43 protein-coding genes (2 of these 43 only partly in view) are annotated in these 57,671 nt (G+C 59.8%); 36 read left to right on the top strand and 7 right to left on the bottom strand.

What is annotated here, in order from left to right:
• The 18 genes from FJ950_RS22515 to FJ950_RS22430 all read left to right on the top strand — a co-directional run.
• Positions 1-1,070: the 3' portion of a lipopolysaccharide biosynthesis protein gene (locus FJ950_RS22515; protein WP_140618685.1), read on the top strand. It extends 346 nt beyond the left edge of the window; only the last 1,070 of its 1,416 coding nucleotides appear in the window; its start codon lies beyond the left edge, outside the window; it ends in the stop codon at positions 1,068-1,070.
• Between the two features lie 47 nt (positions 1,071-1,117).
• Positions 1,118-2,197 (top strand): glycosyltransferase family 4 protein, encoded by a 1,080-nt coding sequence (locus tag FJ950_RS22510; protein WP_181171388.1) that lies wholly within the window; start codon positions 1,118-1,120, stop codon positions 2,195-2,197.
• 34 nt (positions 2,198-2,231) lie between these two features.
• Complete coding sequence (locus tag FJ950_RS22505) at positions 2,232-3,359, top strand: glycosyltransferase family 4 protein (protein ID WP_246681363.1); 1,128 nt, start codon at positions 2,232-2,234, stop codon at positions 3,357-3,359.
• Between the two features lie 437 nt (positions 3,360-3,796).
• Positions 3,797-4,285 carry a hypothetical protein gene (locus tag FJ950_RS22500; RefSeq protein ID WP_015318732.1) on the top strand — a complete coding sequence of 163 codons (489 nt, stop codon included), beginning with the start codon at positions 3,797-3,799 and terminating at the stop codon, positions 4,283-4,285.
• Positions 4,286-4,481: 196 nt separating this feature from the next.
• Positions 4,482-4,916, top strand: coding sequence for a hypothetical protein (locus tag FJ950_RS22495; RefSeq protein WP_140618679.1), 435 nt, complete (start codon positions 4,482-4,484; stop codon positions 4,914-4,916).
• Between the two features lie 125 nt (positions 4,917-5,041).
• On the top strand, positions 5,042-5,854 hold the full coding sequence (locus FJ950_RS22490; RefSeq protein ID WP_140618677.1) for a CpsB/CapC family capsule biosynthesis tyrosine phosphatase: 813 nt from the start codon (positions 5,042-5,044) through the stop codon (positions 5,852-5,854).
• Entirely contained in the window at positions 5,851-6,624 is a 774-nt protein-coding gene (locus FJ950_RS22485) for a polysaccharide biosynthesis/export family protein (protein ID WP_140618675.1), read from the top strand. The genes FJ950_RS22490 and FJ950_RS22485 overlap by 4 nt, the downstream gene beginning before the upstream one ends.
• A 44-nt stretch (positions 6,625-6,668) precedes the next feature.
• On the top strand, positions 6,669-9,047 hold the full coding sequence (locus FJ950_RS22480) for a polysaccharide biosynthesis tyrosine autokinase (RefSeq protein WP_140618673.1): 2,379 nt from the start codon (positions 6,669-6,671) through the stop codon (positions 9,045-9,047).
• Positions 8,935-10,194: a hypothetical protein gene (locus FJ950_RS22475; protein WP_246681362.1), complete on the top strand. Its 1,260-nt coding sequence runs from the start codon at positions 8,935-8,937 to the stop codon at positions 10,192-10,194. The genes FJ950_RS22480 and FJ950_RS22475 overlap by 113 nt, the downstream gene beginning before the upstream one ends.
• Positions 10,191-11,531 carry an O-antigen ligase family protein gene (locus FJ950_RS22470; RefSeq protein ID WP_140618671.1) on the top strand — a complete coding sequence of 447 codons (1,341 nt, stop codon included), beginning with the start codon at positions 10,191-10,193 and terminating at the stop codon, positions 11,529-11,531. Before FJ950_RS22475 ends, FJ950_RS22470 begins: the two co-directional genes overlap by 4 nt.
• A gap of 151 nt (positions 11,532-11,682) precedes the next feature.
• On the top strand, positions 11,683-12,564 hold the full coding sequence (gene rfbA / locus FJ950_RS22465) for a glucose-1-phosphate thymidylyltransferase RfbA (RefSeq protein WP_140618669.1): 882 nt from the start codon (positions 11,683-11,685) through the stop codon (positions 12,562-12,564).
• The gene (gene rfbC / locus FJ950_RS22460; RefSeq protein ID WP_140618667.1) at positions 12,565-13,119 is read left to right on the top strand and encodes a dTDP-4-dehydrorhamnose 3,5-epimerase; all 555 of its coding nucleotides are present in this window, start codon (positions 12,565-12,567) and stop codon (positions 13,117-13,119) included.
• Between the two features lie 25 nt (positions 13,120-13,144).
• Complete coding sequence (gene rfbB, locus FJ950_RS22455; RefSeq protein WP_140618666.1) at positions 13,145-14,215, top strand: dTDP-glucose 4,6-dehydratase; 1,071 nt, start codon at positions 13,145-13,147, stop codon at positions 14,213-14,215.
• Positions 14,212-15,120, top strand: a complete 909-nt coding sequence (rfbD, locus tag FJ950_RS22450) for a dTDP-4-dehydrorhamnose reductase (protein ID WP_140618664.1) — start codon at positions 14,212-14,214, stop codon at positions 15,118-15,120. The genes rfbB and rfbD overlap by 4 nt, the downstream gene beginning before the upstream one ends.
• Positions 15,117-19,154, top strand: coding sequence for a glycosyltransferase (locus FJ950_RS22445; protein WP_140618662.1), 4,038 nt, complete (start codon positions 15,117-15,119; stop codon positions 19,152-19,154). The genes rfbD and FJ950_RS22445 overlap by 4 nt, the downstream gene beginning before the upstream one ends.
• A 15-nt stretch (positions 19,155-19,169) precedes the next feature.
• Entirely contained in the window at positions 19,170-21,224 is a 2,055-nt protein-coding gene (locus FJ950_RS22440; RefSeq protein WP_140618660.1) for a methyltransferase domain-containing protein, read from the top strand.
• A gap of 10 nt (positions 21,225-21,234) precedes the next feature.
• Positions 21,235-22,041, top strand: coding sequence for an ABC transporter permease (locus FJ950_RS22435; protein ID WP_210241252.1), 807 nt, complete (start codon positions 21,235-21,237; stop codon positions 22,039-22,041).
• Positions 22,031-23,491 (top strand): ABC transporter ATP-binding protein, encoded by a 1,461-nt coding sequence (locus FJ950_RS22430; protein ID WP_140618658.1) that lies wholly within the window; start codon positions 22,031-22,033, stop codon positions 23,489-23,491. Before FJ950_RS22435 ends, FJ950_RS22430 begins: the two co-directional genes overlap by 11 nt.
• Here FJ950_RS22430 and FJ950_RS22425 read toward each other — a convergent pair.
• Positions 23,471-24,148: a glycosyltransferase gene (locus FJ950_RS22425; protein ID WP_140618657.1), complete on the bottom strand. Its 678-nt coding sequence runs from the start codon at positions 24,146-24,148 to the stop codon at positions 23,471-23,473. The genes FJ950_RS22430 and FJ950_RS22425 overlap by 21 nt on opposite strands.
• 33 nt (positions 24,149-24,181) lie before the next feature.
• On the opposite strand from FJ950_RS22425, the gene FJ950_RS22420 reads away from it, so the two are divergent.
• The 4 genes from FJ950_RS22420 to FJ950_RS22400 all read left to right on the top strand — a co-directional run bounded on the left by FJ950_RS22420 (position 24,182) and on the right by FJ950_RS22400 (position 29,730).
• Positions 24,182-25,849, top strand: a complete 1,668-nt coding sequence (locus tag FJ950_RS22420) for a polysaccharide pyruvyl transferase family protein (RefSeq protein WP_181171386.1) — start codon at positions 24,182-24,184, stop codon at positions 25,847-25,849.
• Between the two features lie 187 nt (positions 25,850-26,036).
• Positions 26,037-28,025, top strand: a complete 1,989-nt coding sequence (locus FJ950_RS22415) for a nucleoside-diphosphate sugar epimerase/dehydratase (RefSeq protein ID WP_181171384.1) — start codon at positions 26,037-26,039, stop codon at positions 28,023-28,025.
• Between the two features lie 118 nt (positions 28,026-28,143).
• Positions 28,144-29,076, top strand: a complete 933-nt coding sequence (locus tag FJ950_RS22405; protein WP_140618651.1) for a glycosyltransferase family 2 protein — start codon at positions 28,144-28,146, stop codon at positions 29,074-29,076.
• Positions 29,077-29,190: 114 nt separating this feature from the next.
• Positions 29,191-29,730 carry a sugar transferase gene (locus tag FJ950_RS22400; protein ID WP_015318705.1) on the top strand — a complete coding sequence of 180 codons (540 nt, stop codon included), beginning with the start codon at positions 29,191-29,193 and terminating at the stop codon, positions 29,728-29,730.
• A gap of 41 nt (positions 29,731-29,771) precedes the next feature.
• Here FJ950_RS22400 and FJ950_RS22395 read toward each other — a convergent pair whose 3' ends face one another.
• Together FJ950_RS22395 and FJ950_RS22390 are read right to left on the bottom strand one after the other, a co-directional pair.
• Positions 29,772-30,719: an NAD-dependent epimerase/dehydratase family protein gene (locus FJ950_RS22395; protein ID WP_140618649.1), complete on the bottom strand. Its 948-nt coding sequence runs from the start codon at positions 30,717-30,719 to the stop codon at positions 29,772-29,774.
• A gap of 17 nt (positions 30,720-30,736) precedes the next feature.
• Positions 30,737-32,104, bottom strand: coding sequence for an O-antigen ligase (locus FJ950_RS22390; protein ID WP_140618647.1), 1,368 nt, complete (start codon positions 32,102-32,104; stop codon positions 30,737-30,739).
• A 469-nt stretch (positions 32,105-32,573) separates the two neighbouring features.
• On the opposite strand from FJ950_RS22390, the gene cysD reads away from it, so the two are divergent.
• Genes cysD through FJ950_RS22370 form a run of 4 tightly spaced genes read left to right on the top strand, consistent with a single transcriptional unit; the run spans position 32,574 to position 37,550 of the window.
• Positions 32,574-33,479, top strand: a complete 906-nt coding sequence (gene cysD, locus FJ950_RS22385; protein WP_015318702.1) for a sulfate adenylyltransferase subunit CysD — start codon at positions 32,574-32,576, stop codon at positions 33,477-33,479.
• 2 nt (positions 33,480-33,481) lie between these two features.
• Positions 33,482-35,419, top strand: coding sequence for a sulfate adenylyltransferase subunit CysN (gene cysN, locus FJ950_RS22380; RefSeq protein ID WP_181171382.1), 1,938 nt, complete (start codon positions 33,482-33,484; stop codon positions 35,417-35,419).
• Positions 35,420-35,429: 10 nt separating this feature from the next.
• Positions 35,430-36,233 (top strand): 3'(2'),5'-bisphosphate nucleotidase CysQ, encoded by an 804-nt coding sequence (gene cysQ / locus FJ950_RS22375; protein WP_181171401.1) that lies wholly within the window; start codon positions 35,430-35,432, stop codon positions 36,231-36,233.
• 54 nt (positions 36,234-36,287) lie between these two features.
• Positions 36,288-37,550 carry an O-antigen ligase family protein gene (locus tag FJ950_RS22370; RefSeq protein ID WP_140618641.1) on the top strand — a complete coding sequence of 421 codons (1,263 nt, stop codon included), beginning with the start codon at positions 36,288-36,290 and terminating at the stop codon, positions 37,548-37,550.
• A 74-nt stretch (positions 37,551-37,624) separates the two neighbouring features.
• On the opposite strand, the gene FJ950_RS22365 is transcribed toward FJ950_RS22370, so the two are convergent.
• The 4 genes from FJ950_RS22365 to FJ950_RS22350 form a co-directional block, all read right to left on the bottom strand.
• Positions 37,625-38,767 carry a DegT/DnrJ/EryC1/StrS aminotransferase family protein gene (locus FJ950_RS22365; RefSeq protein WP_140618639.1) on the bottom strand — a complete coding sequence of 381 codons (1,143 nt, stop codon included), beginning with the start codon at positions 38,765-38,767 and terminating at the stop codon, positions 37,625-37,627.
• Positions 38,768-38,998: 231 nt separating this feature from the next.
• Entirely contained in the window at positions 38,999-39,922 is a 924-nt protein-coding gene (locus tag FJ950_RS22360) for a carbohydrate kinase (protein ID WP_140618637.1), read from the bottom strand.
• Positions 39,919-40,365, bottom strand: a complete 447-nt coding sequence (locus FJ950_RS22355; RefSeq protein WP_015318696.1) for an RbsD/FucU domain-containing protein — start codon at positions 40,363-40,365, stop codon at positions 39,919-39,921. Before FJ950_RS22355 ends, FJ950_RS22360 begins: the two co-directional genes overlap by 4 nt.
• Before the next feature lies 1 nt (position 40,366).
• Positions 40,367-41,593, bottom strand: a complete 1,227-nt coding sequence (locus tag FJ950_RS22350; RefSeq protein WP_140618636.1) for an ROK family transcriptional regulator — start codon at positions 41,591-41,593, stop codon at positions 40,367-40,369.
• A 229-nt stretch (positions 41,594-41,822) separates the two neighbouring features.
• Between FJ950_RS22350 and FJ950_RS22345 the strand changes: the two genes are divergently transcribed.
• The 10 genes from FJ950_RS22345 to FJ950_RS22300 all read left to right on the top strand — a co-directional run.
• On the top strand, positions 41,823-42,839 hold the full coding sequence (locus tag FJ950_RS22345) for a sugar ABC transporter substrate-binding protein (protein WP_023771510.1): 1,017 nt from the start codon (positions 41,823-41,825) through the stop codon (positions 42,837-42,839).
• A 158-nt stretch (positions 42,840-42,997) separates the two neighbouring features.
• The gene (locus tag FJ950_RS22340; protein ID WP_015318693.1) at positions 42,998-44,059 is read left to right on the top strand and encodes an ABC transporter permease; all 1,062 of its coding nucleotides are present in this window, start codon (positions 42,998-43,000) and stop codon (positions 44,057-44,059) included.
• Entirely contained in the window at positions 44,056-44,838 is a 783-nt protein-coding gene (locus tag FJ950_RS22335) for an ATP-binding cassette domain-containing protein (RefSeq protein ID WP_015318692.1), read from the top strand. The genes FJ950_RS22340 and FJ950_RS22335 overlap by 4 nt, the downstream gene beginning before the upstream one ends.
• Positions 44,839-44,971: 133 nt before the next feature.
• Positions 44,972-47,434, top strand: a complete 2,463-nt coding sequence (locus FJ950_RS22330; protein ID WP_015318691.1) for a glycogen/starch/alpha-glucan phosphorylase — start codon at positions 44,972-44,974, stop codon at positions 47,432-47,434.
• Between the two features lie 71 nt (positions 47,435-47,505).
• Complete coding sequence (gene glgB / locus FJ950_RS22325) at positions 47,506-49,719, top strand: 1,4-alpha-glucan branching protein GlgB (RefSeq protein ID WP_140618634.1); 2,214 nt, start codon at positions 47,506-47,508, stop codon at positions 49,717-49,719.
• 51 nt (positions 49,720-49,770) lie between these two features.
• Positions 49,771-51,036, top strand: a complete 1,266-nt coding sequence (glgC, locus tag FJ950_RS22320; RefSeq protein WP_015318689.1) for a glucose-1-phosphate adenylyltransferase — start codon at positions 49,771-49,773, stop codon at positions 51,034-51,036.
• 100 nt (positions 51,037-51,136) lie between these two features.
• Positions 51,137-52,582, top strand: coding sequence for a glycogen synthase GlgA (gene glgA / locus FJ950_RS22315; protein ID WP_140618632.1), 1,446 nt, complete (start codon positions 51,137-51,139; stop codon positions 52,580-52,582).
• 3 nt (positions 52,583-52,585) lie between these two features.
• Positions 52,586-54,214, top strand: a complete 1,629-nt coding sequence (locus FJ950_RS22310) for an alpha-D-glucose phosphate-specific phosphoglucomutase (protein ID WP_140618630.1) — start codon at positions 52,586-52,588, stop codon at positions 54,212-54,214.
• A 16-nt stretch (positions 54,215-54,230) separates the two neighbouring features.
• Positions 54,231-56,228 (top strand): glycogen debranching protein GlgX, encoded by a 1,998-nt coding sequence (gene glgX / locus FJ950_RS22305; protein WP_140618628.1) that lies wholly within the window; start codon positions 54,231-54,233, stop codon positions 56,226-56,228.
• Positions 56,228-57,671, top strand: partial view of an alpha-glucosidase family protein gene (locus FJ950_RS22300; RefSeq protein WP_140618627.1) — the 5' portion only. The gene runs 191 nt beyond the window's last position; the window shows 1,444 of its 1,635 coding nt (coding positions 1-1,444); it begins with the start codon at positions 56,228-56,230; the stop codon falls past the right edge of the window. The genes glgX and FJ950_RS22300 overlap by 1 nt, the downstream gene beginning before the upstream one ends.

Genomic DNA, 57,671 nt, shown 5'->3' with positions numbered 1-57,671 from the left:
CAGCTTCATGCGGGATCGCGCTCGACGTTTCGGCGGCCGTTGTCGCCACTGCGGTGGCGGTTGGTGGGGTCCTGCTGTTTGGGGAGTCGATCGGCGTATCCCACCAGGATCGGCTTCTGGCGCTGATCTATAGTCTCACCTTGCTGGCCAGCCTCGCGGGCACCCCCAAAGGCGTGCTTCGCCTGAATGGGCGGTACGACGTCATTGCCGGCAATCAACTCGCCCAGGGGGCTGCCGTGGTTGTTGCCTCGCTCGTCCTTTGGGCCATCGAAGCGCCTCTGATCGCCTATGTGGCTGTGTTGGCGGCGATCGGTGCGCTCTACAATCTGGCGCTGTTCGTCCGGCTGCTTGTCTATGCCCGACGCGAGAACATCAAACTATTCAATCCGCTTCGTTCCCGTTCCAGGCGGCGTTTCTTTTGGACATTCCTTGTCATGGCCACTGGGACCAGTGTGCTGTCGACCCTGGTGAGTGCTAGACGACATGTAGCCTTGTTCCTTGTCGCCGGTCTTTTAGGAGATGTTGCCGCCGGCGCCTATTCCGTGGCGTCGCGTCTGGCGACGATGATGTCCCGGCTGACTGGGCCCTTGAACCAGGTGATCTTTCCCGAACTCGCGAGACTGTCCAACGAAGAATCTCCGTCCCGCCTAAACAGGCTGAACGCCCGCATCACGATGGTCTCGGCATGTGTCGCCGCGGGCATGGCGGCGGGCGGTGTCGTGCTGCAAAAATTCATCGTGGTTCTGGCCGCCGGTTCGGTCTATGCCGATGCCTCGCTGCTTTTCGCTATCTTGTTCGCGGCCGAGTGTCTCGGCCTGGCCGGAATGCATTTCAATCCTTTGATCCAGGTTCTGGCCGGAACAAAACCGCTTCTCAAGATCATGGTCTCGGCATTCATCGTCTACCTGCCGCTTTCGTTCGTCCTGTCGGGCTGGATCGGAATTCCGGGTATCGCCTGGGCCGGTCTGATCGCATCGGCGCTGGTCTACACGGCAATGATGGTGGTTTCGCAATTATTGCTGAAAAAGCAGATCCGAATCACGGAAAACATCCCAGGTCTGACAGTTTGAGATACTTGTTTTGCCTACCAAGATACCACACCAATGTTGTGCCTTGGGTGCGCATACTGACCTCGGCCGGGCATCATGTTGCAATCGACGTCGTCGAAACAGGGGCAACGGAGAATTACACACTTGTTTCTCCCAATGTAGTGGCACCATCGGCGCTGTCACGAAGAGTTATGCACATGGGTCCGAGCGATATCCCAAACTCGCCCTTTTCCTTTCCCGGTCTTGTTTCCTACTGGAGACATCTTCGGGTCGAGAATCCCGATGTGGTGATCGTGCGCGGCGTGACGCGATGGTTCTGCAGGGTCGCCGCGTTGTGTGCGATTTTGCAAGGCCGCAAGCTGGTTATCTACGATCAGGAGAATGTCAGGCCTCAGGCATGGAGCGGCACATGGATCCGCAGAGCTGTCTTTCGGCAACTCGGGATTGCGCACTTCACGTCACGGCTCCCGTCGAATCCTGGCTCCGTCGGTGCGGGAGGCGCCATGCCCCTGCCATTCGGAAATCCCTTCGAGCCGATCCGGATCAGAGCGCTGCGAGGCAGGCCGTTGCATTCGCCGCCCCGAATCCTGATGGTGGCAAAATACCGGGAGCGAAAGGGGCACAGTTTGCTTCTGAGGGCACTGGCGGTGATCTCGGCGTCCACACCATTCTCCATAACGTTGTGCGGCGAGGAGGCGACGCATTCCGACGCGGCTTTTTGTGAGGCCTTGCGGCAAGAGGCCCAAGCGCTTGGACTGGCGGACAGACTTCGGTTTCAAAACAACATAGCTCATGACAGGATGATCTCGATCTATGCCAGCCATGATCTCTTGATATTGCCTTCGCGTACGGAACCTGCCGCGGTATCTCCCGTCGAGGCCGCCTGGGCGGGATGTGCCGTATTGATGTCGCGCGACAGCGGCACGAGGCATTACCTCCCTCCGGGGTCCGGGTTCGACTTTGACCCAGACGACCCGCAAGACATCGCTCGCGCGGTTGCCGGGCTTATTGCCCGGCCCGAGGACCTGCGGCTTGCAAGGGATGCATGTTTCATGCGCATTTCTTCAGTTGCGGATGATGACATGATCTTGCGGTTGTTCGAGACTTTTGGGACTGGAACCGGGCGGACGCGCGCGTCGATGAGCTGAAGGACATCCGGAGGGGCGGGGAGTGGGGTCCGAGGTGGGAAGGAAGATTGTCATCTCGATCAACACGTCCTGGAACGTGGTCAATTTCCGCAAGGGCCTGATCGAGGCGTTGCGGCGGCGCGGCTATGATGTCGTCGTCGTCGCGCCGAGGGACGAGTATTCATCCTTGATCCCAGGGATGGGTTGCCGCCACGTCGACATCGAAATCGACAATTCCGGCACCTCGCCTGTTCGCGACCTTGCGCTTCTGTGGCGCTACTGGCTTATCCTGCGCCGCGAGAAGCCGCTGGCGTTCGTAGGCTTCACCATCAAGCCCAACGTGTTCGGCTCGATGGCTGCAAACCTGAATGGCATTCCGGTCATAAACAATGTTTCAGGGCTCGGCACTGTCTTCCTCCAGGGCGGCCTTCTCCAGGGAATCGCCAAAGCCCTTTATCGCCTGGCGCTGGCCCGTTCGAAGGTGGTCTTCTTTCAGAACGACGACGACCGGATGCTGTTCGTCGGCGCGCGCATCGTGCGCAAGGAACGGACCGCGCTGCTGCCCGGCTCAGGCGTCGATCTCGCGCGCTTCTCGCCGCCGCCGCGCCAGCGCGCGCCGTCCGGTGCCATCGTATTTCTGCTGGTGGCTAGGCTGCTATGGGACAAGGGTGTCGGTGAGTTCATCGAGGCTGCCCGCCTCGTCCGTCGCCAAGCGCCTGCGGTGCGCTTCCAACTCCTTGGCTTTCTCGATGTCGAGAACCGAACCGCGGTCAGCCGCGCCGAAATCGAGCAATGGGTCGACGAGGGTTTGGTCGAGTATCTCGGTGCCACCGACGACGTTCGCCCTTTCCTGGACGCTGCCGATTGTGTCGTCCTGCCTTCCTACAGGGAGGGTACCCCACGCTCACTGCTCGAGGCGGCCGCGATGGGCAAACCTCTGATCGCCACGGACGTGCCCGGTTGCAAGGAGGTGGTGGACCATGCCGTCAACGGTTTCCTTTGCAAGGTCAGGGATGCCAGCGACCTGTCGGCACGGATGATCGATTTCGTGACGATGGACGGCCACTCCAGGGACGCGATGGGGAACGAGAGCCGGAAAAAGGTTGAACGGCAGTTTTCGGAAACGATCGTCGTCGAGAGCTACATGCATCAGATAGAGAAGCTTACGGCTGCCGCCACGTGATGAGCGGCCATCGCCTTCCGCTTCTCGGCCGTGAGCCGGCTGACACCGGATCTATTTCCGTCTTAGCGGCCGATCGCCGGGGCTTCATGAGCCGCTGCCAGTCCACGATTGTCCGACCAGGCGCAAGCTGCCGTGGCTGCATCGGTGATGGTGAACCACCTTCCCGTTCGCCAAGTCTGATCAGGAGCGCTCGCGCGCAGTCACGGGGCAAAGGATATCTCAATTGTTTTTCGGGTAATCTGAAATTCGCCGGCGATAATCAGAACTTTTCATGCGCTATTGCTAAAGTGGTGAGCTCCCAAAGGCACGAGGCAAGTCAAAATTCTAGCGCCGGCGCGAAACAGGTTGGAATTGTGGCAAAAAACTGTTACGCGCTGATGTCATAAACTTTTGATTTGCAAGTTCCAAGGAGCGGCTTCGAGAGAAGGGCAAAACGAATGAATCTCATCGTCAGAACCGTGGTGGTTGGATTTGTTGTTTCCGTCGGTTTCGGTTCCGCTTCCGCATTTGCTCAGAAAGCATCTTGCAGTTGCGCGACTGCCTATCATGGTGCGTCAAATCCGGTTGGATCCATTGTTTCCGTCAATGGCGATGTGATGGTGTCGCAGGCCGCCGGCTACGGCCCGGCCAAGGCAGGAAATATGCTTGATTCCGGCAGTCGTGTGGTGGTCGGCGCCAAGGGGTCGGCGTCCGTGGCCGTTGGCGGCTGCAACCTGGATGTGCCGGCGAGTTCGAGCCTGGATGTCTCTCGCGTCGAGGGCAACATCTGCCTCAAGCTGGTTGGCTCCGAGCAGACCGCCGCCATCCAGCAGTCTGGCGGAGCGGTCGGCGGTTTCGGTCCGCCCGAGGGAATTTTTTCTGGTGCGCTTCTTGCGACCGGCGTGCTTGCGGCCACGCAGGACGACGACAGCGCTGTCAGCCGTTGAAGGCTGTGGCCCATTGCCGTGATTGGCCGCGGCGCGCCGATAGTGTCTTTAGATGGGTTCGTTAACTATATTGCATTAGTAGTTGTTGAAATAGTGTGGGCGATCCTGGCGGGGAATAGCTGGTTTCGATGGGGCGGAAATGACGGGTCGAGTTGGAGTTGTTATTGCTTTTGTAGCGCTCGCAGCGGGAAATGTTTTGTTTGCCGGGTCCGCGGCTTTCGCACAGGCAGCGCAGTGTTCCTGCCTTGCGGCCATACCGGTTTCGGGAAGTGTGGTCGGCCAGTTGACCAACGTCCAGGGTGACGTGCGGATGTCACAGGCTGGCGGTTATGCCGGTGTGAATGGCGAGGCGCCGGTCTATTCGGGCGCACGCATCATGACAGGGGCGCAGGCTTCGGCTTCCCTGGTTGTAGGCACCAATTGCGGGTTCGACGTTCCGGCGAATGTGACCGTCCAGATCGACGCTGTCGAGGGCGGTATGTGCGTGTCGTTCGATGCACCGCAAGCCGCTGTCGTGCCGGCCGGTTCCGAGCCCGGCGTTTTGCCGGTTCTCCTCGGTGCCGGTGCGATTGGCGGTGGCGCGGCCCTTCTTCTCGGCCTGCAGGATGACGATGACGCCGTCAGCCGCTAGTCGGTCCCCAGCGTTCCTGTTCTGCGTAAGCTTGTGAAATGCGTCATTCGCCGCCATGCGGGTGATGCGTTTGTATTTTGTCGAGGCAGCGGCATCGCTTTGCCTCCATGCAGACAGAAACGCCAATGATTGACCTGCATTCCCATATTCTGCCTGGTCTCGACGATGGCTCTTCCAGTCTGGCTGAATCGCTCGAAATGGCGCGGCTGGCAGCGGCTGATGGGACAACGCATATGGTGTGCACCCCGCACGTCATGCCCGGCGTCTATGAGAACGGCACGACAAATATTGCCCAGGCAGTCGAGGCGCTGGTCAGGGAACTTGCTTGCGCCAGCATCCCGCTTGTCCTCTACGTCGGCGCCGACGTTCATGTTTCGCCTGATCTTCCCGACCGGCTGAAGCTCGGCAAAGTGCCGACGTTGAACGGATCGCGCTATTTCCTCTTTGAGCCACCGCATCACATCTTGCCGCCGCGGCTCGAGGATCTCGCTTCCCGCCTCGTTGGCGCGGGCTATATTCCGATCCTGACCCATCCTGAACGGTTGACCTGGATCAAATCGAACTATGACGTAGTCGAGCGATTGAACGCATTGGGCTGCCTTATCCAGCTCACGGCGGATTCGGTCGTAGGAGCCTTTGGCCGGACCGCTCTCTACTACTCGGAAAAGCTGCTCGACGAAGGCAGGGTGGACATCATCGCATCCGATGCGCACGGCCCGTCGAGGCGTCGGCCGGGGCTTTCCCAGGCGGTGGTCGCCATCGCAAATCGGTGCGGCGAAGATGAAGCCTACAATATGGCGGTGAAACGCCCGGGCGCGATATTGCAGAATCAGCTGCTCGCGCCCATTGGAAAAGTGAGCACCAAGAAATTGTATGCCGGCAGCGCGAGCCGTTTCGGCGGATTGGGTCGGCTGTTCAAGAGCGGGTCTCTGGGATGAACATTTTCGATCTTGCCAGAAACAATGCAGGTATGCCGACGCTGGCCGCGTTGCTTGCACTCTCTGCTTGCGCGAGCTCTTCTTCGACATCATCGACGGCCTCCGTCGAAGCGTTGCAACCGACATCGTCTTCGACGGCCCTTGCCGGCGGTGGTGCGCTGCAGGTGGTGAAAGACCTGCCAGCGCCGCAAAACACGCAAAATGGCAGCGAGCAGCCGCTGTCAGCCAACGACGTGCTCGAAGTCAGCGTCTTCCAGGTCGATAATTTGAACAGGACCGTTCAGGTCGATGCCAGCGGCCAGATTTCCCTTCCGCTCATTGGCGCGATGACCGCGGCCGGCAAGACCGTTCGTCAGCTCGAGAAGGAAATCGAGACCGCGTACGGCGCAAAATATCTGCAATCGCCCGACGTGACGATTTTCGTGAAGGAATCGGTAGGCCAGCGCATTACGGTCGACGGCGAAGTCAACAGGGCAGGCATCTATCCGGTGTCCAGCAGCGCTTCCCTGCTGGATGCGATCGCACTCGCCGGAGGATTCAATGCTGTCGGCGACGCCGGCAAGGTCTTCGTCTATCGCAATTTTGGCCAGAGCAGGCTGGTCGCCAACTACAATGTCGAGGAAATTCGCGCAGGCAAGAATCGCAACCCGCGCATCTACGGCGGCGACGTGATCGTCGTTTTCGCTTCGAAGTCGAAAATCGCGATGAACAATCTCAAGGACGCGTTGGGTCTCGCCTCGAGCGCGGCCCGCATTGCGGTCATTCCATAAGACAGGCACGGCCGGCCACGGACAAACCAGGATGACTTTGCGCCATGCTCGATCGCAACAGGCAGCCCCAAATTGCCGGCCCCGGATATGGCCAAGCCCTGTCCGCGGATCTTTATTACGATGGGGCGCAGAATTATAGCCCGTATGGTCGTGACTATGCCGCCCAGGACGAGGGCTTCAATCCGCTCCGTTTGCTGTTCTATGTCATCCAGTATCGCTGGCTGATCGTCATGATGGCCGTCGCGGGCCTCGTCGCCGGTGTCATTGTGACGATGATGCAGACACCCAAATATCAAGCGACGACGCAGCTGGAGGTTCTGGTCCCTTCGGCAAAGGTCTTCCAGGACATTGAGGTGGTTTCCGAAAACAGTGACGTCCGGGCGTTTCTGACCGCCCGGGAGAAATTGAAGAGCAGGGCCTTGGCGCAGCGCGTGGTCTTTCAACTGGGCCTAGCCGAAAAGCCGGACTTCCTGTTTCCGACTCCGAGTTTTTCAATAGGCAACATCTTCTACCGCGCCTTCGGAATTTCCAAATCGCTCTCGATCCAGGAAAAGACGCCCGAAGAGCGGGAAGGCATGGCGATCAAGCGCGTCCTCGATGACCTCACGGTCAATCTGGTGACGAACACCAGCCTGCTGTCGATCACCTTCGTCGACCAGAAGCCGAAATATGCGAGCGATGTCGCCAATCAGGTCGCCCAGAGCTTCATCGATCAACGTCTCGACCAGACCAGCGAGACGTCGGATCTGGCAAGGCAGTTCATTCAGGAGCAGGTCCTGCAGGTCAAACAGAAGCTGCAGAAGTCCGAGGAGGAACTGGTCGCCTATGCCAAGGATGCCGGCATTACCGTCACCGGCGGCGACAAATCGCTGATCGGGTCAAACATCGAGGCCCTCAACACGGCACTCGCGACCGCAATCCAGGAGCGTCTCGATGCCGGGCGGATGGTGGATCAGGTGGACAAGGGGCGTGGCGCCAGTCTCGGTCCGGTTCTGGAGAGCGAAGGCCTGCAGAAGCTCAGTGAAAAGCTCGCGGACCTCACAAGCCAATACCAGCAGAAATTAGGCATCCTGAAACCTGGCTTTCCAGAAATGCAGCAGTTGCAGTCGCAGATCAAGGAACTGCAGCGGCTCTACAACAATGGCGTGCTGGCGATAACCGACTCGCTACGGTTGAAATTTCAGGAAGCGCAGAACAAGGAAGCCGACCTCAAGGCCAAGCTCACGGAGCTGGAAAAGCAGCAGATCGTCTTCAACGACAAGAACATCAAATACACCATCCTCAAGCGCGAGGTCGATTCCAACCGGTCGCAGTACGACGGCCTGATCGCCAAGCTGAACGAAGTCGGCGTGAGTTCTGAGCTCAAGACGCAAAGCGCTGCCGTTGTCGATGTCGCGACCCGGCCCTTGAGCCCTTATTCTCCTCGCCTCAGCATCAATCTTGCAATAGCCTTGGTGCTCTTCATGGCCTTGAGTGCGTCGATCATCTACATCGTCGAATTGCTCAACAACACCTTCACAAATCCGGAGCAGATCGAAAAAGAGCTCGGATTGGCCATGCTCGGCATCTTGCCGCTCGTCGACGACCGGGAACTCATAGCCAGCATAGCCGATCAGAAGTCGGGGCTTTCGGAGGCCTATCGTTCGTTGCGGACGTCGCTGCAATTCTCAGGAGCGGAAGGGGCGCCGCGTTCGCTGCTGGTTACCAGCTCCGAACCGTCGGAGGGTAAATCGACCACATCGTTCAAGCTTGGCCAGGATTTTGCCGCTCTCGGCGCAAAGGTTCTGCTTGTCGACGGTGATTTGCGCAAACCCAATCTGCATCGGCTGTTCGGCCTCGACAACGCGATCGGCTTAAGCAATCTCCTGACAAACACCGTTCGCAAGGAAGATCTGGCCGGTATCTTCAGAGCGACGAAATATCCCAATGTGACTGTTCTGACATCGGGGACGATACCGCCGAACCCGGCGGACCTGCTCTCTTCGCCCAAAACGGCGCTGATCATCACCAATCTCGGCAAGCGCTTCGATCTGGTCATCATCGATGCGCCGCCCGTCGTTGGCCTTTCGGATGCGCCGATCCTCGGCCGGCTTGCCGAAGGCACGCTGATGGTGATTTCCACCAACCAGGTAACCCGCAAATCCGCCAAAACGGCTCTGAAGCGTCTACGAGCAGCCGGAGCGAATGTCATCGGGGCAGCGATGTCGAAATTCCAGGTGAACAAGTTCGACTACAACTACGCCTACAAATACATGAATTCCCAGTATTACGAATACGGCACGAATACCCCGAAAATCGAGGGCAAAGTCGATGGTGGAGCAGGCCAGCCCGCGCATGCAAAGTCTCCTGCGTTCAGGCGTTTGGTTCGTCGCCTCCGTTCTGGTGTTGATGGCTTCGTCGACCGGGCTAAGTCGTCTTCTTGAGACGGGGACGCCAAGCGTCTCTCTCGCGCTGGATCCGTTGAACGTAGATGCTTTGATAGGCGAGATCGCCGGCGAACTGAACCAGACGAACGACGGTGCCGATCTCGACGGGTTGGCCGCAAAGGCCCGGAATGCGCTTCGCTTCAACGTCGCGGATGCACGCCTCTATAGCCTGATCGGTGAGATCAAGTATCGCCAGGGCGAGAAGGACCAGGCGTTCGAACTCTTTGATCGGGCTCGAATGCTGTCCAAGACCGAAATACACGCATTGCAGAGATCCATCGATCGCTCCGTCGAGACGGGCAACCTGGTAAGGGCTGTAGCCGAGATCGATATCTTGCTGCGTCGGTGGCCTGATCAATTTTCAACCGTGGCCGCCGGTTGGCCGGCCATTCTCGCCAATCCCGAAGGGTACGGGGCCGTGCTCGCCGCCATCCGGGCGGAGGCGCCATGGCGGGGCAAGCTTTTTTCGACCCTTGGCCAGAACCCCCAGGGTTTGGCAGCCGCAAACCAACTGTTGCTCGATCTCGCGGGGTCCCCGACGTCTCCAACGTCCAACGAATTGTCGGCCGTGATCGATGGCTACATCAAGCAAAGGCAATATGACCCGGCCTATCGGCTGTTTCTCTTCAGCCTGTCCGACGAGGAACGGAAACTGGGCGGCTACATTTTCAACGGCGGCTTCGAACCGGTCCACAGCGGCAAACCATTCGACTGGGTGATACACGACCGGTCGGGTATGGAGATCACCTTCGCCGGATCGCGGGATGCAGGTGAAAGCGACAGCGGAGCGACGATTCGATTTCTGAACACGCCCGTCAAGAACGCGGCGCTTCAGCAATTTATCGAACTTCCTCCTGGCTCCTACAGGATTTCCCTGAACGCTTCGGCCACGAATCTCAAACTGCCGAAGGAATTGTTCTGGTCTCTCAGATGCGTCGCTCCCTCACATGAGATCGCGCGCTTCAACATACCGGAAGGCACCTTCAACAGGCGAAGCCTGAGCCTGGACTTCACGGTTGGGCCGGCGGCGTGCCCGATGCAGTTGCTGAGACTGGAAACGGCCGCGATCGCACAGAGTTGGCGGTTTCGGTATGTCGGGACGTTGGTCATGCACAAATTGAGCATCGAAAGAGTATCGTCGTGAGAGAACGGTCGCGACAGCCCACGCAGTGGGATAAATATCTTCTTGGCTCGGTGCTCTTTCTATCGATGCTGATTGGTGGCGGCACCGCGAGCGGTCTGTACACCGAGACGCTGATCGAGATTGCGGCGGTCATCTGCGCCGCGGCGATCCTCTCGAGGCCGTCGGAACAGGCAATTCCCCGCGCCGTGTTGTGGTTGCTTGCTCTCGTGGTTGCGGTGTTCTGTTTTCAGGTCGTGCCGCTGCCCGGCGCCCTGCTCGAGGGGGTGCGGCCCGCGGTGCTGCTTGCGGATCCATGGCTGGATGGCGAAAGCCGGTTGCGCTTCGTCAGCGTCGGAGTGGGGCGCACCATCGAGTGCATGCTCTATTTTGTCGCGGCCGCGGCGTTCTTCCTCGCCGTCCTGCGCCTGCGCGCTGAGCAGGTCCACGGTCTTCTGCCGTTCTTTTTCATGGGGGTGATCTGCAATGGCCTGGCGGCGGCAATCCAGTATTCGCTCTCCGATACCGTCGCCATCGAGGGACTGCTGCCGTTTACCATCAATGCGGGTCTCTTTGCCAACCAGAACCACTTCTCGGCCTTGCTCTTCGTCTCGATCCCCTTCGTGGTATATTATGGCTTGTTCCGCGGCCACCTTCTTTCAGGAGCGCTCGGTCTGGTAACCCTCCTGCTGCTGCTTCTGGCCGCCGGTTCGCGGGCCGGCATTTTGATCGGGCTGGCGATCACCGCCATCTCCGTTGTCTTCCTGTCCGCGCGCTCGAGGGTTGGTGGTTATGGCATCCTCGCGGTTTTCATCGGTCTTTCGATCTACACGATCGGCGCGTGGGCAAAGATCGATGCCAAAGTGGTCGACCCGGCCTTTGGACGAGCCGAATTCGCACGGACCACGATTGAGGGAATTGAACAGAATTGGACCACCGGTGTCGGATTTGGTGCTTTTCAGAAGGTTTACCAGATCCATGAAAAAGGCAGCATGATCTTCAAGTCTTATGTCAATCACGCGCACAACGATTATCTGGAATTGGCGTTGGAGGGCGGTTTGCCGGCTATCCTGCTGATGGTTGCCTATGCGGTGCTGCTGTCCGCATCGTCCGCCAGAATTCGCGGGGAACCGTTGCAGAAGGCGGCTTTTCTGTCGCTAGCTTTTCTGCTCGTTCATTCCCTCGTCGATTATCCCTTGCGAACCGCCGCCCTTGCGATGACGTTTGCCTGTTTGAACGGTATTGTCTTTCACCGCGGTTTTGCCGATCGGCTCAACCAGAGGGATGAATTGGGCAAGGCCAGCCGCCGCGACGAGGACAATCTGCTTGCCCCGGCCAGGGCATCGGCCTTGCCAAGGTAGGACCAGGTGGGTTCGGCCGAAGCGGGAGGCGCCAGCCGATTGCCCGTGCGTGGCCAATGCGTTTGTTGTGTGCCGCATTGACAAGCCAATGCATGAAACCTAAGCACAGGCAATCAGGGCCGGGGGGCTTTGGCATGTCGAGGAGAGCTTCTTGAAAGGAATTATCCTTGCTGGAGGCAGTGGAACGCGTCTCTATCCACTAACATTAGCAGTCTCTAAGCAAATTCTTCCCATCTACGACAAGCCGATGATCTATTATCCGCTGAGCGTTCTGATGCTCGCGGGGATAAGAGAGATCCTGGTCATTTCGACGCCGCGTGATCTGCCGGCTTTCCGTGACTTGCTCGGCGACGGATCGGACTTCGGGCTGGCACTGTCCTACGCCGAGCAGCCGCAGCCCAATGGCCTCGCCGAAGCCTTCATCATCGGCCGCGATTTCATCGGCAAGGACAGCGTGTCGATGATCCTGGGCGACAACATCTATTTTGGCGACGGGCTGTCGCAGCTTTGCCGCGCCGCTGCATCGCGCCAAACAGGCGCTTCGGTGTTCGCCTACCATGTCGAGGATCCTGAACGCTATGGCGTGGTGTCCTTCGACAAGGCGACCGGGACCGCGCTGACGATCGAGGAAAAGCCACAAAGCCCGAAGTCCAACTGGGCCGTGACGGGTCTCTATTTCTACGACAATGACGTCGTCGACATCGCCCCGACCATCCGCCCTTCGGCGCGGGGCGAGATCGAGATCACGGCGGTCAACAATGTCTATCTCGAGCGCGGCCAACTCCATGTTCACCGGCTGGGACGCGGCTATGCCTGGCTCGACACCGGCACGCATGACAGCCTGCATGAAGCCTCTTCCTTCGTGCGCACGATCGAACACCGCCAGGGCATCAAGGTCGCCTGTCCGGAGGAAATCGCCTTCGAACAAGGCTGGCTGAGCGCTGACGAGGTGTTGCAGCGTGCAGCTCGCCTGGGAAAGAACGAATACGCCGCCTATCTGCGCCGGCGTGTCGCCGATCTGTCGGAGGGCTAGATGCTGGAGGTGAGATCCCTTGGCATCGACGGGGTGCTGGAAATCGTTCCCAAACGCCATGGCGATGCGCGCGGTTTCTTCATGGAAACCTACAATGCCGAGCTCTTTTCGCAGGCCGGGATCGACCTGGTTTTCGTGCAGGACAACCACTCCTATTCCGCCGCCGCGGGCGTGCTGCGCGGGCTCCATTACCAGCTGGCGCCGCGTGCCCAGGACAAGCTGCTGCGGGTGATCCGCGGCAGCATTCTCGATGTCGCGGTCGACATCCGCCGCGCCTCGAAAACCTTCGGAAAATGGGTCGCCCTCGAAGTGTCGGCGCAAAAAGGCAACCAGATCCTGGTGCCCAGGGGCTTCGCGCACGGCTTCGTCACGCTCGTGCCCGACACCGAGGTGCTGTACAAGGTGACCGACACCTATTCGCCCGAGCATGACCGGTCGATCCGTTTCGACGATTCTGCCATCGGCATCGAATGGCCGTCGCTGGCCGGCGGCTTCCAGCTTTCGGACAAGGACCTCAAGGCGCCGCTGCTCGCCGTCGCCGAGGTATTCGCCTGATGGGTGTTTGCGTGAGGATTGCGGTATGAATTTTCTGGTGACGGGCGGTGCCGGCTTCATCGGCTCGGCGGTATGCAGGCATTTGTGCGCCAACCCGGCCCACCGGGTGACCAATCTCGACAAGCTGACCTATGCGGGCAATCTGGCCTCGCTGCGGCCGATCGAGAACGCCCATAATTACAGCTTCGCCCAGGCCGACATCTGTGACGAGAGGGCGGTGCTCGACCTTCTGCGCCGGCACGATATCGACATCGTCATGAACCTGGCCGCCGAGAGCCATGTCGACCGTTCGATCGACGGACCGGGCGCCTTCATCGAGACCAACATCGTCGGCACCTACAAGATCCTCAACGCCGCGCTGGAATACTGGCGTGGCCTGTCCGACGACAGGAAAATCCGCTTCCGCTTCCATCACGTCTCCACCGACGAGGTGTTCGGCGACCTGCCTTTCGACGGCGGCATGTTCGTGGAGGAGACGCCCTACGCGCCGTCCTCGCCCTATTCCGCGTCGAAGGCTGCCTCGGACCATCTGGTGCGCGCCTGGCACGAGACCTACGGCCTGCCGGTCGTGCTTTCCAACTGCTCGAACAATTACGGCCCCTATCATTTTCCCGAGAAGCTGATCCCCCTCGTCATCCTCAACGCGCTCGACGAAAAGCCGCTGCCGGTCTATGGCGCCGGCGCCAATGTGCGCGACTGGCTGTTCGTCGAGGATCACGCGCGCGCCTTGGAACTCGTCGCCACGAAAGGGCAACCGGGCGAGAGCTACAATGTCGGCGGCAATTCGGAACGCACCAATCTTGCCGTCGTCGAGACGATCTGCGACCTGCTCGACACCAGGCGTCCGCGCGCCGGCGGCAGGCGCTATCGCGAGCTGATCTCCTTCGTCACCGACCGTCCCGGCCACGACCGCCGCTACGCCATCGACGCCACCAAGATAAGCCGCGAGCTCGGCTGGACACCCAGGGAGAATTTCGACAGCGGCCTTGCCAGGACCGTGGACTGGTTCCTCGACAACGAATGGTGGTGGGGGCCGATCCGCGAACAGCGCTATGCCGGCGAAAGACTGGGCGAAGCCCGCAAGGTGGGCGCGTGAGGCTCCTCGTCACGGGACGCGACGGCCAGGTCGCTGCGAGCCTGCTCGCGGCCGGTCAGGCGCGCGCCGGCGTGGAGGTCGTCGCCATCGGCCGCCCGGAGCTTGATCTGGCACGGCCCGACACCATCATCGACGTCATCGCGGGTGCCAAGCCCGATATCGTCGTGTCGGCCGCCGCCTACACGGCCGTCGACCAGGCCGAGGACGAGCCCGATCTGGCCTTTGCGGTCAACGCGACCGGTGCCGGCAAGGTGGCGGAGGCCGCGGCGCGGCTGGGCGTGCCGGTCATCCATCTTTCGACCGACTATGTCTTCGACGGAACCAAGGCCGATGCCTATATCGAAACCGATCCGACGGCGCCGCTCGGTGTCTACGGCGCCTCCAAGCTCGCCGGCGAGCAGGCGGTGGCATCAGCCAATCCGCGCCACCTGATCCTGCGTACCGCCTGGGTCTACAGTCCGTTCGGCAAGAATTTCGCGAAAACCATGCTGCGGCTGGCCGCCGACCGCGATGAGATTTCGGTGGTATCAGATCAATGGGGAAATCCCACATCCGCGCTTGATATCGCCGACGCGATCCTGCATGCGGCCATCATGCTGCATGGCGACAAGGACTTCGCCGCATTCGGCACCTATCACCTGGCTGGCACCGGCGAGACCAACTGGAGCGGCTTTGCCCGTCATATCCTGGACACAAGCCTGAAGTTTGGTGGTCCCTGGGCGCGGGTGCGGGATATCACGACGATGGACTACCCAACCAAGGCGCGCCGCCCTGTCAATTCCCGGCTGTCGAGCGCGAAATTCGCGGACGTATTTGGGTGGGATGCGCCGGATTGGCGGGCGTCGACAGGGGAGGTGGTGCGGCGGCTGGTGGTTGACGAGACGAGACAGATATTGAGCGCATGAACAAGCATCCATCACCTGAGAATCTGCAAGGCGCGACGCCTGATCCGCAGCCGACTGAAGGGCGGCCGGCAAAAGCCCGCACCAAGGCGAAGCCGGCGGCTGCAAAGGAGCCAGCGACGAAGCGCACATGCATCATGGTGCTCGGCATGCACCGTTCGGGCACCAGCGCGCTGACGAGGGCCATCAGCCTGCTCGGCGCTGAACTGCCGAAGAATACACTTGGTGCCAATCCAACGAACCCCACTGGCCATTGGGAGCCGCTGCGGCTGATGGAACTTCATGATCGTATGCTTGCGGAGGCCGGCAGCAGTTGGGATGACTGGCGGCCCTTCGAGCAAACCGATCTTGGCGCCGCTCGCTTACGTTTTTACAAATCGGAGATCGCAAGGCTGATCGACGAGGAGTATGGCGCTGCGTCGCTTTTCGTCCTTAAGGAGCCGAGAATCTCACGTTTGGTGCCGCTTTATGCTGAAATCCTGAAGCGGATAAATGTCGAGGTTCGCTATGTCTTGACGCAGCGCAATCCCTTGGCGGTGATTGCTTCACTCGAAAAGCGGGATGGATTCACATCAGGCTTTAGCGCCCTTTTATGGCTGCGGCACGAGTTGGAGGCCGAACATGACACCAGAGGCAAACCTCGCGTGTTTGTCTCCTATGAAGCTTTGCTTGAAGATTGGCGGGTCGACATTGAGAAAATTTCCGGGGCTCTGCATATAAAATGGCCGCAATCCATCTCTGCGCTGCAGACAAGCCTGTCGACCCATTTCTCTACTGATCATCAGCATCATGCCGCAAGCGCGGATCTGCTCGACGCCGATCCACGCATCGCTGATTGGGTAAAGCAAGCTTACGGTGCGTTGAGAGCACTTGAAAAAGACCCCAATGATCCTATCGCGATGGCGTTGCTAGATGCCGTGCGGATCTCCTTCGACACAGTCAGTCCGGTGTTTGGCGAAGCGTTCTTCGATGAGATGGGTTCGCGCGTCCAAAGATTAAAGCAGGCGAGTTCACTGGCGCAGCATTTAGCGGACGAGAGGGCGGCTGAAATAGACCAGCACACAGTCGAGTTGACGAGTGTCCGTCGAGAAGTGGAGCTAAAAGACGAGCAATTATTACGGCAGCAAGAAGCTCTCAAGCGTTTGGCTGACGAACGCAATGCTGATACTTACCGATACACAACAGAACTCGAAAAGTTGCGAGTGAAAATAGCGAGGAAGGATGTCGAACTCGCCGGAGTACGCAACGCGCTGGCTGAGACCGAGCGGGAGCGGCAGCGTGCTACCGACGCGGAAAGCCGAGAGCGTCATTTAACTCAAGAGTTGGAGGCGCTTCATTTCCGTCATGCAAGTGTATCGTTAGAGCGGGATCAAGCTCTCGGCGAGCTTCAGAGCGTACGAGATCGCGTTGATGCCGTTTATAGCAGTACGTCTTGGCATCTGACGTCTCAACTCCGTTCGACAACGCGTCTCGTAAAGCGCGCATCGTTCGGGCTCGGCTATCCCTTTTCGGTTCTTTGGAACGCTGCAACCAAGCTTTCCCTAAGTCCAGTGCGCGACGTGCGGGCAGCCGGCATCATCAGGCGATCCGGAGCTTTCGATAGGGGCTGGTACCTCAAGAACAATCCTGACGTGGCTGAGTGGCGAATTGATCCGCTGCGGCACTACGTTGTCTTTGGTGCTCGCGAGGGGCGCGATCCAAATTCACGCTTCAGCAGCAGTAACTATTTGCTCCGCAACCCCGACGTTGCGCTCGCCGGCCTAAACCCTTTTGCCCATTTCTTGGCACACGGCAGAAATGAAGGAAGAGAGGGCGAAGGACACGAACTTAGTTCGCCAAAAGAGTCGTTCACCCCACCTCGTCAGCGTCTGAGCCTACCGTCTGTCCTCAGGTTAACTCCCGATGCTTTGCGGTTCTCGGGTGGTGTCGCGCCCCTCGTAGCCACCAGTTGGCGTGTACTTCGTAGAGAGGGCATTAGAGGTATTGGATACCGTATTAGAATTCTGATGCAACGGAGAGCGAAAGAGGAGCACGTTGAGCAGTGTTTCGACGTGGTCTCGCCGCATGACCAAGCATTCCCCCAACGTTCGAAAGTGGTTCGCCGCCATGTTGCGAGCGTAGATATTATAATTTGTGTCCATAACGCTTTGGAAGACGTTCGTAGATGTCTGGAATCCGTGACAGCACGTACAATGCCTCCTTACAATTTGATTATTGTGGATGATGGCAGTGACGAGATAACTGCGTCATATCTGAGAGAGTTTATGATTGGACAGCCTGGTCAACTGTTGAGGCATGAAATCGCGTTGGGCTATACACGTGCAGCAAACGTTGGTCTGAAGGCGTCCAGCGCCGATTTTACTGTCCTCTTAAACAGCGACACTATCGTTACCCCATTTTGGCTTGACCGCTTAGTCGAATGTGCTCAGTCCGACGACAAGATTGGAATCGTTGGCCCTCTGAGTAATACTGCATCATGGCAATCTGTGCCCTTGACGACGGAAGGCGGTGACTGGGCGCTGAATTCGCTTCCAGAGGGTTTGGATGTGAATAGCATGGCCATGTGCGTTGCGGAGTGTTCCCCCCGTGCCTATCCCAAAGTCGGGTTTCTCAATGGTTTTTGTATTCTTCTCCGGCGCTCCCTGATCGAAGACATAGGTTACTTTGATGAGGCGGCGTTTGGCGAGGGCTATGGAGAGGAAAACGACTACTGTTTGCGCGCTTCTGGAGCCGGATGGCTTCTTGCTGTGGCTGAGGACACGTATGTTTACCATGCGCAATCCAAAAGCTACTCCAATGAACGGCGGCGCAAGCTTGTGGAGCGCTCCGATCAGATGCTGCGTGAAAAACACGACAGCCGGATTTTGTTGTCTCTAGATGCTACTAAAGAAAATCCTGGTCTCGCGGCAATGCGGGCCAGAATATCAGTGGGCCCGGAACGCATCCTGAACCGAGATCAAATTCGTGATCGCCATGAGGGGCGTCGTGTCTTGTTCTTGCTGCCGGTACGCGATTCTGGCGGCGGCGCCAATGTTGTGCTCACAGAGGCGCAATGCATGATGCGGGCGGGTGTCGATGTGACGATTGCAAACTTGAAAATGCATAAAGATGCGTTCGAGCTTAGCTACCCCAATGTGGAGGTTCCGATAATCTATCTGGAAAACCCTCAGTCGCTGTCAAAAGTAAAGGACAGTTTTGACGCAGTAATAGCAACTGTATTTTTTACAGTAGAATGGTTTAGGGGGCTAGGGTTAGGCGAACGGCAATGCTTTGGTTATTACGTACAAGATTTCGAACCCTATTTCTTCGATGAATCGGACCCATTGCACGCGCAAGCATTGAGCAGCTACACAGCGATACCAAACATGAAGTTATTCACCAAAACCGCTTGGAACGCCAGGGAGTTAAAACGGTATACCGGCATTGATCCTTCAATTGTCGGACCGAGTTACGATTGCGACCGCTTTTTCCCGAGCGCCCGAGGCGACACCGGTGTCACACGAATCGCCGCCATGATACGTCCGTCAACTCCCCGTCGGGCGCCCGAACTAACCGCTTCTGTGTTAGAGCGCATCTGTCGGAGTGAGCCGAAGCGTGTAGAAGTCCATGTCTTTGGCTGCTCCCCAGAAGATCCGCTCGTGAGGCGATTCGTTCCGCTTCCGAATGCCGTGATAAGAGGCCACCTAAATCCTGACGAAATGTCGGCACTTCTCGCGTCTGTAGACATCTTTGCAGATTTTTCGGTTTACCAAGCGATGGGCCTGACTGCGCTGGAGGCGATGGGTTGCGCCACCGCCGTGGTAGGTCCGGCAAATGGAGGCCTGGGAGAGATAGTCACCGACCACAGGAATGGATTGATCGTGGATACCACGGATGAAAATGCCTGCTACGAGGCGCTTGTGGAGCTTGTTAGCGACAACGAGTTGCTTAGGAAAATACAGTTGGGAGGCGTTGAAACTGCCGCAGGGTACTATTCGGAAGGAGCAGCCGTTCGAATCCTGGACGCTCTGTTTCCTGAAAGCGACCTGAGCCAGTGATTTTGGGAATGTAGGATGTTGTCAAAAAAGCTCAAGGTTCATGTGCTGTTTGAAAGTGGAGATGGTCGGACACCTTTTGGGACCAGCTATATCCGGCTGCTAAGGCCGCTTGGACACCCTTCAAACGCTCAGAGGATCGAACTGTCGTCCGGCGTGGAGTTGCCCGGTGAAGCAATCGACGTTGTCATTGTGGACCGCTTATGGCGTCAAGATTTGGGCGGTGAGGGTCAAGCGGATGTGCAAAACGCTCTATTCTCTGAGCTCGAATATAGAGGAATCTCTCTTGTTTACGCTCTAGATGACAATCTTCTTGATCTAAATGATGAGCCGGGGCGTGCATCTTGGCCAGGGGCGCTGCAACGGACGATATGCCGGCGCTTTATTCAAAGAGCAGTCGGCGTTATCACTTCGACTCCTAACCTGGCAAAGCGTATCGCTAAGCTGAACGGCAACGTTGCTATTCTGCCTAACCAAATAGACGATACGTTATTCAGACGCCCTAGACGGAATGCACTCCCGTCCAAACCAGAGAAGCTTCGCTTTGGATACATGGGCACTTTTACCCATCTGGAAGATCTCTTAGGCGTCATACAGCCAGTTCGTAGATTGATATCGTCAATCTCTGACATTGAATTCGAAGTCGTGGGTGTTGCCGATCCTTCAGATGTTCTTTCTGTGTTCGGGAATCTCCCTGTTCGTCTGTCAAGCGTTCCACACGAAAGTGTCGAGTATCCGAAATTTGTAGAATGGATGCAAAATAAGATAGACTGGGACTTTGCAATCGCCCCTTTAAGCAGAAGTCGATTTAACGACTCCAAATCTGACATAAAATTTCTAGACTACAGTGCACTTGGTATTCCTGCCATATATAGTGATGTGCCAGCATACAGAGATACGGTGCGCCATGAAGGCAACGGTCTTCTGATCGGTACAAATTACGACGACTGGACACGTGCCCTGGAGCAGATGGCCCAGGATGCTGAGATGCGCAGTCGCATTGCGCTCGATTGCTCGAATGAAGTGTGGCATTCGCGGGTACTGGCGGCGCACGCAGGAAAATGGGTCGACTCAATAGAACGTTTCTTATCGGAGAACCGATCGTCGCCGGGAAATCTCAGCTTCAGCGCTTATAATTTGGTCTCGTCTCAAACAGGGAGAGTTTCTTCCGACCTTAAAGCGGGTCAGGATGTTGAGGCCGCTGTGAATTTGAGAAGTGCAAAGAAGGAAAGAGCGAGCCAACAATTGGATAGGCGGCAGAAATTGCTGTGGCACATCGACCCCAGCGGTATAGGCCTGGAAATAGGTCCAGGGTACAATCCACTGCTTCCAAAAGCGCAGGGATATCGTGTCGAGACCCTGGACCATGCGCCTGCCGATGAGCTGCGCCGAAAATACAAAGGCATGGGTGTCGACACAAAACTAATTGAGGAGGTCGATTTCGTTTGGCAAGGTGAGCCACTCGATGGCCTGACAGGCCGACGAGATTATTACGATTTTGTTCTCGCATCACATGTCATTGAGCATACGACGGACTTGGTCAGTTTTGTGCAGCAATGCGAGTCTATGTTGAAGCCGGGTGGAGTGCTTTCGTTGGCTATACCCGATTGCCGGTATTGTTTCGATATTTTCCGAGGTGTAACGACGACAGGAGATGTCCTTCAAGCCTTTCTCGAGAAGCGCAAGCGCCATACTCCAGGAACCATCTTCGACCACGTATCCCTCGCTGCGTTTCTAGACGGCAAGCCGTCATGGCATCATGGGGCCAATGGAAACTTGGAATTCTTGCATACTTTCCAGCAAGCTGAAGAACTATATGAAAGGGTTCAGAGGGAGCCGCAATATTTTGATGTCCATAATTGGCGGTTCACACCGTCGTCATTTTCTTTAATTATGAACGACCTTCGGTCACTTAATTTGATTTACTGCTCCGAGCAGATTTCATTCGACACCGAGGGGTATGAATTCATCGTTAATTTAGCCAAGGGCGGCCCCCGAGGACTTGCTGATCGGTTGGTTCTGGCTCGATGCGCTCGTGCCGAGATCTCCGAATCTCACGTTCCCGCAAAGTAGAGTTGCCGTAGTGGCGGTCGCGCACAACATGCCAAATGCAGATATCGTTTTTTCCCTCGTCCGCCGAGAAGTTACCGGGCGCTACCGCGGCTCCGCCCTGGGGCTGTTATGGTCCCTGCTCAATCCCCTGTTCATGCTCGCTGTCTATACATTCGTGTTTGGTGTGGTGATGAAGTCGCGCTGGACTATCCCCGGTCAGCAAAGCGGCACAGATTCAACGGGGGAGTATGCGGTCGTTCTATTCTGCGGATTGATCGTTTTCCAATTTTTCGCGGAGGTGGTTTCGCTGGCGCCCGGTCTGATCGTTGCCAATGCCAACTACGTCAAAAAGATCGTGTTTCCGATTCAGATCCTACCCTTGGTTTCTGCCGGCGCGGCGTTGTTCCATGCGGCAGTCAGTTTGCTCGTGCTATTGGTCTTCGCCTTCATCGTTTTTGGCCAGGTTCCGCTTACGGTGGTTCTGGCACCATTGGTTTTCGCGCCTCTGATCATCATGGTGCTCGGCATAGCCTGGATATTGGCATCAATCGGCGTGTATTTTCGTGACATGAGCCAGATCGTAGCACCTCTGGTGACGGCGACCATGTTCCTTTCGCCGGTTTTCTTCCAGAGAACCTCGCTGCCCGTATGGCTCCAGCCATGGCTTTCACTAAACCCGCTCGCTATTCCCGTCGAAAGTTTCCGCGACGTAGTTCTTTTTGGTGTGCAACCGAATTGGCTGGCGCTTTGCTACTATTCGCTCGTGGCGATTGCGATCGCATTTCTCGGCTATCAATTTTTCCAAAAGACACGGCGGGGATTTGCCGATGTCCTCTGATAAGCCCGGTGCTTCCGACATCGCTATTCGCGTGCACGACATATCCAAACATTATGTCATGTTCGAACGGCCTGAAGATCGCTTCAAGCAGATGGTGGTGCCGCGGCTGGAGCGGCTGATCGGCCGTCCACCGCGTCGCTATTTTCGCGACTTCGCAGCTCTGTCGCGAGTGTCTTTCGAAGTTGGTCGTGGCGAAACTGTCGGTATCATCGGCCGCAATGGCTCCGGCAAGTCGACGCTGCTGCAAATCATCTGCGGTACGCTGCAGCCAACCAGCGGCTCGGTCGAAGTCAACGGCCGCATCGCCGCGCTCCTGGAGCTTGGTGCCGGGTTCAACCCCGAGTTCACAGGCCGCGAAAACGTCTTCCTCAATGCCTCGATCCTTGGTGTGCCCCGCAAGGAAATGGAGTGGCGTTTCGATGAGATAGCCCGTTTCGCGGATATCGGCCCGTTTATGGACCAGCCGGTGAAGACTTATTCGTCAGGCATGTACGTGCGGTTGGCTTTCGCCACCGCTATCAATGTCGATCCCGATATTCTGATAGTGGACGAAGCGCTATCGGTGGGGGATGAAGCCTTTCAGCGCAAATGTTTCGCCCGCATTGAGGATATCAAGGACAAAGGCGGCACCATCCTTTTTGTCAGTCATGGTGCGCAAACCATTGTGCAGCTATGCACGCGGGCAATCCTTCTTGATGGCGGCGAAAAGATTCTTGAGGGTAAGCCGAAGGCTGTGACCGGCCAGTATCAGCGGCTGGTAAATGCGAGTGCTGATGGCGCCGCGGAGATCCGATCGAATATCCTCTCCATTAAGGGGTCATCTCCAGATGAGCCTTCGGTGGCGAAGGCCCAGGTACGCCAGCAAGCAGTTAGTAATCCAAGTGACAGCTCCCTCTGGGCGGAACATTTGGAAGAATTCCCCGGGGCATTCACGGACATCGGCGATTATCTCGATGACGGCATGCAGTCTCAATCGATTGAGTCTCACGAAGTTCGTGGGGCACGCATTCATAGCATGCGCGTATTGACGCTCAGCGGTAAACCTGTGAACGTCCTCCGTCTTGGGCGTCGTTATGTCTTTGAATACCAAGTCGATTTCATAGCCAGCGCCCGGGATGTTGGGTTTGGAATTTGGATTCGAACCACTGAGGGTTACGGGCTCGGTGGGGCTCAAACCATTCGCTCTCCGGATCAAAGAACGAAGTCTGTGTCCTCTGGGCAATCGATCTCTGTTCGTTGGGAGTTTTCTTGCTCGATGCTTCCAGGTGTCTATTTCCTCAGCAGCGGCGTTAGCGGAACACGAGATTCCGAGCGCATCGTGATGCATAGGATTGTGGATGCGGTGATGGTAAGGGTGGCGCCTGAAATCGGATCGCTTGCGGTAGGGCGTGTCGACTTCGGCGCACAGCCCTACCTATCAACGGTTACCTCAAGGGTTGAGGATCGGTGAGCTTGTGGATGGCAGCCTGGTCGATGCGTTCGAGTCATGAATTGTGAACCAGCAGTAGCCTGGTTCCACTTTAACCGAATTGGCGAAGAATTTTGGCAATTTCAAATGAGACTGCTCGTAGGAGAATATATAACCGGCCCCCTCATTTTGCACGATTGCGAAGAATGGGGACCCGGCTTCTGGGCCATAATCGGCTTTCAGGTCGTATTGCGTCAGGTTTTCGAGATTAAATATCATAGGCTGGAAACAGATATGGAGGGAGCTTGATCGGTTCTTTGATATCTCATGATGTATTCTGTCCAGGTAGTCTTGTCTAATGAGGTCGTCGCTGTCAAGTCCAACCTGTATTCGATAGGGAGGAAGGCCAACAACATCTCGCCAGTAAGTAAAATCAATATGGTATTCGGCCGCTCGCTCAACATCCTCTGTACGAATGAAGCCGTCAACTTCGGGGCGTACGCCGAAAACTCTGATTTTATCAGAAAGGGCGAGAAACATGTCTTGGTGCCAGGGGTTGCACCAGATGGCGATCTCGAATTCTTTGACGGTCTGTGAGAGTATACGTGGAAGCACTACAGAGCGAAAATACGCAAACCGCCAGTCAAACCGTTGATCACTTGGACCGTAATGAAACCGAATTACAAAAGCCGTATCCATCGTTTCCTGCTTAAGACCGTGAGAAGAGGATCAGTGGGCGTCAAGCCGACGCCATCCGATGTCCCAATTCGAGAGTGGCATTTTTCAAGGATTGGAAACATCGGTGACGTGGTGAGCCCGGACGTGATTGAGCATGTCTCGCGTCAACGTACAATATTTTCCACTGACTCCAATCAGGCGAGGCTTTTTTCAATCGGCAGTATCGCAGGTAGCGCCAACTCTAGGACGATCTTGTGGGGGACCGGCCTCATGGACCCGGATCAGCAAGTGTCGCAAATCCTTGCCTCAAATGTGTATGCATTACGAGGCAAGCTGACCCATCAGAAGTTTAAATCGGCGGGCGTCGATGTCCCTGACATCCCACTCGGTGATCCGGGTTTTCTCGTACCCGATTTCCTTCCCCGGCTAGACTCTGAGCAAAGGTTCCGTATGGGGCTTATTCCCCACTACGTGGATCGCCAACATCCTCTTTTTCAGCGCCTTCTTCGCGAAGAGGGGGTGGTTGACGTTAATGTCCACGGCTCACCCGCCGAGTTTTTTCGCACCCTGCAGTCATGCGACGCCATAGTAAGCTCAAGCCTACACGGGTTAATATTCGCCGAGGCATTTGGCATCCCCAATCTTTGGATCAAGCTTTCGGATCGCGTCGTCAGGAGCGGATTCAAATTTCGGGATTGGTTCTCGCTGGCCAATCAGCCTCAGAATCAACCGTATGAACCAGCAATCGACATAGACGTTAATGAATTGGTGGCTCGTGCCACTTTGCATGACATGCAGATCGATCGGGCGGCTATGATTTCGAATTTTCCTAACAGCCGAATAGGCGAGCTTTCGCATGACCTTGGCCAGCGCTCTTATCAGACTTTGTCATCATGCAGGAAAAACCCTTTGCCGATTTTCGTAATCTCTTACAATCGCGGCAAATTCTTGAGAACTGCGATTAACTCATATAGGAAAATGAAAAGAAGTGTCGAAGTAATCATACATGACAACGGATCCGATGACCCTGAAACACTTCACATTCTGGATGATTTAAAATCCGAGGGGTGCATAATATATAAGAGAGAAAGAATTTTTAACCAAGATGACCTCAATGACGTTGATGAAACGATTAAAGACTATTTTTCATCATGGGCCCAGCCAACCAGATATGTTGTAACAGACTGCGACATCGATCTTTCTGTCGCGAATGCCGAAGCGCTCGACGTCTATGACGAGCTCCTTGATCGCTATACCTCAGTGCAATGCGTTGGGCCGATGATTCGCATCCGCGATATTCCACACGATTACCCACTGTTTCAAGATGTGATGAATCGCCACATTGAGCAGTTTTGGCATCGCAAGCCTGAATGGGTGGAGACTTCGCATGGCCGAATTGCCAGTATTGAAGCCCCAATTGATACCACTTTTGCGCTGCACAGAGCTGGCGAGCCGTTTAACAGAATGAAGACGGCAAGGCGTGTCTACTATCCTTTTGAAGCCGCGCACCTCGACTGGTATTTAAAGGCAGCCGATTATTCGTCCTCCGCATATTTCAAAACCTCTTCTGGTGCTATCTCTCACTGGAACAACCTAGCCGCGGACAAGCTTGCGACAAACGGGCCAACGGAGTTCGGCCATTTCATCTATGTCGACACCGATGCAAATGGAGTTTTGGTTGAACGCACGCAGTTCTTAGATCAGGGAGCACCTACTCCTTGATCAGGTCTAGCGCTCCGACCGCGCAGCCCCCAAAAAAACATCTGGCTATGCCTCGCGGCTCGCAGTATGCGATACAGCACGGCGGGGGCCGGAGATGCTGCTTGGAAGTGTGATGGTCGCGAATGATTCTCGTGCTCACACACTTTGCTGGCAGTCACTCCGACAGCCTGGAGTTTAGTACTGCCTAATGAATACTTCCCTGGAAGCTGTGTTCGGGCTCAGGCCACAGATTCGGCGCGCCTTCATCATGGTCCAGGACGTGGTCATGGTCCTGGTCGCCGTGGCGCTCAGCCTTGTCCTGTCGCGGTCGGATCTTTCCTTTGGGGCGCTCTCCACGGAGGGCCTTGTCACCTGGGCCGGCATAGTGCTCATCAGCCATCTTCTGTTCAGATATTGCGGCCTCTACACCACGGTCTGGCGCTTCGCCTCGACGCCTGATTTCTTCAACATCCTGAAGAGCTGCGCGATACTGACATTCGTGCTCTACGCCGTTTCGCTAGTCGTGCGTTCCTTTCAGCCTGTCGCGGGGCTCAACGAGCGCCAGTTCATCGTCTTCCTGCTCGTCTCCTTCACCATCATCTCGGCGCCCCGGCTGTTCTACCGCTTCCTGCGTGACGGCGCGAGCTGGGGTGTCCTCAGCGGCAAGGCCGACACGGCGCGCACCAAGCAGGCCCTGTTCGTCGGGCGGCTCGGCGAGGCTGACCTGATCATTCGTTTCACGCGCACGGCGCAACCCCCCGACCATACAATAGCGGGCATCATGGCCACCGAGCATGGCGCACCGCTCGGCACGCGCATTCAAGGGGTCCCGGTGGTGGCTACCCGGCCGCGCCTGATCGATGTCCTGGAAGACTATGCGAGCGGCACCAAAAGCCTCGATCTGCTGATCTTCGGCAGCGGCGCCGAGCATGAGATCGAGGAATATTCGGAGCTGGTCCGCGTCGCGCGTCACGGCGACATAGCGGTCGTGCAGTTCGCGGGCCTTTCGCAGGTCGGCCAGGAGGGAAAGCTCGTTCTCGACGCCGTCGAGATGGAAACGATCCTGCGCCGCCCGACTGTGCCATCCGACATCGAGCGCATCGGCGCCTTCGTCGGCGGCAAGCGCGTCCTCGTCACGGGAGGCGCCGGCTCCATCGGGCGAACGCTGGTCAAGCGGTCGCTGGAGCTTGGAGCCGAGGCCGTGCTGGTCGCCGACAATTCCGAATTCGGCATCTTTCAGTTGAGCCAGTATGTCGACGAGAAGTACCATGAGCGCCTCAAGGTCCGCATCGTCGATGTCGCGGACCGGCGCCAGATGACGCGCGTCGTCACGGAGTTCAAACCCGACATCATCTTCCATGCCGCGGCCTTGAAGCATGTTCCGCTGCTGGAGGAGAATTGGGAATCCGCCATCCAGACCAATGTCTTCGGCACGCTTGTCTGCGCCGAGGTCGCCGCCAAATGCGGCGTGGCGCAATTCGTCATGGTCTCGAGCGACAAGGCCGTCGATCCGACATCCGTGCTCGGCATGACCAAGCGGACCGCCGAACAGATCGTCAGCGCGCTGCACGGGACACCGGCCGGCGAACCGGGCGGCCGCCGCGCGGCCACCAAGTTCATCGCGGTGCGCTTCGGCAACGTCTTCGGCAGCAATGGCTCGGTGGCGACCATATTCCAGGCGCAGATCGAGGCCGGCGGGCCGGTCACCATAACCGACCGGCGCATGACGCGCTATTTCATGACCGTCGCCGAAGCCGTCGATCTCGTCATCATGTCGGCGGCCGATGCCGCCTCGCGGCCGGCCGGCCAGGACTACGCCGTCTACATGCTCGACATGGGCAAGCCCGTGCCGATCGTCGAAGTGGCCGAGACGATGATCCGCATGGCGGGAAAAAGCCCCTATACGGATATTCCAATCCGCTTCACGGGCATCCGCCCGGGCGAAAAGCTCCACGAGACGCTGCACGGCGAGGATGAGGAACTGGTCGAACTCAGCATTGCCAAGATCTTCGGCCTGAGCACCGATGTCGCACTATGGTCGGATGTCCAGGCAGCACTTGCGGCGCTACAGCAATCCATGAAGGCCCAGGACAAGGCAGCCTCGCTCACCATCCTGACCGACCTCGACCGCGCGACGAAGACAAGGGCGAACGCGCGGCAGGGCGCGGTCCCGAAAACGGCCGGGCAGGCGAGCTAAAGCAATTCCAGGAAAAGTGCGCAGCGGTTTTCCGTCCGGAATTGCGTGAAGGCAAAGATGAGCAATTCCAGGAAAAGTGCGCAGCGGTTTTCCTCGCGCGGCAAGGCGTTTGACATCAGTGGATAAGACAGATCTGCGCATTGCGGTCCTGATGGGCACGAAGGATGGCGCCGCCTTTATCGACGAGCAGGTGCAGTCGCTGCTCGCGCAGTCCCATCTTCTGATCGACCTTTGGATATCCGACGACGGCTCCGTCGATGGCACGGTTGCCGTCATCGAAGCCTGGAAGCCCCGCTGGACAAAAGGTCGGATAAATCTGGTGGAGGGGCCGCGGCAAGGCTTTGCCGCCAATTTCCGGTCGATGATCCTGGACCCGAGCATCGACGCGGATTGTTACGCCTTCTGCGATCAGGACGATGTCTGGGAGCCCGACAGGCTTGAAAGCGCCCTCGGCTGGATGCAGGCATTTGATGCGGACATTCCGCTGATGTTCTGCTCGCGAACCGCGACCATGACCGAAACCGGACGCCTGGTCGGCCATTCGCCGCTGTTTAGCCGTCCGCCGTCGTTCCGCAATGCGCTGGTGCAGAGTATCGCCGGCGGCAACACCATGCTGCTCAACCGCGCGGCGCGCGATCTGTTGGCCAAGGCCTCCGCGCGCACCGGTTTCGTCAGCCACGATTGGTGGGCCTACCTGATCGTCACCGGTGCCGGCGGGGTCGTCCGCTACGATCCGCGGCCATTGGTACGCTACCGCCAGCATGCGGCAAATCTGGTCGGCGCCAATGCATCATGGCAGGCGCGGATCTCGCGGCTGGGTCGCCTGTTCAAGGGCCAGTTCGCGGACTGGACCGATCTCAATCTTGCCGGCCTTGCCGTCAATCGCGATCTCCTTACGAAGGATGCGGTGGCGTGCCTCGACCTGTTCGCGAACGGTCGGCGAGGTTCCCTTTTCCAACGCCTGGGCGCCCTGCGCAAAAGCGGCGTCTATCGACAGACTTTTGCCGGCACCCTTGGGCTCTATCTCGCCTTTGTCCTGGGTCGTATCTGAAATCGCGGACCCGGCGCGCTTGGTTGGGAAGGCGACCTCGTGCTACGCCGACCGGATTGACGGGCATCGCTCGCGGTCATCGCGTAGAGCCTGGCAGGGAGCCCTATCGGCCACATGAAGACAGCCAAGAAAATCTTCGATCTCGCCGGTGCGGCTGTGCTGCTGGTGGCAACCTCTCCCATTCTATTGCTGGCCATTGTTGCCGTCCGAGTATCCTCCCCCGGTCCGGTGATTTTTTCACAAACGCGGATTGGCCGCGAAGGTGTGCTTTTTCGCTGCCACAAGTTGCGGACGATGTACCAGGGAACGCCATCCTTGCCCTCGCATGAAACCCCGGTGAGCGCCGTGACATCGGTTGGAAGGGGCTTGCGGAAATTCAAGCTCGACGAGTTGCCGCAGCTGTGGAATGTCCTGCGCGGCGAAATGAGCCTGGTCGGGCCGCGTCCTTGCCTGCCGACCCAGACGGAACTGATCGAATGCCGCAGGCGGCTGGGCGTTTTGCAGGCTTTGCCCGGGATGACAGGCTTGGCCCAGATCAGGGGCATCGACATGTCGAACCCGCAACTTCTGGCCGAAACCGATGCCACCTATCTCAGGAGCGCGTCGTTCTGGCTCGACCTTCGGATCCTGTTTGGAACACTTTATCGCGGCTGAGCAGCCCCGCTCCAGAAGCGGAACCGGTCTTTGAGCCGGGATCAAACAGGACGTCGAGGGCTTCGGAGCCGCGCTATCTCGGTCAGCCGCTCCAGCGTGCTGGTTTCCGGCGCCCAGCCTTCCGAGACAAGCAGCGACGGGTCGCATATTTGCGTCGCCGTCAGGCTGTCCCAGAACATCCGCTTGCCAAGCAGTGTGGCGGCTGTCCGCATTGGTCCAGCCGGCACGGTCATCAGGCGCGTCGGTCTCCGCAAGCCGCGGCGAAAGGCACCGATGACGGCAGCGACGGACACCGGCGGCTCGTCGCTGGCGAGATAGATCGGACGAAGTGGCTCGGAATGGCAAAGCAGATGCCACACCGCCCGTGCCGCGGATTGCGATGACAGCAGCGAACGGTTCGCCGTCAATGCGCCTGTCGGCATCGGCAGACCCGTATCGGCGAGCCGCATCAGCATCGCCAGGTTTCCTTTCATGCCGATCCCGTAGACTGGCGGCAGCCGCAATATGGCCGCGTCGGCACGGCCATGCGAGGCATAGGCGCCCAACACCGCAATTTCTGCTTCGCGTTTCGAGCGCCCGTAGGCGTCTTGTGGATCGGGGATCGTGTTTTCGTCGATCGTTGCGCTGGCACGCGCGCCGATCACGGCCCGGACCGAGGAAAGATGAATGAACCGTACGCTTGCCTGCGTGGCGGCGGCATGCGCCAGACGTGCGCTCAATTGCGCATTGGCTGCCCGAAAATCGGCTTCGGTGGCATTGCCCTGATCATTGTTCAGACCCGCGCAATGGACGACATCCGTAACATCCCTGGTCAGCGCCAGGAAAGCCTCGGCAGGTGCATCGTACCCAGGCATCTGCATCGTGTCGGGCCCGGCATCAAGTCTATCCGGCTGGCGGGAGGCAAGGCGAAGTTCGACGCCGGCCTCACGAAGCCGATGGACCACCTGGCGGCCGATGAAACCCGTCGCGCCCGTAACCAGGACTTTCATTGTCTTGCCCGGACCGGCTATCGGGCGGCTGGCGGAGGTGCCAGGTCTGATGGAACGGCTTCTGTCACCAGTGGAACGGTTTGGCTTTTCGGTGGTGACGTCGCCTGGGCTCCCACCACTGGTGGAAGGGCTTGCCTTTCCACCAACGCGGCCTGGCGGCCACAGGCAAGATATGTTCCCGACACCAGGAAGACCATAAAGACCGAGTCAAGAATGTCATGGCCGATCAGGATGCCCGTCATGCCGGCAGTCAGGTAGGTGATCACGACGGCGACGATCATGGTGGCGCCGAACCGTTCGATCGGATCGGTGCTGTCACGGAGGACCAGGGCTGCATTTCTGACGGCAGCCACAAAGATCGCCGCCAGCGTCACCGCACCCAAGATTCCCGCTTGTACCAAGGTGGTCAGGAAGCCGTTGTGGAAATGACTGAAACCTGCATCCATCCCGAACTGATCCTGAAAGCCCTGCTTGATCAAGAGCCGGGTGGCACCCACCCCATGTCCAAACAATGGCATCTCATGAAATGCCTTCAGGCCGATATCCCAAAGCGCGACGCGTAGTCCCAAAGCAGTCGTGTGGTCACCATGGGCCGCCAGCGCATCCCAGTCGGAGTGCAGAAATGCGACGCGCCCCGCTATCGTCTGGAACCCGAAAAACGCGATAGCGACCGCAATCGCGGCCAGCAGCAAAAGCACGCGAACGGCATCTCTCCCTCTTAGCTTCTGCTGGTTGATCAACAGAACGGCGACACCGACAATCAGCAGTGCCAGCCAGACGATGCGCGTACCGGAGTAGATGATGGCGATCGTTCCGCCGAGTGCGGCGCAGGCGAGGGCGATCCTGTATTTCTCTATACCGGATAGGGCAGCGGCCACGCAGATCACCACCGCAAGGCAGAGGACCTCAGCAAAAACGATCGCATTCCCCGCCCCACCCTCGGCGCGCATACCAAGTCGATATTGCTGACAAACCGCCAGCAGCAGCGCTCCGAAACAAGCCGCCATGCTGGCCAACACAATGATGCGGACGAGCGTTGTTTTTTGCGTAGTGCTCCAGGTCGAATAGGAAATGGGAAAAAACAGAAAGGTGATCAGCGGGACAAGATGCCGTGCGTCCTTGACGATCGCGTGGTTGACGATGGACGCCAGGACATTGCTTGCGCAATAGGCGTAGATCGCGATCGTTAGCGCCATCATCGCCCGGTCGACATTGAAGTGCCTTCTCTTCAAGACGATTAACAGGACGGACCATAGTCCGCCGCCATTGAACACGAAGCTGACCGCCGATCCCAGGACCGGGGGAGAAAAGAAGCAGAGAATGGAGAAGTAGACATTGATCCGCGAAGGCGTGATTTGCTGTCTTATGAATGAAGGCCGGTTCAATTTTCGGACCCGCTATTCTCGAGAAAATTTATGCGGCACATCGTGTTCGGTGAAACCCAACATGCTCACCTCGAAATTGCCCATTGATAATGCATCTTGCCCTTTCTAAGCGTATAGCGGCTGGGCCGCTGTTTCGATAGTACGCCGTGATCGATTGCCGCCGAAACCCCCGGTCGGCACCGGTTGACCCTGCAGCATCCCCGGCCTTCTCACAGGCAATATTTTTCCAGCCTTTTCACGGCTGGAAGCTCTCCAAGCAGAAATTTCCGGGTTTTGTCGCAACCGTGGAAAATTCATTCCCGAACGAATGGCTGTCGGGCTCGTCTTGCATTGTTCTGGGCCGCGACGATCTGCTAGAACGCCCGCACGAAACACTTGTCCAGAAGCGAAGCTTTGAACCGGGCGCAAAAGGCTCGATGATTTGACGCAGGATCTTCTGTTGCAAGGCATGAGAGAACGCTCACGGTCCATGATACCAGCGCTTACGCATCTGCAGCGGCTTGAAGCCGAGTCCATTCACATATTCCGCGAGGTCGCGGCAGCCTTCACCAAGCCGGTCATGCTCTATTCCGTCGGCAAGGATTCGTCGGTGCTGATGCATCTGGCGATGAAGGCGTTCTATCCGGCCAAGCCGCCATTCCCGTTTCTTCACGTCGACACCACCTGGAAATTTCGCGAGATGATCGCATTTCGCGATCAGATGGCGAAGAAGCTGGGTTTCGATCTTCTGGTTCATGTCAACGAAGATGGCGTGCGCGACAACATCAATCCGTTCGATCACGGCTCGAACACCCACACTCATGTGATGAAAACCGTGGCGCTGCGCCAGGCGCTCGACAAATACGGCTTCGACGCTGCCTTTGGCGGCGCCCGTCGCGACGAGGAAAAGTCGCGCGCCAAGGAGCGCATCTTCTCTTTCCGCAACGCCCAGCATGTGTGGGATCCGAAGAACCAGCGGCCCGAAATGTGGAAGATATTCAACACACGTATCGCGCAGGGTGAATCGATCCGCGTCTTCCCGCTGTCGAACTGGACCGAGCTCGACATCTGGCAGTACATTCTGCAGGAAAACATCCCGATCGTGCCGCTCTATTTCGCCAAGCGGCGGCCGGTTGTCGAACGTGATGGCATGCTGATCCTCAAGGATGATGATCGCATGAAGCTACTGCCCGGCGAGGTCGTGGAGGACAGGTTGGTGCGATTCCGTACGCTTGGCTGCTATCCGCTGACCGGCGCCATCGAATCCGACGCCGACACACTTGAAGCCATCGTTGGCGAGATGCTGACGGCACGCACCTCCGAACGGCAGGGTCGGTTGATCGACCGCGATGAAGCCGGTTCGATGGAAAAGAAGAAGCGCGAGGGGTATTTCTGACCATGCGCCACATCATGGCAAAGAGCCTCGCTCCAACGGACGGCGTCCGCGATTATCTGGCCGCGCAGGAGAAGAAGTCGCTGCTGCGCTTCCTGACCTGCGGTTCGGTGGATGATGGCAAGTCGACGTTGATCGGACGCCTGCTCTCCGACACCAAGCAGATTTTCGAGGACCAGCTCGCCGCGCTCGAACGCGATTCGCGCAAGCACGGCACGACGGGCGACGACGTCGACTTCGCGCTGTTGGTCGACGGCCTCGAGGCGGAGCGCGAGCAAGGCATTACCATCGACGTCGCCTACCGCTTCTTTGCCACGCCGAAGCGCAAGTTCATCGTCGCCGACACGCCCGGCCACGAGCAATATACCCGCAACATGGCGACAGGCGCTTCGACCGCCGACCTGGCGATCGTGCTGATCGATGCCCGGCAGGGGGTGCTGCGCCAGACGCGGCGCCATTCGATCATCGCCTCGCTGCTCGGCATCCGCCACATCGTGCTGGCGGTCAACAAGATCGACCTCGTCGGGTTTGACCAGGCGGTCTTCAACAGGATCGTCGAGGACTACCGGCAGTTCTCACGCGATCTCGGCTTCCAGAGCATCGCGCCGATCCCGATGTCGGCCCGCTACGGCGACAATGTCAGCGGCCGCTCCGAAAACACGCATTGGTATTCCGGCCCGACATTGATCGAGCATCTCGAAACCGCCTCCGTCGAGGAAGCCACGGCCGAGCTGCCGTTCCGCTTTCCGGTCCAGTACGTCAATCGCCCCAATCTCGATTTTCGCGGTTTTGCCGGCACCATCGCGTCCGGTATTATTGCGCAAGGCGACGAGGTCGTGGTCGCCAAATCGGGCAAGTCCTCGCATGTCAAACGCATCGTCGCCTATGGCGGCGATCTCAAACAGGCGGTGGCCGGCCAGGCCATAACGCTCGTTCTCGACGACGAGGTCGAGGTTTCCAGGGGCAACATGCTGGTTTCGCCGTCCGCACGGCCGCAGGTCGCCGACCAGTTCGCCGCCAACATCGTCTGGTTCGACGAGCACGCCCTGCTGCCGGGCCGTTCCTATATCCTGCGCACCGAGACCGACCAGACCAGCGCCACCGTCACCGACTTGAAGTACCGCATCAACGTCAACGACTTTGCGCATGAGGCGGCCAAGTCGCTTGAAATGAACGAGGTCGGTATCTGCAACATTTCGACCCGGGCGCCGATTGCCTTCGATCCGTTTGGCGAGAACCGGACCACTGGCGCCTTTATCCTGATCGATCGCATCAGCAACGCCACGGTTGGCGCAGGCATGATCGTGCACTCGCTGCGCCGCGCCGAAAACATCCATTGGCAATCGCTTGATGTCGGCAAGCGCGTGCGTGCCGACATGAAGAACCAGCGGCCCGCCGTGTTCTGGTTCACGGGGCTTTCGGGCTCCGGCAAGTCGACCATCGCCAACCTGTTCGAGAAGAAGCTTTTCGCCACTGGGCGTCATACCTACATTCTCGATGGCGACAATGTCCGCCACGGTCTCAACCGCGACCTTGGATTCACCGATGCCGATCGCGTCGAGAACATTCGCCGCGTCGCCGAAGTTGCCAAGCTGATGGCCGACGCCGGGCTGATCGTCATTGTCTCCTTCATTTCCCCGTTCAGCGCCGAGCGGCGGATGGCCAGGGAATTGATGGCCGATGGCGAGTTCATCGAGGTGTTTGTCGATACGCCTTTCGAGGAATGCGCCAGGCGTGATCCGAAGGGCCTCTATGCCCGCGCGCTGAATGGCGAGATCAAGAATTTCACCGGTGTCGATTCGCCTTACGAAGCACCGGAGAAACCGGAGATCCATCTGAAGACGCTCGGCAGATCGGCTGAAGAGATGGTAGATGCCTTGGAACACTGGCTGAACGAGCGTGACATTGCCGAAGACCAATATGACAATGGCGGCGGCATCTGACGACACGTCGATGCTTGAAACCTTCGAGCGGCTGGCGCTAGCCGCCGGGCGCGAGGTGATGCGCGTATTCCACGCCGGCTGCGCGGTCGACCGCAAGTCGGACGCCTCGCCGGTCACCGAGGCGGACCGCGAGAGCGAGAAGATCATTCTTGCAGGCCTGCGCGCCGCATTCCCCGATATTCCCTGCGTGGCCGAGGAGGAAGCGGCGGCCGGCGTCATGCCGGGCGAACTTGGCGAGGCCTTCTTCCTCATTGATCCGCTTGATGGCACCAAGGAATTCGTCAACCGGCGCACCGACTTCACCGTCAACATCGCGCTTGTCCGCCATGGCGTGCCGGAAGTCGGCGTTGTCTTCGCACCCTGCAGCGGCCGGTTTTTTTCCGGCCGGCCGGGCAGGGCGGAAGCCCTCGAAGTCGATAAGGACTACCGGATCGTTTCCCGCCGGCCGATTTCGGTGAGAACGGCCGCGACGCCGCTGGCCGTGGTTGCCAGCCGCTCGCACAACACGCCGGAAACCGAAGCCTATATTCGCGACCTTGGTGCCGCCGAGATCGTCTCGGTCGGTTCGTCACTGAAATTCTGCCTCCTCGCCAATGCCGAGGCGGATGTTTATCCGCGGTTCGGTCGCACCATGGAATGGGACACCGCTGCGGGTGACGCGGTGCTGCGTGCCGCCGGCGGCACGACGCGGACGCTGGACGGCAAGCCCTTGACCTATGGCAAGCGCAACCAGGCCGATGACGCGGACTTCGCTAATCCGCATTTCATCGCCAGCGGCGAGGCTGCAATCCAGGGACGTATCGGACGTAGGTGAAAAGCCCTCGTCGATGGCCTATCCTTTGTCGACGTCCCCTGAGTCGGTAAGTGAATGTCCTTGTTTCAGAAATGCCATGCCGTCATTTTGGGCGGCTTTCCCGCATGGACCAGCAATCGTGATGAAATAGTCTTCAGGATGTTGCTGGGCCTCTACGCCCTCTCTCCCGCCCTTTTCGCCTTCGTCGAAATGTCCCCAACGGTCTTAACGCTTGTCGGGGCACTCATGGGCGCTCTCGCCCTTTTGACGAAGCGTGCGCGTTTTGGCAGAGGCACGACAGGCCTTGCAATTGCTCTCGCTCTCTTGTCAGGCTTTGTCCTTGCGAGCGCCCTGTGGTCGGTCGATGCGAGCCGCTCACTCGTGGCGGCGAGGGACGTGTTTGGCTACTCGATCGCCGCTATCCTGCTGTTTCAGGGCATCCTCGCGCTTGCGAGCGTTCAACGCGAGCGGCTCGCGCGGGTGTCATTGGCCGGCATGTTGATCGGCGTCGTATCGGTGATGGGCTGGGAACTGTATTTTGCGTTTCTGACCGAAGATCCACGCTTTGTGGAGAACGTTTTCACCCTCCATAAGATCACGGTGTACGGAGCTTTTTTTGCCGCCATATTTCTTGCCCAGCCGAGGCTGGTCTGGAAAGGGCTTGCGGCTCTCTTTGCCGTTCTGACATTGGTCTACGGCCGATCGACCGGCGTCAATCTGGCGATTGTCCTCGTGGCGGTGATGTTTGTCATGCCCGCGAAATACCGCCAGCACGTTTTGGTTGGATTTTTCGCCATCTATTTGTCTCTTGCCCTGATTGCCCCCTTCGTCGTCGCGCCGCTGTTCGCCTACCTCAAAACAACGGGATGGCTGGCTTTCTATCCAGGAACCTTCGCAGCGCGGCTTGATCTATGGCAGATGATTTCGCCCCGCATCGCGGACCAGCCGATCCTCGGCCATGGCGCCAATACGATGAGAAACGCGGCCGGGGTTGTCGTGAGTCCGACATATTATGCGCAGGCGGATCTCCCAAGCGCACATAATATCGTATTCGATTTGTGGTACGAACTGGGAGCGCTGGGCATCATCGTGTATGGGGTGCTCCTGGCGGCGATCATAAGAATGATCGGCGGTTTGAGCGGCCCCTGCCATTTCATAGCCAGCTGCTACCTGATCATAGCTGTCGTCGAACTCTCGGTCGACCATCGGATCTGGTTGTCATGGGTGCTGGGCACTTTGGTCTTCGCGGCGGGGATCTGCATAGTGCAGTGCCGTTCCATGACCCGATCGGGAATGGAAGACGGGACCACAAGACACGCGGCGGCCTTCTCAAAATAACGGGCGAAGCGCACGGCGTGCGCCGTCGTCGCCCTATGCCAAGGAGGTGTCGGTCGGGTATCCGTGCCCGACGCCTATTCGGCCGCGGCCTGCGCCGAGTTCGAGCCGATATAATTGCGGATCGTTTCGATGATCCGGTCCTGGTCTGCCTCGCTAAGATAGGGGTGCATCGGCAGGCACAGGATACGTTTCGGCAGGTTCTCCGAAACGGCAAGACCGGTCGGCGTGCGCGGGTAGTCGCGATAGGCGATCTGCTCATGCAGCGGCTTGACGTAGTAGATGACGGACGGAATGCCCTTTTCGCTCAAATGCGCCTTAAGCCCGTCGCGTTTCGGCGTTTCGATCGCGTATTGCGCCCAGGCCGAGCGGCTGCCATCCAGGTTGCGGGCTGCGGTGACGATGTCACCGAGGCCTTCAGCGTAGCGTTGGGCCACCGCCTGCCGCGCCACCATTTCTTCCTCGAGGATGGCGAGCTTCTCAAGCAGGATCGCCGCCTGCAGCGTGTCGAGCCGTGAATTGATGCCAACGCGGATGTTGTCGTACTGCGTCTCGCCCTTGCCGTGGAAGGCGAAGGATCTGAGCGCGTCGGCCATTGCGTCATCATTGGTGAACATCGCGCCGCCGTCGCCATAGCAGCCAAGCGGCTTGGCCGGATAGAAGCTGGTCGAGCCGACATGGCCGAACGCGCCGCACATCCTGCCTTCGAGCGAACCGCCAATGGACTGGGCGGCGTCCTCGATCACCAATAAGCCTTCGCGATTGGCAATAGTCATGAGCGCCTCATAGTCGGCGGCAAGACCGAACAGGTCGACAGGGATGATCGCCTTCGGCTTCAGTCGACCTTCCTTCTTGATGGCCGCGATCGCCGCCTCGAGGCTGGCGATGTCGATGTTGTAGGTTGTCGGATCGACATCGACGAAAACCGGCTCGGCCTTTGCCAGCGCCACCACTTCCGCCGTGGCGGCGAAGGTGAAGCTCGGCACGAACACCGCGTCACCCGGGCCGATGCCGGCGGCGAACAGCGGCAAAAGCAGTGCGTCGGTGCCGTTGGCGCAGGCAATCACATGCTTGACGCCGACATAGGCGGCGAGCTTCTTCTCGAATTCGGCGACCTGCGGGCCAAGGATGTAGCGGCCATCCTCGACCACGTGGTCGATCGCGGCTTTCAGCCGATCGCGGATTCGTTCGCGCTGCGCGCCAAGATCGATGAATTGCATGTCGGCCTCAATACACCTGCCAATAACCGGCCCGCTGGTACCAGACTTGGCGCGGCTGAAAAAGCCAGCTGCGGATCGGGGACTTGGTGCAAGTGTCGCAGCCCGTTACCACGTTTTGCCGGCATATTGTCCCACAAAGCCGGGAATCCGGGCTTGGCGGTGCAATTCAGCCCATTCTTATCGAGGTTTTCCGGCGCCTGGAAACATAAAGTGATCGCGCTGGAGAGCCGATTAGCCGATCTCGTGCCGCCAGGGGGGATTGGCGCCGGCTCGTGACACTGTCACTGCCGCCGCCTTGGCGCCGAGCGCCAATGCTTTGCGGATGGCGTCTTCGGACAGGCTGGAAATCGCCGCCTTCGTCAACAGGCCTTGCTCATGCAGGGAGGCAAGGATGCCGGCGTTGAACGTGTCTCCGGCGCCGACGGTGTCCACCACCTTCACTGTCTCCGGCATGACGGTGACACGATGCTGTTTGCTGTAGCCAACGGCACCCTCGCTGCCATGCGTGACGACGATCAGCTTCGGGCCGCGGTCGAGCCAATTGCGCACGACATCCTCGTGCGAGCCGGCTTCGCCGAACCAGTGGAGGTCTTCGTCCGACAGTTTGACGATGTCGGCCATCGCCATCATCTCCCGGATGCGCCTGAGGTGCTTGGCCTTGTCGGGAATAAAGTTCGGCCGGATGTTGGGATCGAGCATCATCACGCGGGTCTCATGCTCGCGCTGCATGAATTCCTCATAGGCCGACCCAGCCGGCTCCGAGATCAGGCTGATGGCGCCGAACAGCATCGCCTCGATCTCGCTGCCGAGTTGCGGCAGGTCTTCGATGGTCAGCATGCGCCCGGCCGTGTTCTCGTCATAGAAGGTGTAGGTCGCCTGGCCATTGTTCAGCCGCACGAAGGCTAGGGTCGTCGGTCGGGGCGAGGTGTGCGCGTAGGTGGAACTGACCTTGCTCGCCCCCAACGCGTCCCTGAACTGACCGCCGAACAGGTCCGACGACAGGCCCGAGAAAAAGCCGGCCGGCGCGCCCAAGCGGCCGAGCGCGATCGCTGTGTTGAAGACAGCGCCGCCGACATAGGGGGCAAAAGCCGGCTCATTCTCCGTAGTGGTGCGCGGCAGCATGTCGATCAGGGCTTCGCCGCAGCAGAGGATCATGGCTTCTCGGTCTCCGGCGGATAGATCACGCCCTTGCGGATGATGATATTGGCGTAAAGCCGCGGCTCGCTTGTCGCGACGATGGCATGCGCCGATTTGACCCGTGCATAGAAGTCGGCGCCGGCCAGTGCAACCACCTTGCGGCCAGGCGCGCGTTTGGCGCAGATCGCCTCCATTTCACGATGGACGGGGTCGGCAAGCGACGGATCGCCTTTCACCGAGGCGCGAAACAGCGCCTCCGGCACGACATCGTCGACCGGAAGCAGCGTCAGTATCGCGTCGAGTACGGGCATGAGGGCGTGGCCATCGGTCCTGATGAGGCGCCTTGCCTGCTCCTGTGCCGGATAGTTCCCGTCGACCACGGCAATCTCGTCACCATGGCCCATGGCGCGCAACGTCGCCAGAAGCTCCGGACCAAGCAGCGCCGGAATCCCGATCAGCATTTCACGCGCCCCTAGAGATCGTCGTCGAACCGATCAGGAAGCGTTCGGAAAGCGGCAGGCTGGCGCCGCCGAGCGCCCGGGCATGGATACCCACGCTTCCCTCGCGGACGGCCGGGAGTTTCAGCCCTTCGCCGTCGATCGCGCCGATTGCCGTCACGACCGCCTCCACCAGCCTCTGGCGCACGGCCTTCGGCATCCAGCCGTCGATCACCGCGGCTTCGAAATCGATGACCGAGGATGCTGCCACGATGGCATAAGCGAGCGCCTGCGAGGCGCTGGCGATCCACTCGTCGAGCGCGGCGCCGATCTCCCCCCAATCCTCGGGCGAGGTCCACAGATACGAGGCCTCGACGCCACGCGCATTGAGTGTTTTTTCGAGCATGGCGATCGAGGCCACGTCGATCAGCTGGGTCGGTTTTCCATCCGGCCCCGGCACAGGCATTGAGCCGAGCGCGCCGGCATTGCCGGTCGGCCCGCCAAACAGCCGGCCGTTGAGCACGATGCCGCCGCCAGCAAAGGCGCCGATGTAGAAATAGACGAAATCCCGCGCCGCGCCCGTCTGGCCAAAGACCAGTTCGGCGCCGCAGGCGGAGGTGGCATCGTTCTGCAGATAGACCGGAAAATCGCATTGCGCCTGGATGTCGGTCCTGATGTCACGATGGCGCCATTCGTCCATCACGTCGCGCGGCGCGCCGGCGGTGTCGGCCCAGTTCCAGAGCTCGAACGGCATTGCGATGCCAAGTCCGGCGATGCGCTTGTCCTGTGCCGCCGTCAGCTCGCCGCGCATCGTCTTCATGCCTGACGTGACGAACTCGACCGTCTCGCGTGGGGCAGGGTAGCGGTAGGAATGCTGCAGCATCGCGCGCACCTGTCCGAGGAAATCGATCAGCACGAGTTCGGCGCTGCGGCGGCCGATCTTGAGGCCGATGAAGAAGGCGCCTTCGGGGTTGAGTGCCATGGGGATCGAGGGCTGGCCGATCTTGCCGCGCAACGGCGCCTGGCGCACGAGCAGGCTTTCTTCCTCCAGTTCGCGCATGATGACCGAGACCGTCTGCGCCGAAAGTCCGGTCATCCGGGCAATGTCGGACTTCGCCAGACTGCCGTGCTGGCGCACCAGCGAAAGCACCAGGCGCTCGTTGTGGTCGCGCATGCCACTCTGGTTGGTGCCGCGGTGAATGAGGCTCTCGTTCGCTTCGGGCGAACCATGCCTCGCAGTGGCCGTCTCCACCCTGTTCCTCCCGTCGTTTCCCCACAATGCTTTTGGGTCAGAATGAGTGAACGACGCAAGGGTGTCAATAATAAATAAGAGTGATTTAATTATTGACAGATGCGCTGGCGTGGTGTTCCTTGAGGGAGCATCCGCGCTGGGAGAAGTCGCCTGGATGCCGTGCGGGTGCCGGTTGGCCGGCATTCGAAAAATGTTCCACTGGGAGGAAATCGTGACCAATACAAAATTGTTGAAGTCCACCGTTTTCGCGGCGGCCGCGCTGGGTCTGATGGCGTTCGCTTCGTCTGCGTCCGCGGCCGGCGTCGGCGCCTGCCTGATCACCAAGACCGACACCAATCCGTTCTTCGTCAAGATGAAGGAGGGCGCGACCGCCAAGGCCAAGGAACTTGGTGTCGATCTCAAGACCTATGCGGGCAAGATCGACGGTGACAGCGAGAGCCAGGTGGCGGCGATCGAAAGCTGCATCGCCGACGGCGCCAAGGGCATTTTGATCACCGCGTCCGACACCAAGGGCATCGTACCGACGGTGAAGAAGGCGCGCGATGCGGGCCTGCTGGTGATTGCGCTGGACACGCCGCTCGATCCGATCGACGCCGCCGACGCGACCTTCGCCACCGACAATCTGGAGGCCGGCAAGCTGATCGGCGCCTGGGCCGCCGCCACGCTCGGTGACAAGGCCAAGGACGCCAAGATCGGCTTCCTCGACCTGACACCCTCGCAGCCGACCGTGGACGTTCTGCGCGACCAGGGCTTCATGATGGGCTACGGCATCGACGTGAAGGACCCCAACAAGATCGGCGATGAGACCGATCCGCGCATCGTTGGCCATGATGTGACGAACGGTAACGAGGAAGGCGGCCGCAAGGCGATGGAAAACCTTCTGCAGAAGGACAACACCATCACCGTCATCCACACCATCAATGAGCCGGCCGCGGTCGGTGCCTACCAGGCGCTCAAGGCTGTCGGCCTCGAAAGCCAGGTGCTGATCGTCTCGGTCGACGGCGGTTGCCCCGGCGTGAAGTCGGTCGCCGAAGGCGTCATCGGCGCCACCTCGCAGCAATATCCGCTGCAGATGGCCGCACTCGGCATCGAGGCGATCGCCGCTTTCGCCAAGGACGGCACCAAGCCGAAGCCGACCGAGGGCAAGAACTTCTTCGACACCGGCGTCAACCTCGTCACCGACAAGCCGGCGACGGGCGTCAAGTCCATCGACACCAAGGAAGGCCTCGCCAAGTGCTGGGGCTGATACTGGCCTGACCGGCAACGGAACCGATGCGGCCGGGGGACTTGATCCCCGGCCGCATCGGGTGGACGATGCATCACTGTAAACGCGAATAATCCCGGCGACAGACCGGAAGGCGTGGACGGCGTCAGCGCGTGGCTGAAGCCCTACGGGGAGGAAACATGGCTCAAGCTCAGGAATTCGAGAAGGTTCTCTCGGCCAGCGATACAAGTGTAGCCGCTTTTGACGAGCACAAATCAGCCGTCAAGCGCATCCAGCATTTTCTGCATTCGACGCCGGCGGCGGTGCCGCTGATCGTGCTGCTTCTGTCGATCGTCATCTTCGGCATCACGATCGGAGGGCGGTTCTTCTCGTCCTACACGCTGACGCTGATCCTGCAGCAGATTGCCATCGTTGGCATTCTCGGGGCCGCGCAGACACTGGTCATCCTGACCGCCGGCATCGACCTGTCGATCGGGGTGATCATGGTGATTTCGGCCGTGATCATGGGCAATTGCGCGGTCAGCTACGGCATGCCGAGCGTGCTCGCCGTGGCGATCGGGCTTGCCGCCGGTGCGGCTTGCGGGCTGCTGAACGGGCTGCTGGTCGCCTATATGAAGCTGCCGCCCTTCATCGTGACGCTTGGCACCTGGAACATCGTCATGGCCACGAACTTCATCTATTCGGCCAATGAGACGATCCGCGACACCGACGTCGACAACCAGGCACCGCTGCTGCACCTGTTTGCCCTGAGCTTCAAGGTAGGCACGGCGGTGCTGACGCTCGGCGTCATCGCCACGGTCGTGCTCGTGCTGGTTCTTTGGTACGTGCTCAACCACACCGCATGGGGCCGTCATGTCTACGCCGTCGGCGACGACCAGGAGGCGGCGAAGCTGTCGGGTATCCAGACCAAGAAGGTGCTGATGACGGTCTACACCCTTGCCGGGCTGATCGCCGCTTTCGCGGCCTGGGTCTCCATCGGCCGCAACGGCTCGATCTCGCCGTCCGCCGCTGTTACCGACTACAATCTGCAGGCGATCACCGCGACCGTGATCGGCGGTATTTCTCTCTTCGGCGGCCGCGGTTCCATCCTCGGCACGCTGTTCGGCGCGATGATCGTCGGCGTCGTCTCGATGGGCCTCAACATGCTCGGCGCCGATCCGCAATGGAAAGTGCTGCTTACCGGCGTGCTGATCATCGGCGCCGTCGCCATCGACCAATGGATCAGAAAGGTTTCGGCATGACCCAGGAACCCATCCTCACCGCGCGCGGTCTGGTCAAGCGCTATGGCCGCGTCACCGCTCTCGACAATGCCGATTTCGACCTTTACCCCGGCGAAATCCTTGCCGTCATCGGCGACAACGGCGCCGGCAAGTCGTCACTCATCAAGGCGATTTCCGGCGCGGCCGTGCCGGACGAAGGCGAAATCCGGCTTGAAGGCAAACCCGTCTCCTTCAAGTCGCCGATGGAAGCCCGTGAAGCCGGCATCGAAACCGTCTACCAGAACCTGGCCTTGTCGCCGGCGCTTTCGATCGCCGACAACATGTTCCTCGGCCGCGAGATCCGCAAACCCGGCTTCGTCGGCCAGTGGCTTCGCATGCTGGACCGTCCGGCAATGGAAAAGCGTGCCCGCGACAAGCTCACCGAACTAGGCTTGATGACCATCCAGAACATCAGCCAGGCGGTGGAGACCCTGTCGGGCGGCCAACGCCAGGGCGTGGCGGTGGCCCGGGCCGCCGCCTTCGGGTCGAAGATGGTCATCATGGACGAGCCGACGGCGGCGCTCGGCGTCAAGGAGAGCCGCCGCGTGCTCGAACTGATCCTCGACGTGAAGAAGCGCGGCCTGCCGATTGTGCTCATCTCGCACAACATGCCGCACGTCTTCGAGGTGGCGGACCGTATCCACATCCACCGTCTGGGCCGTCGACTGTGCGTCATCGACCCCAAGCAATATACGATGTCCGACGCCGTTGCCTTCATGACCGGGGCAAAAACACCCCCGGAGGCGGCATTGGCGGCCTGACTGCCAACTTGCCGCAGGGTAAGTAGATGACGGCGTTCTCTAAATCGATTGAAAAGATGTTGCAATGCACTAGGGTGGGCTGGGAGAAACGGTGAAAGCCGGTATGATCAGGCCAAACCGAACGAGAGGCGATATGACATCCGCCATGACGATCGAAGCCCCCGCTCTCGACAATCCCGATCCCAAGACGCTTGCTGAAGAAGTCTTGATGTCGCTCAAGTACCGGGTCGGCAAGGACACCACCGTCGCGACCCAGTACGACTGGCTGACCGCCACGATCAAGGTCGTGCGCGACCGCGTCGTCGACCATTGGATGCAGGCGACCAAGGAAGCCTACGACCAACAGGAAAAGCGCGTTTATTACCTGTCGCTCGAATTCCTGATTGGGCGTCTGATGCGCGACGCCTTTTCCAACCTCGGCCTGATGGAGAACATGCGTGAGGCGCTGTCGTCGCTCGGCGTCGATCTCGACCTGATCGCCGCGCTGGAACCGGACGCGGCCCTCGGCAATGGCGGCCTTGGCCGGCTCGCCGCCTGCTTCATGGAAAGCATGGCCACCGTCGACATCCCCGCGCATGGCTACGGCATCCGCTATGCCAACGGCATGTTCCGCCAGGAAATCCACGATGGCTGGCAGGTCGAGTTGCCCGAGACCTGGCTTGACCACGGCAACCCCTGGGAATTCGAGCGGCGCGAGCGCTCCTTCGAAGTCGGTTTCGGTGGTTCGGTCGAATCGATCACCTCGAAGGACGGCCGCCTCGAACGCCACGTCTGGAAGCCGAGGGAGCATGTGCTTGCGGTCGCCTATGACACGCCCGTGGCTGGCTGGCGGGCCAAGCGCGTCAACACGCTGCGCCTTTGGTCCGGCATGCCGATCGACCCGATCCGGCTCGACAAGTTCAACGCCGGCGACCACATCGGGGCGCTGGCCGAAAGCAACAAGGCCGATGCACTGTCGCGGGTGCTCTATCCAGCCGATTCCCACATGGCCGGCCAGGAACTCAGGCTTCGCCAGGAATACTTCTTCTCCACCGCTTCGCTGCAGGACATCCTGCAGCGCCATCTCAGCCAATATGGCGATCTCAAGTCTCTGCCCGACAAGGCGGCGATCCACCTCAACGACACCCATCCGGCGATCGCCGTGCCCGAGCTGATGCGGCTCTTGATGGATGTCCATGGCATGGATTTCGATCTCGCCTGGGATGTCACCAAGCGCACCTTCGGCTACACCAACCACACGCTGTTGCCAGAGGCACTGGAAAGCTGGCCTGTGCCGCTGTTCGAGAGGCTTTTGCCCCGCCACATGCAGATCGTCTACGCCATCAACGCGCAGGTGCTGCTCGAAGCCCGCGCCACCGATCAGTTCTCGGACGAGCAGATCAGCCGTATCTCGCTTATCCAGGAAAATGGCGACCGCCGGGTGCGCATGGGCAATTTGGCCTTTGTCGGCTCGCATTCGATCAATGGCGTGTCGGCGCTGCACACCGAGTTGATGAAGGAGACGGTCTTCGCCGACCTCCACAAACTTTATCCCGATCGCATCAACAACAAGACCAACGGCATCACGCCGCGGCGCTGGCTCATCCAGTGCAATCCAGGCCTCACCGCGCTTGCCCGCGAGGCGATCGGCGACCGCTTCATGGATGACATCGAAGCGATCAAAGGGCTCGATCCCTTAGCCGACGACACCGCCTTTCGCGAAAAATTCGCCGCGGTGAAACGCCAGAACAAGGTGAGGCTTGCCAATCTGGTCGCCGATCGCCTTGGCATCAAGCTCGACCCTTCGGCGCTCTTCGACATTCAGGTCAAGCGTATCCACGAATACAAGCGCCAGCTGCTCAACATCCTCGAAGCGATCGCGCTCTATGACCAGATCCGTTCGCATCCCGAACGCGACTGGATGCCACGCGTGAAATTCTTCGGCGGCAAGGCCGCGCCCAGCTACCATAACGCCAAGCTGATCATCAAACTGGCCAACGACGTCGCCAGGGTGATCAACAGCGACCCTTCGGTGCGCGGCCTGCTGAAGGTCGTGTTCGTGCCGAACTACAATGTCAGCCTGGCCGAGGTGCTGATGCCAGCCGCCGATCTTTCCGAGCAGATCTCGACCGCCGGCATGGAAGCCTCCGGCACGGGCAACATGAAGTTCGCGCTGAACGGCGCGCTGACCATCGGCACGCTCGACGGCGCCAATGTCGAGATCAAGGAGCATGTCGGCGACGACAACATCTTCATCTTCGGCCTCACCACCGAAGAAGTCGCCGAGCGGCGCAACAATGGCTACAATCCGCGCGGCGTGATCGAGGCATCGCCCGAACTGGCGCAGGCGGTTGCGGCCGTTTCATCGGGCGTCTTCTCACCCGATGATCCCAATCGCTACCGCGACCTCATAAATGGCCTCTATGACAGCGACTGGTTCATGGTCGCGGCGGATTTCGACGCCTATGCCGCCTGCCAGCGCGAGGTGGACGCTGTCTGGCGCAACAGCCCGGACTGGTACGCGCGCGCCATCCGCAACGTCGCGCGCGTCGGCTGGTTCTCCTCCGATCGCACGATCCGTCAATATGCGAAAGAAATCTGGAACGTACCCGTCTGATATGATTGCATAAGGCCACGAACGATGGCCGCAAAAACAAACACTTGGTGCCCGGGGAGGGCGACCGCCTGATGAGGAAGCCGCGCGCGACCGCTGCGACAAGCGGGCCGGACGGACTGGCGCCAGCCAGCGATGTCGAGGCGATTGTCGCCGGTACGCACGGCAATCCCTTTGCGGTTCTCGGTGTCCAGGAGGCCGGCAAGAGCCTGTTCGCACGCTGCTTCGTTCCGCACGCGCAGTCGGTTACGGCCTACACCCTGACCGGCGTCGAGGTCGGCGAATTGACCAGGCGCGACGAGGCCGGTTTCTTCGAAGGCAAGCTGTCGATCAAGAAGCGCCAGCCGCTGCGCTACCACGCCCGCAATGCCGGCGGCGACTGGTGGCTGACCGACCCCTATTCGTTCGGTCCGGTACTCGGGCCGATGGACGATTACTACATCGCCGAGGGTTCGCATCTCAGGCTGTTCGACAAGCTTGGCGCGCATGTCATCGAGCACGAAGGCGCGTCCGGCGTGCATTTCGCCGTATGGGCCCCAAATGCCAGGCGCGTTTCGGTGGTCGGTGACTTCAACGACTGGGACGGCCGCCAGCATACGATGCGCGACCGTCGCGACACCGGCATCTGGGAGCTGTTCATTCCCGATATCGGTGCCGGCCGGCCCTATAAATATGAAATCATCGGTCCCGATGGCGTGAGGTTGCCGCTGAAAGCCGATCCGTTCGCCTTCAAATCAGAACTGCGCCCGGCCACCGCCTCGGTGACCGCGATGCCGCCGGCGCATGCATGGGGTGACGAGGCGCATCGCAATTTCTGGCGCAACGCCGACCCTCGCCGCGAGGCCATCTCGATCTACGAGGTCCACGCCGGGTCCTGGCAGCTTGGCGATGACGGCTCCTTCCTGTCATGGGATGAACTGGCCGACCGGCTGATCCCCTATGTGATCGAGACCGGTTTCACCCATATTGAATTCCTGCCGATCTCCGAGCATCCCTATGACCCCTCCTGGGGTTACCAGACAACCGGCCTCTACGCGCCATCGGCCCGCTTCGGCGATCCGGACGGCTTTGCCCGCTTTGTCGACGGCGCCCACCGTGCCGGCGTCGGCGTCATCCTCGACTGGGTGCCGGCGCATTTTCCTGTCGACGAGCACGGTCTGGTCCATTTCGACGGCACCGCGCTCTACGAGCATGCCGACCCACGCAAGGGCTTCCATCCGGACTGGAACACCGCGATCTACAATTTCGGCCGCCGCGAGGTAGTGTCGTTCCTGGTCAACAACGCACTGTTCTGGGCCGAAAAATACCATGTCGACGGTCTTCGCGTCGACGCGGTCGCCTCGATGCTCTACCTCGACTATTCGCGCAAGGCCGGCGAGTGGATCCCCAATGAGAAGGGTGGGCGCGAAAACCTCGAGGCGGTCAGCTTCCTGCAGAAGATGAACAAGGAGGTGTACGGCCACCATCCAGGCGTCATGACCATCGCCGAGGAATCGACCTCATGGCCAAAGGTCTCGGCGCCTGTCCATGAAGGCGGGCTGGGCTTCGGCTTCAAATGGAACATGGGCTTCATGCACGACACGCTGGAGTATTTTTCCAAGGAGCCGATTTTCCGCAAGCATCACCACAACGAGCTGACCTTCGGCCTGACCTACGCCTTCTCGGAGAATTTCGTGCTGCCGCTCTCGCATGACGAGGTCGTGCACGGCAAAGGCACGCTGCTGGGCAAGATGGCCGGCGACGACTGGCAGAAATTCGCGACCTTGCGTGCCTATTACGGCTTCATGTGGGGTTATCCCGGCAAGAAGCTGCTGTTCATGGGCCAGGAATTCGCGCAGCGCCGCGAATGGAGCGAAGCGCGCGCGCTTGATTGGGACCTGCTCGATTTCCGCCCGCATCGCGGGGTCTGGCAGACGGTGCGCGACCTCAACTATCTCTATCGTTCACGCCCGGCCCTGCATGGCCGCGACTGCGAGCCTGAAGGGTTTTCCTGGATGATCGTCGACGACAGCCAGAATTCGGTTTTCGCCTGGGTGCGCAGCGCTCCCGGCGGCGATCCGGTCGCCGTCATCTCCAATTTCACACCGGTGCCGCGCGACAATTATCGTGTGCCGCTGCCGAAGGCCGGCAAGTGGCGCGAGATCATCAACACCGACGCTTCCGAATATGGCGGTTCCGGCATGGGCAATGGCGGCATGGTCGAGGCAAGGGCGGAGGGCAAGGGCATCTCGGCAACGATGCTCCTGCCTCCGCTGTCGACGATCATGCTTGAACTCGCTGCCGACTGAACTCGTTAAGGCTGGTTAGCGCATCGATACGAGTAACTTGGGAGGGTATAAATGGCAGACTTGAAGAGAACGCAGCCGCTGGCCCGCGACGCCATGGCCTACGTGTTGGCCGGCGGGCGCGGCAGCCGCCTCAAGGAACTGACCGACCGGCGCGCCAAGCCCGCGGTCTATTTCGGCGGCAAGACACGCATCATCGATTTCGCGCTCTCCAATGCGCTCAACTCCGGCATCCGCCGCCTCGGCGTCGCCACCCAATACAAGGCGCATTCGCTGATCCGCCACCTGCAGCGCGGCTGGAACTTCCTGCGGCCCGAACGAAACGAGAGTTTTGACATCCTGCCGGCCAGCCAGCGTGTATCGGAAACGCAGTGGTATGAGGGCACGGCGGACGCCGTCTACCAGAACATCGATATCATCGAGGCCTATGGCCCGGAATACATGGTAATCCTGGCCGGCGATCACATCTACAAGATGGACTACGAGATGATGCTGCGCCAGCATGTCGATGCCGGCGCCGATGTCACGGTCGGCTGCCTCGAAGTGCCGCGCATGGAGGCGACCGGCTTCGGCGTCATGCATGTCGATGCCAAGGACAACATCATCGCCTTCGTCGAAAAGCCCGCTGACCCGCCCGGCATTCCGGGTAACCCGGAATTCGCCTTGGCCTCGATGGGCATCTACGTCTTCAAGACCAAGTTCCTGATGGAGCAACTGCGCCGCGATGCCGCCGAGCCGGGCTCCAGCCGCGACTTCGGCAAGGACATCATCCCCTATATCGTCACGCACGGTAAGGCGATCGCGCACCGCTTCACCAAGTCCTGCGTGCGTTCGACCGCCGAGAACGAGGCCTACTGGCGCGATGTCGGCACGGTCGACGCGTATTGGGAGGCCAACATCGACCTGACCGACGTGACGCCGGAACTCGACCTCTACGACCGCGATTGGCCGATCTGGACCTATGCCGAACTGAAGCCGCCGGCAAAGTTCGTGCATGACGAGGACGGCAGGCGTGGTTCCGCCATTTCCTCACTGGTATCGGGCGATTGCATCGTCTCGGGCGCTTCGCTGAAGAAAAGCCTGATCTTCACCGGCGCGCGCATCAATTCCTATTCGACGCTGGAAGAGGTTGTCATGCTGCCCGACGTTCATGTCGGTCGGAACGCAAAGTTGAAGCGCGTCGTCATCGACCACGGTGTAAGAATACCCGAAGGGCTGGTGGTCGGCGAGGATCCCGTCCTCGACGCCAAGCGCTTCCGGGTTTCGGAAAAGGGTATCTGCCTGATCACACAGGACATGATCAACAAGTTGTCAACCTGAACAGGTGATCAACAAGCTGTCACTTTAGGGTGTTTTGTGCATGTCGTGTCCAAACCGCACACGGTTGGGCGGCATGGATGGGAAGCGGATCGTTAAGCGCATGCAGGTTCTGTCGGTCACTCCCGAAATCTTCCCGCTGATCAAGACCGGCGGGCTTGCCGACGTGACCGGGGCGCTGCCCATCGCGCTCGCGGCCAAGGGCGTGGCCATGCGTACGCTCGTTCCGGGCTTTCCTGTGGTGATGAGCGCCTTCAAGAAAAAGAAGGCCGTCTATCAGTATCCCTTGCTGCAAGGCGGCAAGGCCGCGGTCCATGCTGTCCAAGTCGCCGGGCTCGATTTGTTCGTGCTCGACGCGCCGCATCTGTTCGACCGCCCCGGCGGCCCCTATGGTAACGCCTCGGGCGCGGACTGGCCGGACAATTGGCGGCGCTTCGCGGCGCTGAGCCAGGCCGGCGCCGATATCGCCGGGGGCGCCATCTCGGGCTACCTCCCCGACATCGTCCATGCCCATGACTGGCAGTCGGCGATGACGCTGGCCTATATGCGCTATGGCAAGGCGGTCGGCACGCCATCGATGATGACCGTCCACAATCTCGCCTTCCAGGGCCAGTTCGGGGCCGGCATTTTCGGCGAGCTCGGCCTGCCGGCCGCGGCGATGGCGCTTGATGGCGTCGAATATTATGGCGGCGTCGGCTTCCTTAAGGCTGGCCTGCAGGCCGCCTGGGCGATCACCACGGTGAGCCCGACCTATGCGCAGGAAATCCGTTCGCCGGAATTCGGCATGGGCCTCGACGGCCTTATCAACATGCGTTCCAGCGATCTCCATGGCATCGTCAATGGCATTGACACTGCCATCTGGGATCCGGCAACCGACAAGCATCTGGTATCGACTTATACGGCCGAGACGTTGAAGGCCCGCGCGCCGAACAGGGCCGCTGTCGAGGACCGTTTCGGCCTCGACCGCGACGGCAGTCCGATTGTCTGCGTCGTCAGCCGCCTGACCTGGCAGAAGGGCATGGACATATTGGCGACGGTGGTCGACGGCATCGTCGCGACAGGCGCAAGGCTGGCCATCCTCGGCTCGGGCGACGCCGGCCTCGAAGGCGCGCTGCTGGCCGCGGCCGCACGCCATCGTGGCCGCATCGGCGTGGTCGTCGGCTATGACGAGGGGCTGTCGCACACCATGCAGGGCGGCTGCGACGCCATTGTCATCCCGTCGCGCTTCGAGCCTTGCGGGCTGACGCAGCTTTACGGCCTGCGCTATGGCTGCGTGCCGGTCGTCGCCCGCACCGGCGGCCTGGCGGACACCATCATTGATGCCAATGAAGCAGCGTTTGCCGCCGGCGTGGCGACCGGCTTCCAGTTCGCCCCCAACAATGGCGGCGCGCTGCTGCACGCGATCCGACGCCTGGCCGACGTCCACGCCAGTCCCGCAATCTTCGAAACCATCCAGCGCCAGGGCATGAAGACCGATGTGTCATGGGATCGAAGCGCCGAAAAATACGTCGAACTCTATCGCCTGCTGCTTTCGAAAAGGGTTGCCTGAAGCATGATACGCACCGTTTCCACCAAGCCCTATTCCGACCAGAAGCCCGGCACGTCGGGCCTGCGCAAGAAGGTGCCAGTGTTCCAGCAGGAGCACTATGCCGAGAACTTCATCCAGTCGATTTTCGATGCGCTCGACGGGTTCAAGGGCAAGACCCTGGTGATCGGCGGCGACGGCCGTTTCTATAACCGGGAGGTCATCCAGAAGGCCATCGCCATGGCCGCCGCCAATGGCTTCGGCAAGGTGATGGTCGGGCAGGGCGGCATCCTGTCGACGCCCGCGGCCTCGCATGTCATCCGCAAATACAAGACCTTCGGCGGCATCATCCTCTCGGCCAGCCACAACCCCGGCGGCCCGCACGAGGACTTCGGCATCAAGTACAATGCCGGCAATGGCGGCCCGGCGCCGGAAAAGCTGACCGACGCCATCTTTGCCAAGACCAAGACGATTTCGAGCTTCAAGATCGCCGACATCGACCCGATTGACATCGATACGGTCGCGACAGTCAAGGCTGCCGGCATGACCGTCGAGATCATCGATCCGGTTACCGACTATGCCGAGTTGATGGAGAGCCTGTTCGATTTCGATACGCTGCGCAAACTGTTCAAGTCGGGCTTCCGCATGCGCTTCGACGCCATGCATGCGGTGACCGGGCCCTACGCCAAGGAAATCCTCGAACACCGCCTCGGCGCACCGAACGGCACCTGCCGCAATTTCAAGCCGCTGCCCGATTTCGGCGGTCATCACCCCGACCCCAACCTGGTCCATGCCAAGCACCTTTATGATGAGATGATGGGACCGGACGCGCCCGATTTCGGCGCCGCCTCCGATGGCGATGGCGACCGCAACCTGATCATCGGCAAGGGCATTTTCGTCACCCCTTCGGATTCGGTCGCCATGCTCGCCGCCAATGCCCGCCTGGCGCCGGGCTACAAGGACGGGCTGAAAGGCATCGCCCGTTCGATGCCGACCAGCGGCGCGGCCGACCGCGTCGCTCACAAGCTAGGTGTCGGGATTTACGAGACGCCGACCGGCTGGAAGTTCTTCGGCAATCTGCTCGACGCCGGCATGGCGACGATCTGCGGCGAGGAAAGTGCCGGCACCGGCTCAAACCATGTCCGCGAAAAGGACGGTCTGTGGGCGGTCCTCTTGTGGCTCAACATCCTCGCCGCCCGTGGCGAAAGCTGCAAGCAGATCGTCACCGAGCATTGGGAGACCTATGGCCGCAACTACTACTCGCGCCATGATTACGAGGAGGTTGAGAGCGACCGCGCCAATGCGCTGGTCGACGAACTCAGGGCCAAGCTCGGCTCGCTACCGGGCACCAGCGTGCGCGGCCTGAAGATCGCCAATGCCGATGATTTCGCCTATCACGACCCGGTCGACGGCTCGACCAGCGAGCACCAGGGCATAAGGGTGCTGTTCGAAGGCGGCTCGCGCGTGGTCTTTCGGCTTTCGGGCACCGGTACGTCTGGCGCGACCTTGCGCGTCTATATCGAGCGCTACGAGCCGGACAAGTCGAGGCACGACCTCGACACGCAGGAGGCGCTCACCGACCTGATTTCGGCGGCCGACGACATTGCCGGGATCAAGAGCCACACCGGGCGCAACAAGCCGAGCGTCATTACTTGAGGGCGGTGGAGCGCTCTTGACCCAGCTCGGCCCCACCATCACCAGCGAAGGCATCCGCTTCGCCGCATGGTCCTCGTCGGCAAGACGGCTCTGGGTTTCGATCTTTGACGAGCAGGGAAACCGCGAACTTGATCGTCTCGAGCTGACGTCGGAAGGCAACGGCGTCCATTCACTCTTTGTCTCCGGCTTGGCCGCGGGCGCGCGCTATGGCCTGCGCGCCGATGGCGACTATGCGCCCGAGCGGGGGCTGTGGTTCGATCCCGACAAGTTGCTCACCGATCCCTACGCCGTCGAAATCGACCGGGCCTACGCCTATCACTGGCGGCTCGCCGCGCGGCGCAATGAGGGCGCCGACACCGCGTCGCTGATGCCCAAGGCCGTGACCAAGGCCTCGCCCACGGCTCCACCGATCCTGCCGCCCCTGTTTCGCCCGGGCGGCCTGATCTACGAACTGAACGTCCGCGCTTTCACCAAGCTGCATCCGGATGTACCGCAAGAAAAGCGCGGCACGATCGCCGCTCTTGCCCATCCGGCCATCATCGAGCATCTGCAAAGGCTCGGCGTCTCCGCCGTGGAACTGATGCCGATCACGGCCTCCATCGACGAGCGGCATCTGCCGCCGCTCGGCCTGAGCAACGCCTGGGGCTACAATCCCGTCACCTTCATGGCGCTCGACCCGCGCCTCTCGCCCGGCGGCCTGACGGAATTGCAGGACACGGTCGCCGCGTTGCGCCGGGCCGGCATCGGCACCATTCTCGACCTGGTCTTCAACCACACCGGCGAAAGCGACAGGCTGGGGCCGACGCTCTCGCTGCGCGGCCTCGACAATAAGGCCTACTATCGGCACTGGCCGGATGGCGGGCTGGTCAATGACACCGGCACCGGCAACACGATCGCTTGCGACCATCCGGTGATGCGGGAAATGGTGCTCGACACACTTCGTCACTTCGTTCGCCAGACCGGTGTCGACGGCTTCCGTTTCGATTTGGCTCCGGTGCTGGGCCGGGTCGATGGTGCCTTCGATCCGGAAGCGCCGCTGCTCCAGGCCATCACCCATGATGCGGTGCTTTACGACCGCGTGCTGATCGCCGAGCCTTGGGACATCGGGGCAAACGGCTATCAACTCGGCAATTTCCGGCCGCCTTTCCTTGAATGGAACGACCGCTATCGCGACGATGTCAGACGCTTCTGGCGCGGCGATGCCGGCATGGTCGGTGCTCTCGCAACGCGCCTTGCTGGTTCGTCCGACGTGTTTAACAGGGCAGGGGAGCCGGCAAGCCGCGGCGTGAATTTTATCGCCGCCCATGACGGCATGACGCTGGCTGACATCGTCGCCTATGAGCGCAAGCACAACGCGGCCAATGGCGAGCAGGACCGCGACGGCCATAACGAGAACCTGTCCTGGAACAATGGCGTCGAAGGCGAGACGGACGACACGGCGATCGTCAAGGCACGTTTCGACGACCAGCGCGCTCTGCTCGCCACGCTGTTCGCCTCGCACGGCACCATCATGCTGACCGCGGGCGATGAATTCGGTCGCACCCAGAAGGGCAACAACAACGCCTACGCACAAGACAACCCCACCACCTGGCTTGACTGGGCAGGCCGCGATCAAGCGTTGGAGCATTACGCATGGACGCTCGGAGCCCTTCGCCAGGCGGTGCCCGCATTGTCGGACACGCGTTTCCTGACCGGAGAACCAATTGAGGCTTCAGGCGTTCCCGACGTCGCTTGGCTGACCGAGACCGGTGAGCCGCTCGACGCGACCGACTGGAACGACACCAGCCGGCATCGCCTCGCCATGCTGCTTGGTAGCGAGGAAGGCAGGCTTGCCGTTCTGATCAATGGCGACCGCCGCCAATGCGTCTTCACCTTGCCGGCGCGGGAAGGTTTTCGATGGCATCCGGCGATCGAAACGCACGTGACTGACCTTGCGCGCCCGCTGCCGGGGCGCAGCCTCAATTTCATGATCGAGAGCCGAACCGGAAACGGTGGCGCCAGGAAGGGTTCGTGATGACCGGTGAGAGTTTGGGGCAGGGAGCCGAATGGTGGCGCGGCTGCGTCATCTACCAGGTCTATCCGCGCTCTTTTCAGGACACGACCGGTGATGGCAGCGGCGATCTCGGCGGCATTACGTCGAGGCTCGCTTATATCGCCTCGCTCGGCGTCGACGCTGTCTGGCTGTCGCCCTTCTTCAAGTCGCCGATGGCCGACATGGGCTATGATGTATCGGATTATCGCGACGTCGACCCGATGTTCGGCACATTGGCCGATTTTGATGAGCTGGTCGCCGAAGCCCACCGGCTCGGCCTGAAGATCATCATCGACCAGGTGCTGTCGCATTCATCCGACAGGCATGAATGGTTCATCGAAAGCCGGGCCAGCCGCGACAATGCCAAGGCCGACTGGTACGTCTGGGCCGATGCGAAGCCCGACGGCGGCGCGCCCAACAACTGGCTGTCGGTCTTCGGGGGGCCGTCCTGGGAATGGGACGCGACCCGCCGCCAATATTACATGCACAATTTCCTCGCCTCGCAGCCAGACCTCAATTTCCACAACCCGGAAGTCCAGGATGCGTTGCTTGACACGGTGCGGTTCTGGCTCGATCGCGGTGTCGACGGCTTCCGGCTCGACACGGTCAATTACTATGTCCACGACCGCTGGCTGCGCGGCAATCCGCCCTTGGCCTCGAGCGTCGCCGGCACCAACACAGAGACCAACACCTACCTCTATCAGGAGCATCTGTTCGACAAGACCCAACCCGAAAACCTGGCATTCCTGCGGCGCTTCCGCGCGTTGCTCGACGAATATGGCGACCGCGCCGCCGTCGGCGAAATCGGCGACGAGGGTCGCTCGCTGCAGACGCTCGCCGCCTACACCTCCGGCGGCGACAAGCTTCAGATGAGCTACACTTTCGACCTGCTGGGTTCGCAGTTTTCGGCGGCGCATGTGCGTGGCTGCGTCGAGGCCTTCGAAAGCGCGGTGGCCGACGGCTGGGTTTGCTGGGCGTTTTCCAACCATGACGTGGTGCGCCATGTCAGCCGCTGGATGCGGCCTGGTGGCGATCCCGATCTTGTGGCCAAATTCTCGATCATTCTGCTCGCCTGCTTGCGCGGCTCGATCTGCCTCTATCAGGGCGAGGAACTCGGCCTTGAGGAGGCGGAGCTTGCCTACGAGGATCTGCGCGATCCGGTCGGCATCCGCTTCTGGCCCGGCGTGAAGGGCAGGGATGGTTGCCGCACGCCGATGGTCTGGGAGGCCGACGCCGACAATGCGGGTTTTTCCACTGCAAAACCCTGGCTGCCTGTGCCGGCAAGCCATCGCGCCCGCGCTGTCGATGCGCAGATCGGCGACGAGCAATCGGTGCTGTTGGCCTACCGCTCGGCGCTTGCCTTGCGCAAACAGCATCCGGCGCTGGTCGGCGGCTCGATCCGCTTTCTCGATACCGAGGGCGACG

The sequence above is a fragment of the Mesorhizobium sp. B2-3-14 genome (genome assembly GCF_006442175.1).
Taxonomy (GTDB): domain Bacteria; phylum Pseudomonadota; class Alphaproteobacteria; order Rhizobiales; family Rhizobiaceae; genus Mesorhizobium; species Mesorhizobium australicum.
Note: the sequence above shows the minus strand (reverse complement) of the source record. Positions and strands in the feature narration are given on the sequence as shown.

Coding starts and splice junctions, on each gene's coding strand:
- FJ950_RS22500 (WP_015318732.1), top strand. CDS start 3,797: ATGAATCTCATCGTCAGAACCGTGGTGGTTGGATTTGTTGTTTCCGTC.
- FJ950_RS22490 (WP_140618677.1), top strand. CDS start 5,042: ATGATTGACCTGCATTCCCATATTCTGCCTGGTCTCGACGATGGCTCT.
- FJ950_RS22485 (WP_140618675.1), top strand. CDS start 5,851: ATGAACATTTTCGATCTTGCCAGAAACAATGCAGGTATGCCGACGCTG.
- FJ950_RS22480 (WP_140618673.1), top strand. CDS start 6,669: ATGCTCGATCGCAACAGGCAGCCCCAAATTGCCGGCCCCGGATATGGC.
- FJ950_RS22475 (WP_246681362.1), top strand. CDS start 8,935: ATGGTGGAGCAGGCCAGCCCGCGCATGCAAAGTCTCCTGCGTTCAGGC.
- rfbC (WP_140618667.1), top strand. CDS start 12,565: ATGCTGGAGGTGAGATCCCTTGGCATCGACGGGGTGCTGGAAATCGTT.
- rfbB (WP_140618666.1), top strand. CDS start 13,145: ATGAATTTTCTGGTGACGGGCGGTGCCGGCTTCATCGGCTCGGCGGTA.
- FJ950_RS22445 (WP_140618662.1), top strand. CDS start 15,117: ATGAACAAGCATCCATCACCTGAGAATCTGCAAGGCGCGACGCCTGAT.
- FJ950_RS22440 (WP_140618660.1), top strand. CDS start 19,170: ATGTTGTCAAAAAAGCTCAAGGTTCATGTGCTGTTTGAAAGTGGAGAT.
- FJ950_RS22430 (WP_140618658.1), top strand. CDS start 22,031: ATGTCCTCTGATAAGCCCGGTGCTTCCGACATCGCTATTCGCGTGCAC.
- FJ950_RS22425 (WP_140618657.1), bottom strand. CDS start 24,148: ATGGATACGGCTTTTGTAATTCGGTTTCATTACGGTCCAAGTGATCAA.
- FJ950_RS22415 (WP_181171384.1), top strand. CDS start 26,037: ATGAATACTTCCCTGGAAGCTGTGTTCGGGCTCAGGCCACAGATTCGG.
- FJ950_RS22400 (WP_015318705.1), top strand. CDS start 29,191: ATGAAGACAGCCAAGAAAATCTTCGATCTCGCCGGTGCGGCTGTGCTG.
- FJ950_RS22395 (WP_140618649.1), bottom strand. CDS start 30,719: ATGAAAGTCCTGGTTACGGGCGCGACGGGTTTCATCGGCCGCCAGGTG.
- cysD (WP_015318702.1), top strand. CDS start 32,574: ATGATACCAGCGCTTACGCATCTGCAGCGGCTTGAAGCCGAGTCCATT.
- cysN (WP_181171382.1), top strand. CDS start 33,482: ATGCGCCACATCATGGCAAAGAGCCTCGCTCCAACGGACGGCGTCCGC.
- cysQ (WP_181171401.1), top strand. CDS start 35,430: ATGCTTGAAACCTTCGAGCGGCTGGCGCTAGCCGCCGGGCGCGAGGTG.
- FJ950_RS22370 (WP_140618641.1), top strand. CDS start 36,288: ATGTCCTTGTTTCAGAAATGCCATGCCGTCATTTTGGGCGGCTTTCCC.
- FJ950_RS22365 (WP_140618639.1), bottom strand. CDS start 38,767: ATGCAATTCATCGATCTTGGCGCGCAGCGCGAACGAATCCGCGATCGG.
- FJ950_RS22360 (WP_140618637.1), bottom strand. CDS start 39,922: ATGATCCTCTGCTGCGGCGAAGCCCTGATCGACATGCTGCCGCGCACC.
- FJ950_RS22355 (WP_015318696.1), bottom strand. CDS start 40,365: ATGCTGATCGGGATTCCGGCGCTGCTTGGTCCGGAGCTTCTGGCGACG.
- FJ950_RS22340 (WP_015318693.1), top strand. CDS start 42,998: ATGGCTCAAGCTCAGGAATTCGAGAAGGTTCTCTCGGCCAGCGATACA.
- FJ950_RS22335 (WP_015318692.1), top strand. CDS start 44,056: ATGACCCAGGAACCCATCCTCACCGCGCGCGGTCTGGTCAAGCGCTAT.
- FJ950_RS22330 (WP_015318691.1), top strand. CDS start 44,972: ATGACATCCGCCATGACGATCGAAGCCCCCGCTCTCGACAATCCCGAT.
- glgB (WP_140618634.1), top strand. CDS start 47,506: ATGAGGAAGCCGCGCGCGACCGCTGCGACAAGCGGGCCGGACGGACTG.
- glgC (WP_015318689.1), top strand. CDS start 49,771: ATGGCAGACTTGAAGAGAACGCAGCCGCTGGCCCGCGACGCCATGGCC.
- glgA (WP_140618632.1), top strand. CDS start 51,137: ATGCAGGTTCTGTCGGTCACTCCCGAAATCTTCCCGCTGATCAAGACC.
- FJ950_RS22310 (WP_140618630.1), top strand. CDS start 52,586: ATGATACGCACCGTTTCCACCAAGCCCTATTCCGACCAGAAGCCCGGC.